This window comes from Microvirga ossetica (assembly GCF_002741015.1).
Classification (GTDB): domain Bacteria; phylum Pseudomonadota; class Alphaproteobacteria; order Rhizobiales; family Beijerinckiaceae; genus Microvirga; species Microvirga ossetica.
The window spans coordinates 1,755,172-1,812,842 of the sequence record NZ_CP016616.1 but is presented as its reverse complement, the minus strand read 5'-3'; the positions used below and the strand labels follow the sequence as shown (position 1 = coordinate 1,812,842).

Annotated in this window: 48 protein-coding genes, 1 tRNA gene and 1 pseudogene (2 of these 50 only partly in view); 21 read left to right on the top strand and 29 right to left on the bottom strand. The window is 62.9% G+C overall.

The window, feature by feature from the left end; translation table 11 throughout:
* The 4 genes from ybgF to glmM form a co-directional block, all read left to right on the top strand.
* On the top strand, nucleotides 1-78 hold the 3' end of the coding sequence (gene ybgF / locus BB934_RS08530; RefSeq protein ID WP_099509247.1) for a tol-pal system protein YbgF. Its footprint begins 894 nt before the window's first position; 78 of the gene's 972 nt are visible here — the last part of the coding sequence; its start codon lies off the left edge, out of view; it ends in the stop codon at nucleotides 76-78.
* A gap of 30 nt (nucleotides 79-108) precedes the next feature.
* Nucleotides 109-1,134 (top strand): tRNA lysidine(34) synthetase TilS, encoded by a 1,026-nt coding sequence (gene tilS / locus BB934_RS08525; RefSeq protein ID WP_099509246.1) that lies wholly within the window; start codon nucleotides 109-111, stop codon nucleotides 1,132-1,134.
* 146 nt (nucleotides 1,135-1,280) lie between these two features.
* Entirely contained in the window at nucleotides 1,281-3,200 is a 1,920-nt protein-coding gene (gene ftsH, locus BB934_RS08520) for an ATP-dependent zinc metalloprotease FtsH (protein ID WP_099509245.1), read from the top strand.
* A gap of 224 nt (nucleotides 3,201-3,424) precedes the next feature.
* Complete coding sequence (glmM, locus tag BB934_RS08515) at nucleotides 3,425-4,780, top strand: phosphoglucosamine mutase (RefSeq protein WP_099509244.1); 1,356 nt, start codon at nucleotides 3,425-3,427, stop codon at nucleotides 4,778-4,780.
* Nucleotides 4,781-4,985: 205 nt separating this feature from the next.
* Here the strand turns inward: glmM and BB934_RS08510 are convergent, their stop codons facing one another.
* Nucleotides 4,986-8,147 (bottom strand): efflux RND transporter permease subunit, encoded by a 3,162-nt coding sequence (locus BB934_RS08510; protein ID WP_099509243.1) that lies wholly within the window; start codon nucleotides 8,145-8,147, stop codon nucleotides 4,986-4,988.
* Between the two features lie 147 nt (nucleotides 8,148-8,294).
* Nucleotides 8,295-9,584, bottom strand: a complete 1,290-nt coding sequence (locus BB934_RS08505; protein WP_099509242.1) for an efflux RND transporter periplasmic adaptor subunit — start codon at nucleotides 9,582-9,584, stop codon at nucleotides 8,295-8,297.
* A 347-nt stretch (nucleotides 9,585-9,931) separates the two neighbouring features.
* Between BB934_RS08505 and BB934_RS08500 the strand changes: the two genes are divergently transcribed.
* The 3 genes from BB934_RS08500 (at nucleotide 9,932) to purU (ending at nucleotide 13,779) form a co-directional block, all read left to right on the top strand.
* The gene (locus BB934_RS08500) at nucleotides 9,932-11,104 is read left to right on the top strand and encodes a phosphoserine transaminase (RefSeq protein WP_099509241.1); all 1,173 of its coding nucleotides are present in this window, start codon (nucleotides 9,932-9,934) and stop codon (nucleotides 11,102-11,104) included.
* A gap of 186 nt (nucleotides 11,105-11,290) precedes the next feature.
* Nucleotides 11,291-12,883, top strand: coding sequence for a phosphoglycerate dehydrogenase (gene serA / locus BB934_RS08495; RefSeq protein ID WP_099509240.1), 1,593 nt, complete (start codon nucleotides 11,291-11,293; stop codon nucleotides 12,881-12,883).
* A 23-nt stretch (nucleotides 12,884-12,906) separates the two neighbouring features.
* The gene (purU, locus tag BB934_RS08490) at nucleotides 12,907-13,779 is read left to right on the top strand and encodes a formyltetrahydrofolate deformylase (protein WP_099509239.1); all 873 of its coding nucleotides are present in this window, start codon (nucleotides 12,907-12,909) and stop codon (nucleotides 13,777-13,779) included.
* 176 nt (nucleotides 13,780-13,955) lie between these two features.
* Here purU and BB934_RS08485 read toward each other — a convergent pair whose 3' ends face one another.
* Complete coding sequence (locus BB934_RS08485; protein ID WP_099509238.1) at nucleotides 13,956-14,861, bottom strand: DMT family transporter; 906 nt, start codon at nucleotides 14,859-14,861, stop codon at nucleotides 13,956-13,958.
* A 189-nt stretch (nucleotides 14,862-15,050) separates the two neighbouring features.
* Here BB934_RS08485 and BB934_RS08480 point away from each other — a divergent pair, with 189 nt between their 5' ends.
* Nucleotides 15,051-15,914, top strand: a complete 864-nt coding sequence (locus tag BB934_RS08480) for a type 1 glutamine amidotransferase (protein ID WP_099509237.1) — start codon at nucleotides 15,051-15,053, stop codon at nucleotides 15,912-15,914.
* 80 nt (nucleotides 15,915-15,994) lie between these two features.
* On the opposite strand, the gene rnk is transcribed toward BB934_RS08480, so the two are convergent.
* Nucleotides 15,995-16,423 (bottom strand): nucleoside diphosphate kinase regulator, encoded by a 429-nt coding sequence (rnk, locus tag BB934_RS08475; RefSeq protein WP_099509236.1) that lies wholly within the window; start codon nucleotides 16,421-16,423, stop codon nucleotides 15,995-15,997.
* 1,653 nt (nucleotides 16,424-18,076) lie between these two features.
* Here rnk and BB934_RS08470 point away from each other — a divergent pair.
* Both BB934_RS08470 and BB934_RS08465 read left to right on the top strand, forming a co-directional pair.
* Nucleotides 18,077-19,369 (top strand): adenylosuccinate synthase, encoded by a 1,293-nt coding sequence (locus BB934_RS08470; RefSeq protein ID WP_099509235.1) that lies wholly within the window; start codon nucleotides 18,077-18,079, stop codon nucleotides 19,367-19,369.
* A 34-nt stretch (nucleotides 19,370-19,403) separates the two neighbouring features.
* The gene (locus BB934_RS08465) at nucleotides 19,404-20,597 is read left to right on the top strand and encodes a histidine kinase (protein ID WP_099509234.1); all 1,194 of its coding nucleotides are present in this window, start codon (nucleotides 19,404-19,406) and stop codon (nucleotides 20,595-20,597) included.
* A gap of 132 nt (nucleotides 20,598-20,729) precedes the next feature.
* On the opposite strand, the gene rpoH is transcribed toward BB934_RS08465, so the two are convergent.
* Both rpoH and BB934_RS08455 read right to left on the bottom strand, forming a co-directional pair.
* Complete coding sequence (rpoH, locus tag BB934_RS08460) at nucleotides 20,730-21,620, bottom strand: RNA polymerase sigma factor RpoH (RefSeq protein WP_099509233.1); 891 nt, start codon at nucleotides 21,618-21,620, stop codon at nucleotides 20,730-20,732.
* Nucleotides 21,621-21,808: 188 nt separating this feature from the next.
* Nucleotides 21,809-22,807, bottom strand: coding sequence for an RluA family pseudouridine synthase (locus tag BB934_RS08455; protein ID WP_099509232.1), 999 nt, complete (start codon nucleotides 22,805-22,807; stop codon nucleotides 21,809-21,811).
* Nucleotides 22,808-22,901: 94 nt separating this feature from the next.
* Here BB934_RS08455 and BB934_RS08450 point away from each other — a divergent pair.
* Both BB934_RS08450 and BB934_RS08445 read left to right on the top strand, forming a co-directional pair.
* Nucleotides 22,902-22,977: transfer RNA gene (locus tag BB934_RS08450), tRNA-Glu, on the top strand.
* 295 nt (nucleotides 22,978-23,272) lie between these two features.
* Complete coding sequence (locus tag BB934_RS08445) at nucleotides 23,273-23,614, top strand: helix-turn-helix domain-containing protein (RefSeq protein ID WP_099509231.1); 342 nt, start codon at nucleotides 23,273-23,275, stop codon at nucleotides 23,612-23,614.
* A 54-nt stretch (nucleotides 23,615-23,668) separates the two neighbouring features.
* On the opposite strand, the gene BB934_RS08440 is transcribed toward BB934_RS08445, so the two are convergent.
* Nucleotides 23,669-24,901, bottom strand: coding sequence for an AlbA family DNA-binding domain-containing protein (locus tag BB934_RS08440; protein WP_157934089.1), 1,233 nt, complete (start codon nucleotides 24,899-24,901; stop codon nucleotides 23,669-23,671).
* 249 nt (nucleotides 24,902-25,150) lie between these two features.
* On the opposite strand from BB934_RS08440, the gene BB934_RS50870 reads away from it, so the two are divergent.
* Nucleotides 25,151-25,813, top strand: coding sequence for a TIGR02391 family protein (locus BB934_RS50870; RefSeq protein WP_099509229.1), 663 nt, complete (start codon nucleotides 25,151-25,153; stop codon nucleotides 25,811-25,813).
* A gap of 146 nt (nucleotides 25,814-25,959) precedes the next feature.
* Here BB934_RS50870 and BB934_RS08430 read toward each other — a convergent pair whose 3' ends face one another.
* The 7 genes from BB934_RS08430 to BB934_RS08400 all read right to left on the bottom strand — a co-directional run bounded on the left by BB934_RS08430 (nucleotide 25,960) and on the right by BB934_RS08400 (nucleotide 30,653).
* Nucleotides 25,960-26,211: a hypothetical protein gene (locus BB934_RS08430; RefSeq protein WP_099509228.1), complete on the bottom strand. Its 252-nt coding sequence runs from the start codon at nucleotides 26,209-26,211 to the stop codon at nucleotides 25,960-25,962.
* Nucleotides 26,212-26,626: 415 nt separating this feature from the next.
* Entirely contained in the window at nucleotides 26,627-26,872 is a 246-nt protein-coding gene (locus BB934_RS08425) for a hypothetical protein (RefSeq protein WP_099509227.1), read from the bottom strand.
* A 550-nt stretch (nucleotides 26,873-27,422) separates the two neighbouring features.
* A complete protein-coding gene (locus BB934_RS08420; RefSeq protein ID WP_099509226.1) occupies nucleotides 27,423-28,754 on the bottom strand; it encodes a hypothetical protein in 1,332 nt (443 codons plus the stop codon).
* Between the two features lie 59 nt (nucleotides 28,755-28,813).
* Entirely contained in the window at nucleotides 28,814-29,110 is a 297-nt protein-coding gene (locus BB934_RS48685; RefSeq protein ID WP_175608882.1) for a hypothetical protein, read from the bottom strand.
* A 668-nt stretch (nucleotides 29,111-29,778) separates the two neighbouring features.
* Nucleotides 29,779-30,171: a hypothetical protein gene (locus BB934_RS08410; protein WP_157934088.1), complete on the bottom strand. Its 393-nt coding sequence runs from the start codon at nucleotides 30,169-30,171 to the stop codon at nucleotides 29,779-29,781.
* Nucleotides 30,138-30,458 carry a hypothetical protein gene (locus BB934_RS08405; RefSeq protein ID WP_099509224.1) on the bottom strand — a complete coding sequence of 107 codons (321 nt, stop codon included), beginning with the start codon at nucleotides 30,456-30,458 and terminating at the stop codon, nucleotides 30,138-30,140. The genes BB934_RS08410 and BB934_RS08405 overlap by 34 nt, the downstream gene beginning before the upstream one ends.
* Nucleotides 30,459-30,521: 63 nt before the next feature.
* Nucleotides 30,522-30,653, bottom strand: a complete 132-nt coding sequence (locus BB934_RS08400) for a WGR domain-containing protein (protein WP_237050301.1) — start codon at nucleotides 30,651-30,653, stop codon at nucleotides 30,522-30,524.
* Between the two features lie 661 nt (nucleotides 30,654-31,314).
* Here BB934_RS08400 and BB934_RS08395 point away from each other — a divergent pair.
* Together BB934_RS08395 and BB934_RS08390 are read left to right on the top strand one after the other, a co-directional pair.
* Nucleotides 31,315-32,082 (top strand): TylF/MycF/NovP-related O-methyltransferase, encoded by a 768-nt coding sequence (locus tag BB934_RS08395; protein WP_099509222.1) that lies wholly within the window; start codon nucleotides 31,315-31,317, stop codon nucleotides 32,080-32,082.
* A 176-nt stretch (nucleotides 32,083-32,258) separates the two neighbouring features.
* Nucleotides 32,259-33,503, top strand: coding sequence for a class I SAM-dependent methyltransferase (locus BB934_RS08390; protein WP_099509221.1), 1,245 nt, complete (start codon nucleotides 32,259-32,261; stop codon nucleotides 33,501-33,503).
* A 101-nt stretch (nucleotides 33,504-33,604) separates the two neighbouring features.
* Here BB934_RS08390 and BB934_RS08385 read toward each other — a convergent pair whose 3' ends face one another.
* From BB934_RS08385 to BB934_RS08350, 6 genes are all read right to left on the bottom strand, one after another.
* On the bottom strand, nucleotides 33,605-33,784 hold the full coding sequence (locus BB934_RS08385; protein ID WP_099509220.1) for a hypothetical protein: 180 nt from the start codon (nucleotides 33,782-33,784) through the stop codon (nucleotides 33,605-33,607).
* Nucleotides 33,785-34,869: 1,085 nt separating this feature from the next.
* A complete protein-coding gene (locus BB934_RS08380; protein WP_099509219.1) occupies nucleotides 34,870-35,523 on the bottom strand; it encodes a terminase small subunit in 654 nt (217 codons plus the stop codon).
* Between the two features lie 368 nt (nucleotides 35,524-35,891).
* Nucleotides 35,892-37,238 (bottom strand): virulence-associated E family protein, encoded by a 1,347-nt coding sequence (locus tag BB934_RS08370; RefSeq protein ID WP_099509217.1) that lies wholly within the window; start codon nucleotides 37,236-37,238, stop codon nucleotides 35,892-35,894.
* Entirely contained in the window at nucleotides 37,235-37,816 is a 582-nt protein-coding gene (locus BB934_RS08365) for a DUF927 domain-containing protein (RefSeq protein ID WP_157934087.1), read from the bottom strand. The genes BB934_RS08370 and BB934_RS08365 overlap by 4 nt, the downstream gene beginning before the upstream one ends.
* Nucleotides 37,817-37,896: 80 nt before the next feature.
* Entirely contained in the window at nucleotides 37,897-38,184 is a 288-nt protein-coding gene (locus tag BB934_RS08360) for a helix-turn-helix domain-containing protein (RefSeq protein ID WP_237050219.1), read from the bottom strand.
* 801 nt (nucleotides 38,185-38,985) lie between these two features.
* Nucleotides 38,986-40,278: a tyrosine-type recombinase/integrase gene (locus BB934_RS08350; protein ID WP_099509214.1), complete on the bottom strand. Its 1,293-nt coding sequence runs from the start codon at nucleotides 40,276-40,278 to the stop codon at nucleotides 38,986-38,988.
* A gap of 1,037 nt (nucleotides 40,279-41,315) precedes the next feature.
* Between BB934_RS08350 and BB934_RS08345 the strand changes: the two genes are divergently transcribed.
* From BB934_RS08345 to BB934_RS08320, 6 genes are all read left to right on the top strand, one after another.
* A complete protein-coding gene (locus BB934_RS08345) occupies nucleotides 41,316-41,993 on the top strand; it encodes an HAD family hydrolase (RefSeq protein ID WP_099509213.1) in 678 nt (225 codons plus the stop codon).
* Nucleotides 41,994-42,000: 7 nt separating this feature from the next.
* Complete coding sequence (locus tag BB934_RS08340; protein WP_099509212.1) at nucleotides 42,001-42,948, top strand: sugar-binding transcriptional regulator; 948 nt, start codon at nucleotides 42,001-42,003, stop codon at nucleotides 42,946-42,948.
* A 153-nt stretch (nucleotides 42,949-43,101) separates the two neighbouring features.
* Nucleotides 43,102-44,415 carry an extracellular solute-binding protein gene (locus BB934_RS08335; RefSeq protein ID WP_099509211.1) on the top strand — a complete coding sequence of 438 codons (1,314 nt, stop codon included), beginning with the start codon at nucleotides 43,102-43,104 and terminating at the stop codon, nucleotides 44,413-44,415.
* Nucleotides 44,399-45,406: an ABC transporter permease subunit gene (locus tag BB934_RS08330; RefSeq protein ID WP_099509210.1), complete on the top strand. Its 1,008-nt coding sequence runs from the start codon at nucleotides 44,399-44,401 to the stop codon at nucleotides 45,404-45,406. The genes BB934_RS08335 and BB934_RS08330 overlap by 17 nt, the downstream gene beginning before the upstream one ends.
* 7 nt (nucleotides 45,407-45,413) lie before the next feature.
* A complete protein-coding gene (locus BB934_RS08325) occupies nucleotides 45,414-46,304 on the top strand; it encodes an ABC transporter permease subunit (RefSeq protein WP_099509209.1) in 891 nt (296 codons plus the stop codon).
* Between the two features lie 32 nt (nucleotides 46,305-46,336).
* On the top strand, nucleotides 46,337-47,077 hold the full coding sequence (locus BB934_RS08320) for a glycerophosphodiester phosphodiesterase family protein (protein WP_099509208.1): 741 nt from the start codon (nucleotides 46,337-46,339) through the stop codon (nucleotides 47,075-47,077).
* A 160-nt stretch (nucleotides 47,078-47,237) separates the two neighbouring features.
* Here the strand turns inward: BB934_RS08320 and BB934_RS08315 are convergent, their stop codons facing one another.
* From BB934_RS08315 to BB934_RS08275, 9 genes and pseudogenes are all read right to left on the bottom strand, one after another.
* The gene (locus BB934_RS08315; RefSeq protein WP_099509207.1) at nucleotides 47,238-48,851 is read right to left on the bottom strand and encodes an FGGY-family carbohydrate kinase; all 1,614 of its coding nucleotides are present in this window, start codon (nucleotides 48,849-48,851) and stop codon (nucleotides 47,238-47,240) included.
* A 56-nt stretch (nucleotides 48,852-48,907) separates the two neighbouring features.
* A complete protein-coding gene (locus BB934_RS08310) occupies nucleotides 48,908-49,636 on the bottom strand; it encodes an SDR family oxidoreductase (protein ID WP_099509206.1) in 729 nt (242 codons plus the stop codon).
* Nucleotides 49,637-49,657: 21 nt separating this feature from the next.
* Complete coding sequence (locus tag BB934_RS08305; RefSeq protein ID WP_099509205.1) at nucleotides 49,658-50,917, bottom strand: sugar ABC transporter permease; 1,260 nt, start codon at nucleotides 50,915-50,917, stop codon at nucleotides 49,658-49,660.
* A complete protein-coding gene (locus tag BB934_RS08300) occupies nucleotides 50,914-51,738 on the bottom strand; it encodes an ATP-binding cassette domain-containing protein (RefSeq protein ID WP_099509204.1) in 825 nt (274 codons plus the stop codon). The genes BB934_RS08305 and BB934_RS08300 overlap by 4 nt, the downstream gene beginning before the upstream one ends.
* Before the next feature lie 82 nt (nucleotides 51,739-51,820).
* Nucleotides 51,821-52,897, bottom strand: a complete 1,077-nt coding sequence (locus BB934_RS08295; RefSeq protein ID WP_099509203.1) for an ABC transporter substrate-binding protein — start codon at nucleotides 52,895-52,897, stop codon at nucleotides 51,821-51,823.
* Between the two features lie 180 nt (nucleotides 52,898-53,077).
* Nucleotides 53,078-53,959, bottom strand: a pseudogene (locus tag BB934_RS08290) (AraC family transcriptional regulator); the annotation flags it as partial.
* A 1,046-nt stretch (nucleotides 53,960-55,005) separates the two neighbouring features.
* Nucleotides 55,006-56,220, bottom strand: coding sequence for an IS91 family transposase (locus tag BB934_RS08285; RefSeq protein ID WP_099509202.1), 1,215 nt, complete (start codon nucleotides 56,218-56,220; stop codon nucleotides 55,006-55,008).
* A 12-nt stretch (nucleotides 56,221-56,232) separates the two neighbouring features.
* Entirely contained in the window at nucleotides 56,233-57,108 is an 876-nt protein-coding gene (locus tag BB934_RS08280; RefSeq protein ID WP_099509201.1) for a tyrosine-type recombinase/integrase, read from the bottom strand.
* A gap of 344 nt (nucleotides 57,109-57,452) precedes the next feature.
* Nucleotides 57,453-57,671, bottom strand: the final stretch of a protein-coding gene (locus BB934_RS08275) for a VIT and vWA domain-containing protein (protein ID WP_099509200.1). It continues 1,917 nt past the right edge of the window; only the last 219 of its 2,136 coding nucleotides appear in the window; the start codon falls outside the window, past its right edge; the stop codon is at nucleotides 57,453-57,455.

Below are 57,671 nucleotides of genomic sequence, written 5' to 3'. Positions count from 1 at the left end.
GACCGCAAGTATCCGCAGGCCTCCGCGCCCGTCCGTCAGGCCTCCGACCGCGAGCAGAAGCGCATCAAGTGCAGCTGAGCCGCTGAAGAATTTATAGGACCTTAAGCGATGTCCGCCCCTCCGCCGCCCGACGATACGCTCCCGGATGATGGACTGGAGGGACTTTTCGCTTCCCTCAACCACGCCTCGGGCATCGTCGCCGCCGTCTCCGGCGGGCCGGATTCGATGGCCCTCATGCATCTCCTGGCCCGCTGGCGCGCGACCGCCGAGCGTCCGTCCGTTCTCGTCGCCACGATCGATCACGGCCTGCGGCCGGAAGCGGCCGACGAGGCTGCCTTCGTGGTGCGCGAGGCCGCCGCCCTCGGGCTGCCCCATCGCATCCTGGCCTGGTCCGGCGACAAGCCGTCGGCGGGCATCCAGGAGGCCGCGCGCGAGGCGCGCTACCGCCTTCTCGTCGGCCATGCCCGGGAGGAGGGCGCCTCCCACCTCGTCACCGCCCATACCCTCGACGACCAGGCCGAGACGGTGATGATGCGCCTCTCCCGCGGCTCCGGCCTCTCCGGTCTCGCCGGCATGCGTCCGGAAACGGACAGGCAGGGCATCCGCCATGCGAGGCCGCTGCTCGACTGGCCGAAGGCCCGCCTTCTCGACCTCTGCCACGGGCAGGGCTGGCCTTTCGTCGTCGACCCCTCGAACGCGAACGAAGACTATGCCAGGGTCCGCTGGCGCAAGCTCATGCCGTTCTTGGCCGAGGAGGGGCTGACGGCCGAGCGCCTCGCACGGCTCGCGGAGCGGGCCGCCCTGGCCGACGAGGCCCTCGATCTCAAGGCGCAAGAGGCGCTGACGCGCACCGAACCGGTTCTCTCCGAGCGAGGCCTGTCCTTCCGGGGCGTCGTCTTTGCCGAGGAGCCCTTCGAGATCGCCCTGCGGGTACTGGAACAGGCCCTCGCCCAGGCCGGTCTCGATCTGGAAAACAGTCGCCTGAACCGACTCGAATCCTGCACCCTGCGGCTGCGTGAGGCCGTCCGGGCCGGGGAGGCGTTACGCCTCACCGTCGCCGGTGCGCTCGTGCGGCTGGATCATTCGGGGCAGGTGTCCATGGCGCAGGAACCACCGCGCCGGCGTGGCCGTTAGCCAAATCTCTTAGCCAACTGAGGTGGGATCGTGCCGCATGGGTGCCGCATTCCCTTGGCAAGGCGGGACGGTATGCCTACATTGAGTTCAACCGCGCGGGGAGATCTCCTCACGCTTCATCTCCCTCTGGGGCAGAACCTGATCCGATGAATTCAAATTTCCGCAACTTCGCCTTGTGGGTCGTCATCTTTCTCCTGGTGCTGGCGCTCGTGACCCTTTTCCAGAGCCCGGGCCAGCGCGGCGGCGGCAGCGACATCGCCTATAGCCAGCTTCTGAGCGATGCCGATTCCGGGCGCATCACCAGCGTGGTGATCTCCGGCCCCGAGATCAGCGGCACCTATACCGACGGTCGCACCTTCACGACCTACGCGCCGAGCGATCCGATGCTGGTGACGAAGCTGCAGCAAAAGGGCGTGCAGATCACCGCCCGTCCGCAATCGGATTCGACTCCCTGGTTCATCGCGGTCCTCATGAACATCCTGCCCATCGCGCTCTTCATCGGCGCCTGGGTCTTCCTGTCGCGCCAGATGCAGAGCGGCGCCGGCCGGGCCATGGGCTTCGGCAAGTCCAAGGCGAAGCTTCTGACGGAGGCGCATGGCCGCGTCACCTTCGACGACGTCGCCGGCATCGACGAGGCCAAGGAGGACCTGCAGGAGGTCGTGGAGTTCCTGCGCGATCCGCAGAAATTCCAGCGCCTCGGCGGCCGCATTCCGCGCGGCGTGCTGCTCGTCGGCCCTCCCGGCACCGGCAAGACCCTGACGGCGCGTGCGGTCGCGGGCGAGGCCAATGTGCCCTTCTTCACCATCTCCGGCTCGGACTTCGTCGAGATGTTCGTCGGCGTCGGCGCCTCCCGCGTGCGCGACATGTTCGAGCAGGCGAAGAAGAACGCCCCCTGCATCATCTTCATCGACGAGATCGATGCGGTCGGCCGCCATCGCGGCGCCGGCCTCGGCGGCGGCAACGACGAGCGCGAGCAGACCCTCAACCAGCTGCTGGTCGAGATGGACGGCTTCGAGGCCAACGAGGGCGTGATCATCATCGCCGCCACCAACCGTCCCGACGTGCTCGATCCGGCGCTGCTGCGCCCGGGCCGCTTCGACCGCCAGATCGTCGTTCCCAACCCGGACGTGGTCGGCCGCGAGAAGATCCTGCGCGTCCATGTGCGCAAGGTGCCCTTGGCTCCCGACGTGGACCTGAAGATCATCGCTCGCGGCACTCCCGGCTTCTCGGGCGCGGACCTGATGAACCTCGTCAACGAGGCGGCTTTGCTCGCCGCCCGGCGCGGCAAGCGCATCGTCACGATGAAGGAGTTCGAGGACGCCAAGGACAAGGTGATGATGGGCGCCGAGCGCCGCACTCTCGTCATGACCGACGACGAGAAGCGCCTGACCGCCTATCACGAGGCCGGCCATGCGGTCGTGGCCCTGAACGTCCCGGCGACCGATCCGGTCCACAAGGCGACGATCATTCCGCGCGGCCGCGCGCTCGGCATGGTCATGCAGCTCCCTGAGCGCGACAAGCTGTCCATGTCCTACGAGCAGATGACCTCGCGGCTTGCCATCATGATGGGCGGCCGCATCGCCGAGGAAATGATCTTCGGCCACGACAAGGTGACCTCCGGCGCCCAGTCGGACATCGAGCAGGCGACGCGTCTTGCCCGCATGATGGTGACCCGCTGGGGCTTCTCGCCCGAACTCGGCACGGTGGCCTATGGCGAGAACCAGGAAGAGGTCTTCCTCGGCATGTCCATGGGGCGCCAGCAGAATGTGTCCGAGGCGACGGCCCAGAAGATCGACTCGGAGGTCCGCCGCCTGGTCGAGGACGGGCTCAACGATGCCCGCCGCATTCTGACCGAGAAGCAGCACGAGCTCGAGGCCCTGGCCCGCGGCCTCCTGGAATACGAGACCCTGTCGGGCGAGGAGATCCGCAACCTCCTCGACGGCCAGCCCCCCGTGCGCGATACCGGCGACACGGTGACTCCGAGCCGCGGCTCCGCTGTTCCGACCACCCGCCCCGGCCGCCCGCGGGAGAGCGACGGTGGCATGGAGCCGCAGCCGCAGGCCTGATTGGCCGGCAAACCCTGAAAACCCATGACGCCCGCTGCTTCAGCGGGCGTTATTTTTGTTTACCTCGAAGTACTGATATTCTTAAGGGCCGGGTTTCGGGCATGTAACAATCGCTTATCACTTGTGATGGCGCGAATTGGCTCTGAGCCTTGACCGAATTCGGGGAGGTTGCTTTGAAAAGGCCAAGACGCGCCACAGCGCGACGGAATGCGGAGACAAAGCACGTGCGTAAATACTTCGGAACAGACGGCATTCGCGGCCGCGCGAACGGGATCATCACACCGGATCTCGCCCTCAAGGTCGGGCAGGCCGCCGGCCTCATGTTCCAGCAGCGGGGCGATTATCGCCACCGGGTCGTGATCGGCAAGGATACGCGGCTCTCCGGCTACATGATCGAATCCGCCCTCCAGGCGGGCTTCACCTCGGTCGGCATGGACGTGCTGCTCCTCGGCCCGATCCCGACGCCCGCCGTCGCCATGCTGACCCGCTCCATGCGCTGCGACCTCGGCGCCATGATCTCCGCCTCTCACAACCCCTACGAGGACAACGGCATCAAGCTGTTCGGCCCCGACGGGTTCAAGCTCAGCGACGACATGGAGCTGCAGATCGAGGCCCTGATCGATTCCGACCTGACCCGGCGCCTGTCCGAATCCGCCGCCCTCGGCCGCGCCAAGCGCATCGAGAGCGTCCAGGCCCGTTACATCGAGTTCGCCAAGCGGACCCTGCCGCGCCAGATAGACCTCGAGGGCATGCGCGTGGTGATCGACTGCGCCAACGGCGCCGGCTACAAGGTCGCCCCGGAGGCCCTGTGGGAGCTCGGCGCCGAGGTGGTGTCGATCGGCGTCGAGCCGAACGGCTTCAACATCAACCACGATGTCGGCTCCACGGCGCCGGACGCCCTGATCCACAAGGTGCGCGAGCTGCGCGCCGATGTGGGCATCGCCCTCGACGGCGATGCGGACCGGGTGCTGATCGTCGACGAGAAGGGCCACAAGGTCGACGGCGACCAGCTCATGGGCGTGGTGGCCCGCTCCTGGAAGGAAGACGGCCGCCTGGCCCAGCCCGGCATCGTCGCGACGATCATGTCCAATCTCGGCCTCGAGCGCTATCTGACCGGCATGGGGCTCGGCCTCGTGCGCACGGCGGTCGGCGACCGCTACGTGCTCGAGCACATGCGCGCCAACGGCTACAATCTCGGCGGCGAGCAGTCCGGCCACATCATCATGTCCGACTACACCACCACCGGCGACGGCCTGGTGGCCGCGCTCCAGCTCCTCGCCGTGGTCAAGAGCCTGGACAAGCCGGTCTCGGAAGTCTGCCATTGCTTCGAGCCCCTGCCGCAGGTGCTCAAGAACGTGCGCTACAAGTCGGGCAAGCCGCTTCAGGAAGCCTCGGTCATCAAGGCCATCGAGGCCGGCCGCGAGACCCTGGGCCAGGCGGGCCGCCTCGTGATCCGTCCCTCCGGCACCGAGCCGGTCATCCGCGTCATGGGCGAGGGCGACAACGAGGACCTCGTCAACCGCGTGGTCGACGACGTGGTCGAGGCGGTGACGCAGGCGGCCTCGAAGGCTGCCGCGTAAGAGCGCGACTTCTTCCCTCTCCCCTTTGCGGGAGAGGGTGCCCTGCGAAAGCAGGGTGGGAGAGGGGGCGTGCTCAACCTGACTGCCCCTCTCCCGGCTCACTCCGTTCGCCACCCTCTCCCGCAGAGGGGAGAGGGTAAAAAAATGGCTGACCTCAAACAAAAACCCCGGCAGTACTGCCGGGGTTTTTGTTTGAGGTCTCCTACTACTCCGCCGGATGAGCCGGCGGAACCTCTTTCCTCCGCGACGGCAGATCCTCTCCGTGCGGGACTTGACCCGTCTGGGCGCGGAGCTTGTCGAGCATCTCGCTCACGTAAGTTGCGGGCTTGGTGAAGCCGCCGAGGAGCAGGTAGATCGAGGGCACGACGAGCACGGTGAGCATCGTCGAGACCGTGACGCCGCCCACAATCACCGAGCCGATGGCGTTGCGCGCCTCGGCGCCAGCGCCGGTCGACCAGGCGAGCGGGACGGCGCCGCCGATCATGGCGATCGAGGTCATCAGGATCGGCCGCAGGCGCAGCACCGAGGCCTCGAGCACGGCGTCGTGCACGGAATATCCGCGCTCACGCAGCTGGTTCGAGAACTCGACGATCAGGATGCCGTTCTTGGTCATCAGGCCGATGAGCAGGATCATGCCGATCTGGCTGTAGATGTTGAGCGTCTGTCCGGTGATGAACAAGGCTAGCAATCCGCCGGTCACCGCGAGCGGCACGGTGAGCATGATGATGAACGGGTTGATCCAGCTTTCGAACTGCGCCGCCAGCACCAGGAACACCACCAGGAGCGCCATGGCGAAGGTCACGTAGATCGCGCCGGTCGAGTCGAGGAAGTCCTTGGACTGGCCCGTATAGCCGATGCGCACTTCCGCCGGCAGGTTGTCGCGGACGATCTGCTGCAGGATCTCGAGGCCCTCGCCGATCGAGACGCCGGGCGTCAGGGACGACTGGATCGTGATCGAGCGCAGGCGGTCGAAGCGGTTGAGCGCCTGCGGCGCGGCCGATTCCGTGAGGGTCACGAAGGAGGAGAGGGGGACGAGCTCGCCGTTGCCCGCGCGGATGAAGGTATTGGTGAGATCGTTGGGCGATGCCCGGTCCTCGGGCCGTGCGCGCATGATCACCGGATACTCGTCGCCGCGGCTGACGAAGGTCGAGACCTCGGTCTCGCCGAACATCAGTTCGAGCGTGCGGCCGATATCCTCCACCGAGACGCTGAGATCGGCGGCGCGCTGCCGGTCGATCTGGACGCGGATGTCCGGCTGCGACTCGCGGTAGTTCGAGTCCATGTTGACGAACTTGCCCGTCTCCTGGGCCTTCTGCATGACGAGGTCGCGCCAGCCGCGGATCGTGTCGTAATCGGGACCGCCGAGCACGAACTGGATCGGCTGGCCGAAACCGCCGGCGCCGCCGAAGGCGGGCGGGTTGACCAGCGACACGCGCGCGCCGGGGAAGGTCGACACCTTCGGCGTCATCTGGCGCACGATGTCCTGCTGGCTCTCCGTGCGGTCCTCCCACGGCACGAGACGCACGATCACGATGCCCTCGTTGACGGGGGAAGGGCGCGCGAAGCCGGGGGCCACCTGGCTCAGCATGGAGGCGACGAGGCCCTGCTCCTGCAGGGGCATGAGGGCGCGCTCGACCTCCTTCACCCGGTCGCGGGTGTAGTCGAGGTTCGCGCCCTCCGGCGCCTGGAGGCGGACGATGATGGCGCCGCGGTCCTCCGTCGGAGCGAACTCCTTCGGCAGGGACTGGAACAGGCCGTAGGCCGAGAGCGACACCAGGAAGCCGATGAACAGGAGGACGACCGGAATCCGCAAGGCGCGCGAGAGCAGCCAGCGGTAGCCGCCGTTCATCTTCTCGAAGACCGGCTCGGTCATGCGCTGGATCCGGCCATGGGCCGGGACCATCAGCTTCGAGCACAGCATCGGGGTGAGCGTGCGCGCCACGACGCCCGAGAAGAAGATCGAGGCGGCGAGGGTGATGCCGAATTCGCGGAAGAGCTTGCCGGTATTGCCGGTCATGAAGGCGAGCGGCACGAACACCGCCATCAGGGTGGCGGTGGTGGCGATCACCGCGAAGCCGATCTCGCGCGCGCCGTCGAAGGAGGCGAGCAGCGGCGGCTGCCCTTCCTCGATGCGCCGGTGCACGTTCTCGATCTCCACGATGGCGTCGTCCACCACGATGCCGATGGCGAGCACGATGGCGAGCAGAGTCAGCACGTTGATCGATGCGCCGAAGAAGGACATCACCATGAAGGCCGCCGTGATGGAGACGGGGATCGCCACCATGGCCACGATGGTGGAGCGCCAGTCGCGCAGGAAGACCAGGATGACGAGGATCACCAGCGCCACGCCTTCCACGAGGGTGTGCAGCACGCCGTCGATGGAGGCGCGGATGAACTGGCTCTCGTCATAGGCGATCTCGGCCGTGGTGCCGGGCGGAAGCGAGGACTTGAGCTCCTCCAGCTCCTGGCGCACGCCATCGACGACGGCGAGCGTGTTGGCGGTCGACTGGCGCACGACGCCCATGCCGATGGCGGTCTCGCCCGACTGGTAGAATTCGAAGCGCGTATCCTCCGGCCCGACCTCGACTCGGGCGACCTCGCCGAGGCGCACGAGATAGCCGCTCTTGTTGGTGACGATCACCTGCGAGAACTGCTCGGGCGTGGCGAGACGGGAATCGGTCTTGACGGTGAATTCGCGCTGCGAGGACTCGATCCGGCCGCCGGGCAACTCGACGTTCTGGCGCTTGATGGCGGTTTCGAGATCCTGCACCGTCAGGCCGCGGGCGGCGAGCGCCGGGCGGTCGACCCAGATGCGCATGGCGAAGCGCCGTTCGCCGCTTAAGTTGACGTTGGCGACGCCGGGGACGGTGGACAGGCGGTCCACATAGACGCGCTTGAGGTAGTCGCTGAGTTCGAGGGCGTCGAGGGTGGTCGAGGTGACGCCGACCCACATGATGGCCGAGGCGTTCGCATCGACCTTGCGCACCACCGGCGTATCGGCACCGTCCGGCAGGCGCCCGGAGACGCGGGACACGGCGTCGCGTACGTCCGAGGTCGCGGCTTCCGGATCGCGGGAGACCTCGAACTCGATGGAGACCGAGGAGCGGTCGTTCTGGCTCTGGGACGTGACCTGGCGAATGCCCTCGATGCCGGCGACCGCGCCCTCGATGATCTCCGTCACCCGGCTCTCGATCACCTCGTTCGAGGCGCCGCGATAGACGGTGGAGACCGAGACGACCGGGCGGTCGGTCTGCGGATATTCGCGAACCGGCAGGTTCATGAGCGCGGCAAGGCCACCCACGATCAGCAGCAGGCTGACCACGACGGCGAAGACGGGGCGACGGATGAAGAGGTCTGAAACCTGCATGGTTCTATTCGATCCCGTTAGGGTTTTTGACTAAGCTCGCGGTGTCATCCCCGGCGAGCGAAGCGAGAGAAGGGGATCCACGATCACGCTCGGCGTTATGGATCCCCTTCCCGGTCCTGCGGACCGCCGGGGATGACACGAACTGGTTCACTTCCGTTCAGCGGCCTGGGCGCTGCCGATGGCCTGCGGCACGTTCAACGAGGAGCGGGAGGGCTGCTCCCGGTTCGCCGCGGGAACGGGGGCGGCCGGGGCGGGGCCGCCGCCGGATCCCACCGGGCGGGCGATCACCTCGGCGCCGGGCCGCACGCGCTGAACGCCCATGACGACGATCGTCTCGCCGGCTTTCAGCCCGTCCACCACCTCGACCTTGCCGCCCTGGCGCTGGCCGATGGTGATGACGCGGCGCTCCACCTTGCTGTCCTTCACCGGATAGACGAGGTGGCGCAGGCCCTCGCTGACGATGGCCTCCTCCGGCACCACGACGGCATCGTCCTTGGTGGACACTTCGAGCGCCACCGACAGGAACATGCCGGGCTTGAGGGCCTCGTCCGAATTGTCGAACTCGGCGGTCAGGCGCGCCGTGCGGGTGGTCTGGTCCACGCGGGGATCGATGGTCGCAACGCTGCCCTTGAAGATGCGGCCCTTATAGGCGGCGGAGGTGGCGTTGACCGTCTGGCCCGGTTTGAGGCGCCCGAGAAGATTCTCCGGCACCGCGAAGTCGAGACGGATCTTGGACAGGTCGTCGAGGGAGGTGATGCGGGTGCCGGGCGCCACATAGGCGCCGAGCGAGACGGAGCGGGTGCCGACGCGGCCGGGGAAGGGGGCGCGGATCATCAGGTCCTCGAGGCGGGCCTCGGCGGCCTTGCGCTGGGCGCGGGCGGAGGCGATCGAGCCGTCGAGCGACTTGATCTGGGCCGTCAGGTCGTCGACCTGGGCGCCGGTGCCGGCGCCGGTGCGGCTGAGCGCCTGGGCGCGTTCGAGCTTGATGGCGACTTCGTTGCGGAGCGCCTCGGCGCGGCTCGCCTCGGCCACGGCCTGCTCGATCTCGGCGCGCCGCTCGGCGGCATCGAACTGGATCAGCATGTCCCCGGCCTTGACCTTCTGGCCCTCGGCAAAGCCGATCTCGCCGACGATGCCTGCCACCTTGGCGGTCACAGTGATCGATTCATAGGCACGCACCGTGCCGACCGATTCCCGCATCTCGACGATGCGCCCGGTCTTGACGATGTCCACGTCGACCGCCGCAGGGCCTGCCTGACCGCCACGGCCACGGCCGCCGGGACCGCCCTGAGCGCCGGCCTGCTGCGTGGGTGGTTGGCTCACATAGGCGCCGATCACGGGCAGATTGGCCAAATGGCCGCCCTTATAGGCGTACCAGCCGCCAAAGCCTGCTGCCCCCAGCACGGCAATGACGGCGAGTTGACCGGACACACGCATGCTCGCTCCTTACTCGTCTTGAGGCCTTGTCGGCTCTTTGCTCATAATTATCGGAAGTTGTCCTAGCACAATATATGCCAAGTGCTGTGACCATAACGCAGCAAACACGATGTTTTGTATTACGATTTCGTAATCTGTCTCTCCCCCGAAAAGTAGGTTCCGGCACCACAGCCATACCCGGCAAGTTCGATAATGTCCGCTTCGATGCTGGGTGAGAATACCCGGACGACTCCGGGATCTTGATTGGCGGTCTCAAATCCTGTTGACCGTGACCCGAGGCTCCGTCATACCGGTCGGCGGGACACCTCTCCCCACCGAGAGGCGCCCATCTGTAAGGATGGATTACAATGACAAACCTGCCCGCCGCGCGTCCGCGCGCGCCTTTCTTTTCGTCCGGCCCCTGCGCCAAGCGCCCCGGATGGTCTCTCCAGAACCTCAAGACCGACAGCCTCGGCCGCTCGCACCGCGCGAAGCTCGGCAAGGCGCGCCTGAAGCTCGCCATCGACCTCACCCGCGAGGTGCTGGACGTGCCGGCCGATTACCGCATCGGCATCGTGCCCGCCTCCGACACCGGCGCCGTGGAGATGGTGCTGTGGTCGATGCTGGGTGCTCGTCCGGTCGACATGCTGGCCTGGGAAAGCTTTGGCGAGGGCTGGGTCACGGACGTGGTCAAGCAGCTGAAGCTCTCAGACGCCCGCGTGATCAATGCGGCTTACGGCGAGCTTCCCAACCTTAGCCAAGTCGACACCAAGAACCGCGACGTGGTCTTCACCTGGAACGGCACCACCTCCGGCGTGCGCGTGCCGAACGCCGACTGGATCGCGGCCAACCGCGAAGGTCTCACGATCTGCGACGCAACCTCGGCGGCCTTCGCGCAAAAACTCGATTTTGCGAAGCTCGATGTGGTCACCTTCTCCTGGCAGAAGGTTCTGGGCGGTGAAGCGGCCCACGGCATGCTCATCCTCTCGCCCCGCGCGGTGGAGCGGCTCGAGAGCTACAAGCCGGCCTGGCCGCTGCCGAAGATCTTCCGCATGACCAAGGGCGGCAAGCTCATCGAGGGCATCTTCGAGGGCGAGACCATCAACACGCCGTCCATGCTCGCGGTCGAGGATTACATCGATGCGCTCGAATGGGCGAAGTCCATCGGCGGGTTGAACGCCCTCGTCGCCAAGGCCGATGCCAATGCGAAGGTCATCCATGACTGGGTCGCGAAGACCCCGTGGATCGCCAACCTCGCCAAGGTGCCGGCGACGGCCTCGAACACCAGCGTCTGCCTCGTCATCGCCGATCCCGACGTGGTCGCGAAAGGCTCCGAGGCCGTGGCGCAGGTCGCCAAGGGCATCACCTCCGCGCTCGACAAGGAGAACGTGGCCCTCGACATCGGCGCCTATCGCGATGCGCCTCCCGGCCTTCGCATCTGGTGCGGCGCCACCGTCGAGCAATCCGATCTCGAAGCCCTGACGCCCTGGCTCGACTGGGCCTTCGCACAGGAAAAGGCGAAGCTCGCGAAAGCGGCTTGATGCTTCTCTTCCCTCTCCCCTTTAGCGGGAGAGGGTGGTCGGCAAATGCCGACCGGGAGAGGGGTCGTTCTTGTCAAAAGCACCGCCCCTTTCGCCTCACTCGCAACAGATTCCGCCCCTCTCCCGACCTCGCTTAAGCGAGGCCACCCTCTCCCGCAGAGGGGAGAGGGTTTTCAGAGGTGCACCATGCCCGCTCCCCGCGTTCTCATTTCCGATGCTCTGTCCCCCGCCGCCGTGCAGATCTTCAAGGATCGCGGCATCGAGGTCGATTTCCAGCCCGACCTCGGCAAGGACAAGGACAAGCTTAGCCAGATCATCGGCAACTACGACGGCCTTGCCATCCGCTCCGCCACCAAGGTGACGGCGAAGATCCTCGAACAGGCCACGAACCTGAAAGTGATCGGCCGCGCCGGCATCGGCGTCGACAATGTCGAGATTCCCGCCGCCACGGCGAAGGGCGTCATCGTCATGAACACGCCCTTCGGCAATTCCATCACCACCGCCGAGCATGCGATCGCCATGATGTTCGCGCTGGCGCGCCAGATCCCGCAGGCCGATGCCTCGACACAGGCCGGCAAGTGGGAGAAGAACCGCTTCATGGGCGTCGAGCTCACCGCCAAGGTGCTCGGCGTCATCGGCTGCGGCAATATCGGCTCCATCGTCGCCGACCGCGCCATCGGCCTGCGCATGAAGGTGATCGCCTACGATCCGTTCCTCTCGCCGGAGCGCGCCATCGAGCTCGGCGTCGAGAAGGTGGAGCTCGACGAGCTGCTGCGCCGCGCCGACATCATCACGCTGCACGTGCCGATGACCGAGAAGACGAAGAACGTGCTCTCGGCCGAGAACATCGCCAAGACGAAGAAGGGCGTGCGCATCGTCAACTGCGCCCGCGGCGGCCTCGTCGACGAGGCGGCATTGCGCGCAGCCCTCGATTCCGGCCATGTGGCGGGCGCCGCCTTCGACGTGTTCGTCGAGGAGCCTGCCACCAGTAATCCGCTCTTCGGTCATCCCAACGTGGTCTGCACGCCGCATCTGGGGGCCGCCACCTCGGAGGCGCAAGAGAACGTGGCGCTGCAGGTGGCCGAGCAGATGTCGGACTACCTGCTCCAGGGCGCGATCCAGAATGCGGTGAACTTCCCGTCGATCACCGCGGAAGAGGCGCCGCGCCTGAAGCCCTTCGTCGCGCTCGCCGAAAAGCTCGGCTCCTTCCTCGGCCAGCTCACGGAGGCGCCGATCAAGGGCATCCGCATCGAATACGAGGGCGCGGTCGCAGAGATGAACACCCGCGCGCTCACCTCCGCCGCGGTGACCGGCGTGCTGCGCCCGTTCCTGCAGGACATCAACATGGTGTCGGCTCCGCTGGTGGCGCGCGACCGCGGCATCACGGTGGAAGAGGTCAAGCGCGAGAATGCGGCGCGCGACTACGAGAGCTTCGTGCGCATCGTCGTCGATGCGGAGGACATGGCGCGCCATGCCGGCGGCACCGTGTTCCAGGACGGCAAGCCGCGGGTCATCGAGATCCGCGACATCGCGGTCGATGCCGAGTTCGCGCCGCACATGATCTATGTGCGCAACGACGACAAGCCCGGCTTCATCGGCCGCTTCGGCACGCTGCTCGGCGAATCCGGCGTCAACGTCGCGACCTTCGCGCTCGGCCGCGACAAGCCCGGCGGCGATGCCATCTGCTTCGTCTCGGTCGACCAGCCGGTCTCCGACGAGCTCCTGCGCATGATCGAGGAGATCCCGCAGGTCAAGCGCGCCCGCGCGGTGCGATTCTAAAACGAGAACTCGAGGACCCGATCATGGCTTCGTCACCGTCGCAACGCTTCGTCCTGACGCTCGCCTGCGCGAACCGTCCCGGTATCGTCGCTGCCGTGGCGGGGCACCTGTCGGATGCGGGCCTCAACATTCTCGACGCCCAGCAATACGACGACACGCAGACCGACCGGTTCTTCATGCGTGTCGTGTTCGATCCGGTCTCCGGCAAGAGCGATCTCGATGCGCTGAAGAGCGGCTTCACGCCCCTGGCGGAGCGCCTCGGCATGAGCTGGACCCTGCGCGATCCGAGCCAGAAGCGGCGCGTCATGCTGCTGGTGTCGAAATTCGACCATTGCCTTGCGGACCTGCTCTATCGCTGGCGCATCGGCGAGCTCGACTTCGAGCCCGCGGGCGTGATCGCCAACCATCCGGCCGAAACCTACCCCCATGTGGGCCTCGGCGACATTCCGTTCCACTATCTTCCGGTCACCAAGGACACGAAGATGGAGCAGGAGACGAGAGTCTGGGAAATCATCCGCGATTCCAAGACCGATCTCGTGGTGCTCGCGCGCTACATGCAGGTTCTGTCTGACGGTCTCGCCGCGAAGCTTACCGGGCGCTGCATCAACATCCACCACTCCTTCCTTCCCAGCTTCAAGGGCGCCAAGCCCTATCACCAGGCCCATGCCCGCGGGGTGAAGCTGATCGGCGCGACGGCACATTACGTGACCTCCGATCTCGACGAGGGCCCGATCGTCGCACAGGACGTGGAATCGATCACCCATCGCGACTCGGCGGAGGATCTCGTGCGCAAGGGCCGCGACATCGAGCGCCGCGTGCTGGCCCGCGCCGTGCGCTACCACCTGGAAGACCGCATCCTGCTCAACGGGCGCAAGACGGTGGTGTTCGCGGATTAGCGGAAACACCACTGTCATTCCGGGGCGCCATAGGCGAGCCCGGAATCCATAAACGCTGACAATGCAGTATGAGCCGCTGCGTTGTCCGGAGCGAATTTCTTTCCGATGTCGTGGTTATGGATCCCCGCCTGCGCGGGGATGACAGTGGAGGGTTTGACGTACGTCGAGCATCGCGGCTACCGCTTCCTCTCCGACAGCCAGATGCCGCCGAGCACGAGGGCAAGGCCGATGGCGTGGTAGAGGGCGAAGGGCTCGCCGAGCAGCATCACTGCGAGCAGCGCACCGAAGACCGGCACGAGATTGACGAAGAGCCCGGCCCGCGCCGGGCCGATCAGCTCGACGCCGCGGATGAAGAAGATCTGCGAGAGCAGCGAGGGCATGAGCGCGACATAGAGCAGGATGAGCCAGCCCTTCGGGGTCGGGAACTGCGCCGTGCCCTGAACGAGCTCCATCCCGACCAGAGGCAGGGAGCTGGCGAAGGCCACGACCGCGATGGCGGCGAAGAACACGAGGCTCGGAACGGCCGGGCGGTAGCGCAGGCCGAGGGTGTAGATCGAATAGAACACGCAGGCGATCAGCATCCACACGTCACCGATATTGAGGGCGAGAGTCTTCAGGATCTGCCAATCCGCCTTCACGGACACGATCATCACACCGATGAGGGTCACGATCATGCCGATGATCTGCAGCGGGATCACGCGGGCGCGGAAGAATAGCACCATCGCGACAAGCACGAAGACCGGGATCGAACCCTGGAAAAGAGTGATGTTGATCGCGCTCGTGTGGTGGGCGGCGGCATAGAACAGCGCATTGAAGGCGGTGAGCCCGAAGATGCCCATGAGGGTCGTGAACAGCCAGCGTTCCTTGAGCTGCGGCCATTCCGCCACGACCTGGCGGCCGACCAGCGGCGTCAGGATCGCCACCACGATCACCCAGCGCAGGCAGGTGAGCACCATGGGCGAGACCTGGTCCACGGCGAGCCGCCCGGCGATCCCGTTGCCGGCCCACATGAGGGTAGTCAGAACCAGCAGCAGATAGGCTTGCCCCCACAGTCCCTTCCAGAGCGAATGCAGGATTTTCATCGGGGCCGGACCTTCTAGCGCCTCGTGCGCAAAATTGGGACCACTTTTGCGCGATGAACGATGCGCTCACGTTACGAAGATTGTATCGGATTGACCCCAAAAGCGGGTTCCACGTTCGGGTCCGATACAATTGCACTTGCCGCCGCGCGCCGTTTGGCTAAACCGGCACCGAACGGAGCGGGTGGACGCATGGGCTTACGGTTTCTGGTGGTCGAGGGCAATACGCGGGGCGCAAGGCTGGCCCACAGGGAAGCCTATGGACTCACGCCTTCGGAATCCTATGCGGAGGTGATTCAGGCCATCGAGCGGGACGCCGTGTGCGACATCGCCCTTCCGGCGGACGAGGGTGCGAACCTGCCGGATGCGGCGGGGCTCGAATCCTATGACGGCATCGTGCTCACCGGCTCGCATCTCAACATCTACGACCGCACCCCGGACATCCTGCGCCAGATCGACCTGATGCGGGCGGTCTATGCCTCGCAGACCCCGTCGTTCGGCTCCTGCTGGGGGCTGCAGATGGCCGCGGTTGCCGCGGACGGCGACGTGCGGCCGAATCCGCTCGGGCGGGAAGTTGGCATCGCGCGAAAGCTGACTCGGACGGAGGCAGGGCAGGCGCATCCGATGCTCGACGGCCGCCCGGCCGCCTATGACGCGCCCGCCATCCACCTCGATGCGGTAACGACTCTGCCGGGCGATTGCACGGTGCTGGCCGGCAATGCGGTCTCGCCGGTCCAGGCGGCCGAGATCCGCAACAGCGGCGGCGTGTTCTGGGGCGTGCAATATCATCCGGAATTCTCCCTGGGCGAACTCGCGATCATCCTGAAACGCCGCACCGACATCCTCGTGCGCGAGGGCTTCTGCCGCTCGGCCGAGGATGCCATCGCCTATGCGCAGGACTTCGCCGCTCTCAGCAAGGATCCGTCGCGCTTCGATCTCGCCTGGCGGCACGGCATCGACGCGGAAATCCTCGACCCCCAGCGCCGCACCCGCGAAATCCGCAACTTCGTCGAGCACCGGGTGAAGACGCAAAAGAGCGCGCGCGGACGGGCTTGAGGTAAAGCGGTGCTTCACCGCCTTCTCCCGCTCCCACCCGGGAGAGGGGAGATCGCGGGTGTTACGCGCGGCGAGCCCGCTCAGGCAGGCGCCCGTTCCTCCACCTTGGGCCTGCTCACCTGCAGGACGGTCAGGCGCTTCGATTCACCCGTGCGCGTCATCCACCCGATCGATTGTCCGAGGGGGAGCCCGATGAGAGCGGTTCCGATCGGCGTCAGCACCGAGATCCTTCCCTTCGCAATGTCGGCTTCGTGCGGATAAACCAGCGTGACCGTCTGCACGCGTCCGGTCGTGTCGTCGCGGAAATCGACATCGCAGCCCATATGGACGGCATCCGCGCGCTGCTTCCCTCCAGGCAGGATGTGAGCCCGGTCGAGTTCCTCGGCGAGCTCGCGCGCCACGTCCGGCATCGTGTGCAGGGCGGCTTCGGCCAGAGCCGAAAGCTTCTCGTGATCGGCCGCGGTCAGGGTGATCCGTGGCTTCGCTGGGCCGGCTGTTCTCTTGGCCATTCGATGTCTCCTGTTCTCAAAAATATCGCAGCGTGGGACGCTGCATCGGGACCTGGATCGTCATCGGATTCCGGTGGTCTGTGGGGTGGATCGAAGCAGTCCGGCCTCACCGCATCGGGGGGGCGCGTCCTTCGGAGGCGGAGAGCCTTGCTGGTCTGGTCCGCGGACGGGTCGCGCGGCCCTTCGGGCCCGCACGATGCGCAAGCTTGCAGAGACGATAAGCACGCGTCGGACGAGCCGGCACTGCCCTCACAAGATGTCCAGTGGTTCAGAGGTGTTGGAGCGCCCCGAGCTCGGAGCGCGGACGCGCGTTGAGCTCGGGGCTAATTGCCCGCGATGAGGTTGCCTGCTCGGTGCAGGCCTCGACGGTATCGGAAAAGGCTCAACATGATGGACTTAAGGCTCCTACACCCCGCCAAGTTTGTCAAATGACGGCAAAGCCTCTCTCTCATGTCATCCCCGGCGGCCGTAAGGCCGGGAAGGGGATCCACTCACAGCCGCTGCGGCGCCAGATTCCCTTCCCCTCCGATGGCCGCGCCATCTCCGGCCGGGACTGACACTGACGGTTCGCCTCATCCTCTCACGTCATCCCCGGGCTTGTCCCGGGGATCTCGATGCGAAAGGCGCCGCGCCTCACCGTTCGGGATGGCCGGCACGAGGCCGGCCATGACGTGGGAGGGTGACAGGAGGGGGTGAGCGGAAGAGCGCGGGCAACGTTATGTTCTCACTTTGTTCTTGACATCATTCCCAATCTTAGCTATACCCTTGCGCAGGATCTGCTCCTGACGAGGGGCGCGCTCGCGAGGCGTCGCAGTGTGGGAGCAGGCACGGTCCCGTGACAGGTCTCGCACCCCTGTCGACGGGAGGCCCAGGCTGCGTGCCGCTGAATAGGGATTGGTCCCAGGCCCCCGCTGACGTTGCGGTTCCCGCCTGGCGCAGTCACCGAACCGGCACCGCCTGTCCGCCTAAAAAAGCCGTGCGCGAAGCGGCCTCCCGGCTCTTCCATCATCACCATGCATCATCGAGCCGGGCCGCCCTTCGCGCCACCCTCGATCGCACCAAAAGGCTCGGAGCCAAACGGCTCCGGGCCCCATGGTGCTGGCTGTTTGACATCGCTCTTTGACATCGAAGATCGCCACTCCCCTCGCCGTCATGGCTGGACTCGATCCGGCCACCCACGTCTTGCGACCCTCTGCGCTGTCAAGACGTGGATCCCCGGATCAAGTCCGGGGATGACGGCGAGGAGCCTGAGAGATCAGCACGAGAAGGGCAGAGGCGCGCGGGGCTCCCTCTCCCGGGTGGGAGAGGGTTGGGGTGAGGGCAGGCCAGTGCCGGATGAGGCGAAGCCATCGGTTCGGCTTTCGGCAGGCCGTGGTGCTTCCTCGTCGCGGGCGCACCCTCACCTTCGATCCCTCCCTCTTGCGGAGAGGGAGGAGCGCGCCATCCTGCGCCCGATCTCGGATCGGCGAGCGGTATCGCGCCCTCTGCTTTCCATCCGATGGAAACCATATTCCCGCCCATCGGGGCCGATATGATCTCGGGATCGAGGCTCATTCCGCCTTGACCTGACGCGCGCGATCCACCATGAGGGTTTGCAAGGTTTTTACCCAACCCTGGCCTTGCGCCGGGGTTTTTTTATGTGAGGCTTGAGCGATGGCGAACGTGGTTGTCGTGGGCGCCCAATGGGGCGACGAAGGCAAGGGCAAGATCGTCGACTGGCTGTCCGAACAGGCGGACGTGGTCGTGCGGTTCCAGGGCGGGCACAATGCCGGCCATACCCTCGTGATCGGCGACAAGGTCTACAAGCTGTCGCTGCTGCCCTCCGGCGTCGTGCGTCCGAACAAGCTCTCCGTCATCGGCAACGGCGTCGTGCTCGATCCGCATGCGCTCGCCGGCGAAGTGGCGCGCCTCGCCGAGCAGGGGGTCTCGATCACCCGCGAGAACCTGCGCGTCGCCGAGAACGCCACGCTGATCCTCTCCATTCACCGAGAGCTCGATGCCCTGCGTGAAAGCGGCAGCGCCGGCACGAAAATCGGCACCACCAAGCGCGGCATCGGTCCGGCCTACGAGGACAAGGCAGGCCGCCGTGCGATCCGTCTCATGGATCTCGCCGACCTCAGCAGCCTCCCCGAAAAGATCGACCGGCTGCTGACGCATCACAATGCCCTGCGCCGCGGCTTTGGGCTCGAGGAGTTCAAGCCCGAGGCGATCTACGAGGAGCTCGCCTCGGTCGCGCCAAAGGTGCTGCCCTACATGGACGCCGTGTGGCGCCTGCTCGACGACGAGCGCCGCGCCGGCAAGCGCATTCTGTTCGAGGGCGCGCAGGGCGCGCTGCTCGATGTGGATCACGGCACCTATCCCTTCGTCACCTCCTCCAACACCGTGGCTGGACAGGCTGCCACCGGTTCGGGCCTTGGCCCCGGCGCTGTGGGCTACGTGCTCGGCATCGCCAAGGCCTACACGACCCGCGTCGGCGAGGGACCGTTCCCGACCGAGCTGTTCGACGAGACCGGCGAGCTGATCGGCCAGAAGGGCAAGGAATTCGGCGTGGTCACGGGCCGCAAGCGCCGCTGCGGCTGGTTCGATGCCACCCTGGTGCGACAGACCGTGAGCACCTCCGGCATCGACGGCATCGCGCTGACCAAGCTCGACATCCTCGACGGCTTCGAGACCATCAAGATCGGCGTCGGCTACAGGCTCGACGGCGAGACCATCGACTACTTCCCGGCAAGCCAGGGAGCGCAGGCGCGGGTCGAGCCGATCTACGAGGAAATCGAAGGCTGGAGCGGCTCGACAGCGGGTGCACGGTCCTGGGCGGACCTGCCGGCGCAGGCGATCAAATATGTCCGCCGGGTCGAGGAGCTGATCGGGGCGCCCGTCGCCGTGCTCTCCACCTCGCCGGAGCGTGACGACACAATCCTGATGAAGAACCCCTTTGAGGGTTGACGGCGGAGCCGCAGCGGGTCATTCCCAGGGAGAAATGGCAGATTATTACCCTCTCATCGCGCGGGCCGTCGAAGGCCTGCCCGAGCAATCCCGCGACCAGCGGCACGCGGTGTACGAGCGTGCCCGTACGGCACTGATCGCGCAGCTGCGCAACCTCAACCCGCCCTTAAGCGAGGCGGAGATCCAGCAGGAAGGCCGCTCCCTCGACGAGGCGATCACCCGCGTCGAGGCCGATTATGCGGCGGCGGGCGGGGCCGATGCGGGTGATGGCCCAGCCGCCGATGCCGGCGATCACCTGGGAGCCGGAGGATCGCGCGCCGCGACACCGGCTCACGGCCTGCGCGCCCCGGCGCCGCAGGCGGCAGCCGAGGAGGAGGCGGAGGACGCCGCCGCCTACGCCGAGCCCGCCGTCGCCCGGCCGAAGGTCGACAGCCGGCCTCATCCGGCCATGCAGAGCAAGGGGCGGACGCGGACGATCATCTTCGGATCGGTCCTCGCGCTGGTGATCGCCGCCATCGCCGCCTTCGCCTTCCTGTGGCGCGACAGGCCCGAGGATCTGGCGCCGGAAACGCCCGTTGCCGAGGCGCCGCAGGCGCCGCCCGTCGATTCCAAGATCAACGAGAGGGTCGGAGGAGGGCAGGCTCCGTCGGCGCCGGCAGCGACTCCCGCTCCCCGTCAGGAGGTTGCAGCGGTTCAGCGGGCCGTCTTCTACGAGGAGGATCCCGCCAATCCGCAGACGCCGAAGGCCCAGGTCGGACGCGTGACCTGGCGCCTCGAAGACGTCAATCCCGGTCAGGGCCAGCCGCTCGAGCGGGCCGTCACAGCGACGATCGAGATCCCTGATGCGGGGCTGAACATGCGGATGGTCCTGCGGCGCAACCTCGACACGACCCTGCCGGCCTCGCATACGGTGGAGCTCACCTTCACCACCCGCGAGGGCGACCTGACCCGCGTCATCCGCGATGTGGGCCTCCTGCAGTTCAAGGACGAGGAAGCGGCCCGCGGCACGCCGGTGGCCGGGCTCCCCGTGCCGGTGCGCGAGAACCTGTTCCTGATCGGCCTGTCCAACCTGCAGGTCGACGTGGCGCGCAACACCCAATTGTTCGTGCGCCGCAACTGGATCGACCTGCCTGTGCGCATGGCCTCGGGCCAGCGCGCCATCCTGAGCTTCGAGAAGGGCGCCTCCGGCAATCAGATCCTCAACGACGCCTTCAGCCAGTGGCAATAGGCTAAGCCCGGATCTCACAGCAAAAAGCCGCGCGGAAGCGCGGCTTTTTTCATGGTTTCAATGCTGATGGGATACTTCAGGGTTGAGCATCGGATCAACCCCAAAGCGGCGTCCACTTTTGGGTCCGATGCTCTAAGCCTCGGCCGAGGTCGTCTCGATCTGGGTCAGGTTCTTTTTGACCGCCTCTTGGATCTTCTCGAAGGCGCGAACCTCGATCTGGCGGACGCGCTCGCGGGAGACGCCGAACTCGGTGGAGAGCTCCTCCAGGGTGATCGGGTCGTCCGAGAGACGCCTAGCCTCGAAGATGCGGCGCTCGCGCGGGTTGAGCACGGAGAGCGCGCCGCGAAGAGCCTTCAGCCTGTTCTGGCCTTCCTCCTCCTCGACGAGCACCTGTTCCTGGCTCTGGCCATGGTCGACGAGCCAGTCCTGCCATTCGCCACCGCCTTCGCCTTCATCGCGCAGTGGCGAATTGAGCGATGAATCACCGCCAAGCCTGCGGTTCATGTCCACCACATCCTGCTCGGTCACACCGAGCTGGGTGGCGATCTGCTTGACGTGGTCAGGGTGCAAGTCGCCTTCCTCGAAGGCGGAGATGCGGCCCTTGGCCTTGCGCAGGTTGAAGAACAGCTTCTTCTGGTTCGCGGTGGTGCCCATCTTCACGAGGGACCAGGATCGCAGGATGTATTCTTGAATCGCCGCCTTGATCCACCACATGGCATAAGTGGCGAGGCGGAAGCCCTTGTCGGGCTCGAAGCGCTTGACGGCCTGCATCAGGCCGACATTGCCTTCTGACACCACCTCGCCGATCGGCAGGCCGTAGCCGCGATAGCCCATGGCGATCTTGGCGACCAGGCGCAGGTGGGACGTGACGAGCTTGTGAGCGGCCTCGCGATCTCCATGCTCGCGCCAGCTTTTGGCGAGCATGTATTCCTCATGCGGCTCGAGCATGGGGAAGCGACGGATCTCGTCGAGATAGCGCGAAAGGCCTCCTTCATTGGCAAGCACCGGAAGCGCTGCAGCCATGTCTTCTCCTCCTTTGGCTCCCTCACAGTGAGGCAAGCCTGTGGCGACCCCCCTCCATGGCCGGCCGCCGAACGTGTCAATATAAGCGGTTCAACCTTGTCCGAATAGAGGCATCAGGCTTCAAGACGTAGTGAACGCTCCAGACTCGCGAGGGTGCCAGCGTGGCCGCATTTTGCGGCCGATTGACGCTAAATCGGTTGCCTCAACGCCAGCAGAAGCGCGGCCATATCGGCGGGAAGATCGCTCTCGAAACGTAAAAATTCGCCGCTGCGCGGATGCTCGAAGCCGAGGATCGCAGCGTGCAGCGCTTGCCGGTTCAGAGCGGTCAGGGCCTCCCGCTGCGGTTCGCCAAGACGGTTCGCCTTGGTCTTGAAGCCGGAGCCGTAGGTGGCGTCGCCAAGCAGCGGATGGCCGATATGCGCCATGTGCACCCGGATCTGATGCGTGCGCCCCGTTTCCAGCTCGCAGCGCACGAGGCTCGCGATCGGCAGGGCAGGGGGCAGGTTCTCCGCGACCTCGTAATGGGTGATGGCGTAGCGCCCGCGCTCCCCGCCGACCACGACGATCTTCTCGCGGTTATGCGTGGAGCGGGCGAGCGCTGCCTCCACCGTTCCGCGCCGCCGCTCGGGCACGCCCCAGAGGATCGCCAGGTAGGAGCGCTCCAGCGGCCCGGTGCGGCCGTGATCGGCGAATTGCGCCGCGAGCGCCTGATGGGCGAGGTCGTTCTTGGCCACCACGAGCAGGCCCGAGGTGTCCTTGTCGAGCCGATGCACAATGCCCGGTCGCTTCACGCCGCCGATGCCGGAGAGGCTCTCCCCGCAATGGGCGATCAGCGCATTGACCAGCGTGCCGGAATCGTGGCCGGCGGCGGGATGGACGACAAGCCCGGGCGGCTTGTCGATCACGATCAGGTCCTCGTCCTCGTAGACGATGACGAGTTCCATCGCTTCGCCGGCGGGCTCCGCCGGGACCGCCGGCGGCACCGTCAGCGCGATCCGCGCTCCGCCTGCGACCTTGCGGTTCGGGTCGAGCACCGGCACGCCGTCGACGGCCACCTGGCCGTCCCGGATCAGGGCCTGCAGGCGGCTGCGCGACAGATCGCCCTGCAGCCGCGCCAGCACCCGGTCGAGCCGCTCGGCCCCCAGGGTGTCGTCCAAGTGCCATTCCAGTCGGGTCGCCTCGTTCACCGTATCCTCGTTCCATCTGGCCCTTCGCTTTTTTCAGCAAAAGGGCTTGAAGCAAATCAGAAGGGTGGTTATACGAGCGGCCTCCACCTTGCTAGCTCCCTTCGTCTAGCGGTCTAGGACGTCGCCCTCTCACGGCGAAAACAGGGGTTCGAGTCCCCTAGGGAGCGCCAAAGGTTTCAAGGACTTAGCCCCGCCGGATGCGGGGCTTTTGTGTTTTTGTCCTAGATTTTGTCGAGAATGCAGGGGCGTCCAGCCCTGTTTCAGGCCTTCCATTTGCGGGCTAAGACTGCGGTGAGAGTTCGACCTACTGCATCAGTTCGGTTCCTGTGAGCCAGCCTTATCACATTGTCCAACGGGATCTTCCTAAGTGGGATCTAGGCGCGTAAACGCCGTGCCGCCCGGCCCTGAAGGTATGTCACTAGCGTACTAGGCGCAGGCATAACTCTTTGAGTACGGAGGAAAGGCATGGGCGGCGATGACGACTTCAACCAGCTGATCGCCAGTCTGGGTGATATTCTCGCGTTTTCGGACGATGGCCAGAGCCTCGGCGTCGGCATCGAGATCTCTGACAGCATTGACGCAGCGGCCATCCGGCACAAGGCCGGCCTCTCGCAGGCGGCCTTTGCCCGCCGCATCGGGGTATCGGTAGGCACGATCCGCAACTGGGAGCAGGGACGCCGCTCGCCGCAGGGACCAGCCCGCATTCTACTGGCGCTGCTGGATCGGAATCCGAGGATTGTCGAGGAGACCCTCGGTGATAGAGAGGAGGCCCAGCGCATCTCCTTGGCGCCACAAGAGGTCAGTTAGTAACTGAATTGCCGAATAATGTGCATCCCGCATTCTCCCGGCCCTCAATCTCAATTAGGTGAGAAGCTCCTGCCATGGAAGTTCGCAGGGATAGTCCCATGGAACGCCGGCGGCGTTGGAGAGATCCTGCATGATGGTGCGAACCAGATCGTTGAATTCAGATCGTGGGCCGACCGAGTAGCGGGGCAAGGTAACGCTTCCACTGCTCATTTCATCGCCAAAATCCCAATCGTCAGCCCATTGGAGAACTGCCGGTTTCGCGGTGAGCATCTCAAATTCCAACCCGAACTCTACTGCATCCCATGCCAGCCTGGACCGGAGCCGATCAACTTGGGAAAGCGCTCCGGCTACAAGGCCGATGATCCAGGTTGCGTAAATCTCTGAATAGCGTTGGCTTGTATTATCCTTGGATTGCCGTCTCTTATGGGCCAAGCGAAATTCAATCAGTGCATCTCCGGTCAAGAGTCTTGAAACGCCCACCAGCCCATCTGGTGGAGATGACTGAAGTGACCGGAGGTGGATCTTAGGAAGGTCGCTAAATTTCCGAGCAGGATACTCGCACGAGTATTGTTGCTCTCCGACCTTTATTGAGAACCCACGGCCTTGCCACCAGAGATCCTGTCGTGAGGTGACAGCGGCGATCGTATGCGGCGTCGTCGGAAGGGCTGTCGCTCGCATGATGAGGGGGTGAATGTTACCTTCCTGATCTAGGGACTTTAGGGTCCCATAGGTGGAGCGCATGTCCTTCTGTCGCCCCTGAAACACCTGCTCGATACGATCTCCTGTCCGCGCCAGGCTGAGTGTTAGGTCTCTAATCTCCCGCACGTCCATCACAGCCGCCCGCTCTCCTCGCCGAATATAAAAGTCCCTGGTAGATGTTAGTCGGTGCGGTGCCATAAGGGATTTACCGACACGCATGACGACATATCCTGCTCCAGCGTCGTCGACGGGGAGAGCCTTGGCCTCGACCATCGCCAGCCGAGGCTCAATCGTGTCTTCTGTTGCGTCGATGAGGCGCCGCGCCAGGTCCTCGCACTTCGGCAAGGGTTCAAGCCGCTCTGCACGTCGGGGATGATCACGGGTCTCATGAAGTCCAAGGACAAGAGTGCCGCCCTCGGCATTCGCGAAGGCCACAACTTCCGCAAGGATCTGGTCCCGGGCATAAGGGCCGATCCTGTCGCCCTTCTCGATCCAGCGATCCGCTGTCTGTGGCTGTCCCTTCTCCGGCTTGAAGGGAAGCGTTCCTTTGAACTCGAGTTCGTTGGTCTCACGGGCTTCGGCGTCCACCAGGGCCTCTAGGTCGCTCACTAGGATCGAATCGATTGATTTCCGGAGAATGGACATAGGTACCTTAGAGGGGATGGGCTTGGGGGCCCGCAATGTCACACGAGTTGAATAGGCTCGGCAACAGCGGGTTCCCGTCGTTGTCCTAGCATCCGATTTCCTTCAGTCGAGTGAGGGGAACCATTCCATACTGAGGATTATGCGAATTGCTCGGCGGCTTTCGCGCGCCTGCCAAGCCTGCTAGACGGTCTCATGGCTATCCTCGACCGCTTCCCGACACTTGAAGATCTTTTACAGGCACAGCCCGAGGATCTCGGCGCAGAGTTGGTCCTCTACCTTCAAATCCTTGAGAGAAATGGGTCGCTATACGAAGACGGATTGCCTGATCGAATCCTTGAGCTTTATGGAGCTCGTACCCAAAGGCCACCCGGGCTCGTACTCATCGTCTCGGAGGCTCTTGCATGGGCGAGGCGGTCACTTCTTGTCGTTCGGGATATGTCGCAGAGCTCGCATGGATTCATTGCTCTATCGAGAGAAGGGCGAGCTTTTACCCGTGGAACACTCGACCGCATGCGGCTCCGCGAGATCCTACCCGATATCCTCCTTCACCCAGCGATCCGCCAAACCTGCCTGGATATCTTCAATGCCGGCCACTATGAGGCCGCAGTATTCGAGGCTTTTAAACAACTCGAGATTGCCATCAGGGATGCCGCTAGACTAGGCGCTCACGAGCATGGGCGCCCCATGGTGACAGCTGCCTTCCAGGCGAAGGACCCCGGGGGAGCGCTCTGCGGCACCGGTCAGTCTGGAGCGGTTTACAGCCTTTGCCGCCATTGGAGCCACGTTCTGCCTCGGCTACCCGAAACACCGCCTCCCCATCCTCGTGCTGCTGGTGGGGATCGTTGGGTTTTTTGAGGTGGCCCAGAACTATGTTCCAGGCCGCCATGGGCGCCTGCCGGACGGCCTTGTGAAGGCGTCAGGCGTCTCCTTGGGGCCGCTTTCGCCGCCTTCATTAGCCGCTATGGCGGCCTTCTCCGTGAAACCGGAGCGGATGAAGAACTCTAGTTCGGTTTGGCTTGAGGGATACGCCCTGACAAGACCATAGGGGATTGCTCATTGGTATCCGGTCCATCCGGCATGATGAGCACAGAAACGGCGCGGCCTTGAGAGGCCAAGGCATCTGCGGCATTGAAGGCTGAATCTTCAGCTTCCTCACGCGTGGGATACGCCATCTGGGTGTGATCCCCGTATGTGACCAACCACTCATTCTGAACCTGGAACACAACAAAGCGCTCGGTGTGCGTTGAGAGCATTGCCGCCTCCCCTTGAGGTAAGCAACTGCAAGGCTAGCATGCCCATTACCAAAGCAGCCGGTTGAAAAGGATAGAACGCTGTCTACTCAGAGGAGGCGGCTATCCCGAAGGATAATGCTCCTCCGACTACGGCAAATGCTTCTAAACTTGCCTCGCGTTCCATACTGGAGGTTATGCGAATTACGAAGGCCAGTTTTCACGCGCGAGGCAATAAAAAGGGCCGCGCCCGGTCTTATGACCATGTTCGCGACCCTCAGCCCGCAATTGCCCCTACGCGCCGGGACGGGTATTAGCGGGAAAAGCGTCCATCCGCCTTGCTGTCATGCGCCAATGATTTGTTTGTTCCAGACCTGCTGCACCGGCGCTCTCGTGGGATCCAGCGTGTTCCATACCGTCGCTTATGCGAAATGGCGAGCTAACAGCCGCCCCGCACAGCGACCACGTCACGGCCCTTCTCGGTCAGGACTGCCACATTCCGGTTATCGGGGCTGAGCATGGCATATCCGCTGCTGAACAGCCTATGCAGTGTTGCGGTGAGCCGGACATGAGTATCATCATGCATCCAGCTGTAATCATCAGCTCTGTCAGATCGGTAGACGCGGCAGGCGGGCTTTTTGTCCAGAAGATTGAGCGTGCGCAATTGCGCCTGACTGATGGTCATGGATGCGATCCCTGATCAGGTCACGTTCGTAGCCTAGCGTTTATGGAAAGGATCCGCGCCCAGCCTTTGACTGTGTTCGCGGCTTTTCGGTCCGTATTGCCCCTACTGATGCTCCTGTATAAGAAACCTCCTTGATATCTACAATAAGTACGTATGCCTATAGCAGGAGCAAATACGTCAAAATACTACAAATAATTTTAGCACATCTTCGAAATAAGGCGTTCTTCATCTTGATAGATGATTGTTCAATCAGCTTTGTTTTGCCTCTTGGAAGCCGTAATTTGACACGTCACCTTCAGGTAGAGCTTAAGAAAATAATCGGGGTTGCCACAACAATAAAGCGACTGTCTAGATGCGGCCTTAATCGAGACACATATTTGTAAGGTATATGTTGATACCGGCCTTTTATTTTGCCCCTACGGGTCGGACCTCAGAGTACCCCTCGAAAGAGTGGGTGCTTTCTTTTTTTCGACTTAGATTTTCAGGAAAATTGGCCCACGCCCCGAACCATTCCATACTGGGGCTTATGCGAAATTCATGGGCATCGGCTTCACCGGCTCGACAAGTCGGCCAACTCGTGCAGTGGCGGATTCTCACAGGCTGAGGTGACGATTGCAGCAAGAACAGGACGGCCTGGGACACTCCGTCCAAAATAGCGATTTAGCTTGCCCCAGTAGAAGTCAGCCCGTGTCTTCAACACCGGCTGTTCAGAATAAGTTTCTCCACCAAACAGGAAGACAAGACGTTGCTCCCCGGCCAACTGGGCCAGCAGGGATCGCTGCCATCCTTGAGGGGCTACTTCCGTGACCCGCACCTGACAACCTTCAGCAGTCCCATACACCCAGGCCAAGTCTTCGGCAGGGGTTATCCGTCTGACTTCGAAGCCTCGTTGCTCCAACAGCTCTGTAACCCCACCCGGGAACACTGGAACTTCAGGCGCAGCAGGTGTGAGAAGTGTGAGGCCTGGAAGCTTAAGGAACACCGTCGCTGCCAGCAACAAACTGAAACCAATGCCAAGCGAAGGCCGGATGGTCACGTCAGACGGGAAGGAAGCCCGCGCAGCAACATCACGCCTAGCTCCGAACAGGCAGATCGCCACGGTTGCCCCAAGGATCAGCCAACTGGCCACTGTTGCCCCAACCGCGCCGTGGATCAGGTCGAAATGTTCAGGATAGAGCCCTAACAGACTGATCCGGGTCACGTTGATGACAACCACCGCCATGCATGCAAGTGCCACCCACCCGAGATCCCGCAGCGAGCCGTGCCGATCAGAGACCTTGGCAACTGTTACCCAACACAGGATCGCCAGCGACACGTTGGCCAACGACGAGCAACCCGGAGCAATCCAGAGGTAGCCTGAACCATCGACGAACTGGATCGCATTGCCGAGACGAGGCGTTCCCACCAGCCATCCCACCAGGGCGGCATCAGCCTGCAGGATGGACCCGCTTAAGGCCGCAAACAGCAGGCGGCTCCAGAACATCGGGACTGTCAGGGCGAGGAGAATCCAGGTGCCCCGATGAAGGAGACTCGAGCGTGACGATGTCCGCAGCAGGTGGATGGCCATACCAGCAAGGGCCAGCCAGCTCAGTGGAACGACTGGCACCAGGAAGGCCAGGAGAGCGCCAGCGGCCACAAGCCGATCCGAACGGCTCACCGGCTGCATGGGACCACGCAGCAGGAAGGCGAGGCTGAGGACCCAGGCAACCCAGACAATGATGCTAATGTCGAAGGTATTCACCAGCGCCGCAGCAACCCCGGTGTTTGCCACCGCGTTGCCGACTCTTTCGCTGATCCCATTGGCAAAGCCGACCACGACTAGTCCGGCGAACAGCTCATTGCGGGAGACAACCGCAGTTGTGCCCTGCTTATCGGTGATCATGGCCTCCACATCTGCTGGTGCAGGGTGCGGGGGCCGCCCATCAATTAGCATGTGACAGCTTATTCGGCCTTGCTGCGGTTGCGGTAGCGCCGCACCAGCACATAGCCGCCAGCCAGAAGCAGGAACGGCAGACCAGCCCCGGCAATCGGGCCAGGGGCGCCCTTGTTGCCGCCGACACTACCACCACCGCCTCCGCCATGGCTCGGACCACCACCATTGCCGCCCCCGGGCTTACCGCCACCGGAGTTCGCCCACCCGTGGTTAAACCACCCCATAGCTTGGGCGGGCACAGCATACGAGGCGGTCATGGCACCGAAGACGGTGGCAGCGACAAGCACGCTTCGCCAGGAATGCATCAATTCCTCCTATCAGAGAATTTCCCTGACCCGTAAACGAAGGAGCTCGAGCTTTAATCTCGCCTCTCAGCCATATTCGCTCGGGGTTGTCTGCCGGGGGTACTCCCGGGAAGGTAGGTACATGTCGGACCTGGATCAGGTTATCTCCCATGCAGCAGCGGTTTCCACGCCCGGATCTGCCGGTCGGAGCAAAAGCGTGGGGGATCACCCAAGAGGCGCCAGTAGCCGATCCCTGCCTGAGGATTTTTGGTCCAACTCCCCACGGACAGCGGGAGAACAGGCGGGGTCTCGTCCTCGGTCAACCAGAGGATCACAGGCGTGCCATCCCGCGGCGCGGTGCTGATTGGGGACCAGCCCTCACTCAGGTTCGTTCTCGCCATGGTGGGCTGGATCCTACGAGTTACTGCGACGTTTGTATGTCGCCTATGGATCCAAGTTGGGGTGGCTGAATGGGTGTTCCTGACGCTGAACGTCGTATCGGAATTAAAGACAGTCAGGTTGAGCTCGACCGGTTCGAGAACCAGGCTGCCACCATCTTGGCCCTCGTTCTGACACTTACTGGCGTGATTTGTGCGATCCTAATGCAAGTTCTGCTCTAAGACGCTCGCCTTGAGCGTTCCATACTGGGCGTTATGCGAAATTGCGGAGCGGCATTCGCGTGAGCGATCTTACCGGAAATAGTTAATGGTCTCGGCCGTGCCGATTGCAAGCGGTACGAGGACGAAGGGGATCCAGAACAGGAGGCACACCAAGAACGTGCCGAGGATCGAGAACCCCGCTGAAACCACGCCGACCGGCTCACCCTGCGCACGCTGTGTGCGGATTGACTGGTAGCGCCCAATGGGACCGGCGACTGGCGCGACGGTGAGGAACAGCCACCTTCGCAACAATTCGACGGGCACCTCTAGGAGTAGCGCCGCAATGACTCCGGGCACCTTGGGCACCCACTCATGCGCTTTCTCTAGGGCCGCGATCACCAATCCCGCAATAAACATTGCCCCGGGTGCCCACCAGTACGGAACGCTGGTCACGGCAGGCACAAAGCGGATGCCGCCATCCATCCAGCGCAACGCCCCGAGGCCGAGGACGACGAGAAGCACCGGGAGGCGGGCCACACCACGAACAGCCAGAGCCACGGCTCGCGCCTAGCGCGGGACGCCGCCATTTCATCGCGCATCGCGCCGAAGAAGCGCGCGATGCCCGCGAGGATGAAGAAGCCGATGGCAAGTACGCCCACGATGCCTACACCCCATCCGAGGCCGGACAGGACTGCGCCGGAGCCAAAGAGCAGGACGCAAAGGATCGCCGCGAGCAGAAAGACGATTGCACCGCTGTTGTCGTTGTTCATGTCTCTGCCCGCCCTACCTTGGCGGGAGAATAATCCGGCGAGGCCCACTTGCGCTAGGGGTGATTAGAGATCCCGATACCCGCGCCGGCGCTTGGCCCGGGCGACCGCCTCGAGCGCCCGGCCGCCCTCCTCCTCGCTCGCGAAGGTCTCGACGAACTCCTGTCCATTCGTTCCGATCCGGCCCCAGTTGCGCACCAAGCGCACGGTCCCGAAGAGGTTCCGCTCGACTTGGTTGAGGATTCGACGGGCTAACCCTCAATTGACCCGCTTCTCCACATCGCCATACTGGCTGTCATGAAGCGCTTTATCGGATTCATCCGCAACGCCCTTGTCCGCCGTACCAAGCAGCAGCCTCAAGCCGGTCTTACAGCTGTCAAGTACGAGGCCGTGTGCCTGATCACTTATGAGGGGAGGGGCGGCATACGCCCGCGCGAGGCAGCAGGCCTTTTATTGCCGTGCGAGAGGAAGCGAGCAGGGATTCCGGTTCTGGTCAGCTATGGCGGCCGAGGTTGATCGACGGGCAGGTGCGAGCACGAACAGGGCCGATGAACGATCTAGATAAGGTGCGCCGGCAACGTGAGGAGGTCGGGGACGGTCGGAGTGAACCAAAATCTCCTGCCTATATGGTGTGAAAGCTGGTGCCGTTCGGGATGTAGCCTTAGGCGTAACTTACAGAGACCTGCTCATAGCCCCCCTCGGCGGCATTGATGCGGGCCGTTCATGTTGAAGCCGATCGATCCTACCTTCCAGTTCAAGCACCGTCCCCTCGAAGCTCGTCGCGGAGTGTATCACGTGGGGCGTCCAGGACGTATCGTTAAGCTTGTATGCCTAGTGTAACCTGAGGTAAGAGCCCGGTATGACTGAAACCTCAAAGCGCCCTATCGTTCTGTCCTCCAAACATTCGGAGGAGATCGTTGATCATCCAATTGGGGACATCGACCGAGACCCAATGTTCTTGGAAGTATTCGGAAAGGCTCGGCCTTTTACTATGACCTCTAAGGAGGTCATGTTCTCTCTATATCAGGCGTCGAAGTATGTTGCCGAGCGCCAACTCCCGGGCGACTTCGTAGAGTGCGGGGTCTGGCGCGGCGGAAGCTCTCTTCTTGCGGCCCTCACCCTTCGGAATTTGGATAAGCCCAAGGGCAGCCTATTTAGAAAGCCAAAGCCTCGGCGGTTCTGGCTCTATGACACCTATGAGGGCATGACCGCTCCAACCGCAGCAGATATAGACATGGGTGGGAACACGGCCAAAGGGTACATGGAGCAGTTCGGGGACGATGGACGTTGGTGCTACGCAGACCTCGCCGACGTGCGCAACACCTTCGCTTCCAACGGGTTCTCGGAAGATCAGGTGCGCCTCATCAAAGGCGATGTTCTCCAAACGCTTCAGACTCACATTCCCGAGAAAATTTCTATTCTCCGGCTCGATACCGACTGGTACGAGTCCACAAAAATGGAACTAGAGGTGCTCTACCCGCGCCTTGTTCGTGGCGGCATCCTGATTATTGACGACTACGGACATTGGGAGGGTTCCCGTAAAGCCGTTGATGAATACTTTTCCAAGCATCCGTCCTTGCTGCTCAACCGCGTCAGCTACGCGGTCCGCATGGCGGTCAAGGTCTAGCCCCGCCCGTATCCGGCAGCACGAAGACCGGCGGACGCTGTGTCGATTGCCACTGTTATCGTGATTGTGCCGGCGGCGATCAGCGCGAGCACCTCATCTCGGCGGTCGAAAAGTGGCTTGCAAGAAGTAAAACCGCAGAACTCGTTCGGCACATATGCACAGACTGGAGGACGCCAGTGGACTTAGAGGGATACGTTGAAGCCTGCTCGCGATCCTTTGTGAGGGGCTGGGTTATCGAGAAAGGACACTTCCGGCCTATCAAGGTATCGCTTCTGTACGACGGGCAGGAAGTCGGCTCGACGCTCACAGGTCATCAGCGACCTGATGTATTTGAAGCCCACGGCATTGAAGGGGCTGGCTTCTATTTTGCCCTTCCACCGGTCAGTGGCAACTTTCAGCCCGAGAAGCTGGCCGTGATCGCAGATGGGACCCTTGAACTTCCGCTTGTTCCTGGTGCCGCTCGACGCGAACTGGATCTGCGAAACAGCTATGACGCCGACGATGCGTTCACCTTGACCAACCGAATGGCTGGGCAGGGCAATGTTGATCCTGAGATGGCCCGCTTCAAACTCCACTCCGAACAGGCTGGGATACAACTGCCGGAAGTCCTCACCGAACTGCGCATTAAGAGAAACTTCCGCAAGTATTTCGACTTCAAGCGGGCGCTCACCTCAAAGGGCGATGCAGCTCACGTCAAAGCGCTGGCTCCTTGGATGTATCATTTCGACTTCAAGGACTGCAAAACCAGCGACTTCGACTACATCTACACATCAGCTTCCGAACAGATGCACGACTTTCGCTCGGATCTGATCACACAGACGATCAAAAATCTCTACGGCGACACGCTGCGGGAAATGACTGTCTTGGATATTGGCTGCAATTGCGGGATCTTTTCCTTCGACATGGCATCCATCGGTGTCAAGCACGTAGTCGGCATCGATATCTTTGATCGCAACATCGAGCAGGCTGAATATCTCAAGAGCCAACTCAGCTACGACAACGTCGAGTTCCGCAAAGGCAATCTCAAGGATCTGAGGGCGGAGAAGTTCGACATCATCCTCAACCTCGGCGTAATGTACCACCTCTCCACACCCTACGAGGTCATGGAGATGTGTCACTCCATGACCCGCGAGCTGTGTGTTGTGGACACAATCTGCCACAAGGACGTGTTCTCCGGCTTCTTCTCGACCTACAAGCCTCTCAAAGCGACCGGCATCGAAGGCGACACCGTCTTTGAGCTACAACCCACCTATAGGGCAATCCTCGACCTCATTTTGTTAGTCGGATTCAAGCGAACAATCGAGATTGTCAGTTCGGATGTGGCCTCAATGGTGCTTTACAATGAAGCAATCCGCCGTTGCTTCTTCTGCTTCCAAAGCGATACAACGCCAGACCTGAATGCGGTTAAGAGCTTAAGCTAGACTTGCGAGCTCGCCGGCCATTTGAACCTGCGGGCCTTATGTCAAAGGTAAGTGGCGTTGCATCTTCAAGGATCGCAGCCTTATCGGGATCTGATTCCGCCTTACGCGACATCAAAGGAAATCCCGTCCAGCCAGACCACCGTTTCGGCCGCATCCACAGATCCCACGGTGATGTTGCCATTCGGGGCGGCCGCGAGGCTCGCGAGCTTGCCGCTGTTGCCGGAAGCTAAGAACGAGCGCGCCGTCTTCGGCTGCAGGTTGGGCGGAGGGTTGCAGATCACCGTTCCCGTGGCCTTGGTGCCGACACCTGCAGGGCCAGCCAGTGATACCCGCCTGTCCGACGCGATGCGTTAGGCAGCTCATATGGCAGTTGTAAGAAATAGCACTCGGAGATTGTCCATTGGTGAGCCACTCTGTCTGAAGGGCAGGCATCAGATCGCCGGCCCTCAGTCAGATCGTCTTAGCGGCCAAATAATTCATCTAAGCCGCGAAACTCGAAGCGTCTGTTCGGCTGCTGCCGCTGTTCTTCGGTCAGAATGTCGTCATCTGGTGGCACTTCCCGCAATGGACGTCGATCCTCGGGTGATCGAAAACGGATCACAAATTGATTACGCGGCTGCCTCTCGCAAATCTGAATACCACGGGCTCGGTTCTCTCGGATCATTCTGCCCGTATAGCTGCACAGCGTTCCATCAATGTTCCTGATTGCGAGTAGATTGTCGCCCACGATATAGGCTCGGACGTCACTTCTTTGTACGTGACCCGTTGGTCGCGCACATGGTCCACCAATGTGGAAATGGTCGATAGTTCCAACCCAAACTCCGCTTTGCTCCTGATGTACATCCCATCGAGCTTGCCACTCGCCACACTCGCCCTCTCGAACCGTCCAAATTTCAGCTGATGCCGCTGAGGCTGAACAGAGGGCAGCTATAATCACAGCTAGGCGCATGGCACGATCCAATTAGTTCGAGAGGAACACAACGCACGTTTGACGGTGCTCGTTCCATGGCGTGCGGACTGTTGGCTCGAATGCCAGCATGGGCTACTGAGATCAGCGAGATAGTGTGTCATTCGAATTGATCGAGGCATCAGCGACAGTCTCTAGGACCGTTCCTGCAACAATCGGCGGTGCCCCTAGTGAGATGGTGATGGCAGCGGAGCACGCGGAGCAAGCATAGATTGTACCACTCTGCAGGGCCCCGGAGCTTTCAATATCGACGCTGTAGCATTTCACGCTCAGCAGTGCCTCTGCGCAACTCGGACATTTGCCGGACATGGCGACCCCTCGGTCTCTTGCCTGCAGTCAAGCGCGATCACGTCAGACGGTCAATTGAGACCTCCCGATGAATGGCAAAGCTGACCAACATCAAGCCTCGTCCCGATCCGGCTCCTTCTTGCCAAGCCTCGCCCGCCGACGGGCTGCAGACAGTTGTGAGGCGATATCTAGCCCACCGCTCACCTCAAACTTATCAGTGAAGAGCTTCAGGTTCTTGCCAAGCTTCTCCAGCGCGTCAAGTTTCGAATGAGCCTTGATCTTGATCGTCCGGGCAGTTGTGTCCGGCTCACCATCGCGCCCCTTGATGGTCCGCTCCTCGATCTGGACCTCGGAGAGAGCTGCCAAGTGAGCTGCATCAGCCTCAGTCAGGTCGACGCGGGCGGTGCCATCTTCTTGGATCACTACGACGTCTGCCAGGCTAAAGAACGCGACCTTGCTAATTTCCTCCAAGACCTGTTCAGCCCCGACCTTGAGCCGGGCTTGGAGATCCGCCTCGCGCCGATCGATGGCCTCGCGAACGTGGGCAAACCTGGTTTCATTCAAGAGGATCCACGCCACCTTGTCTGCATTCTCAGGCTTGCAGGTGTATCCGGCCTCACGAATTGCCCGAGCCCCATTGCGGTGCTGTAGGTACCTGTAGACGAACCTGCGCTGCCGATCCGTCCAGTTTCCTGGTCCCAGATCATCGTCCGGGAGAAGGCCTGCAACAGACGATCCAGGGTTCTTTGCCTTACCGCGTGCCATGTCTATTACTCAAACTCACTCTAACTCGCCCAGGGTTGCTTGAATCTCGTGCTGGATCTCGACGCTATCAACGAGGAGCCCATTGAGATCAGCGATCCCGAGAACGGCATCGACCGCAGCATCAGCATCCCCAAGCGTAAGAGCCCACTCGTAGGCCTCAATAAGCTGCTCTGTGAGGCCTTCCCGTGTGATGGGCCGAGGCAGCACCAGGCACGGCTCACCCTCCACTGCCCTCTGATCATTGCCTTTGGACCACGGATCACACGGATCACACGGAGCATTTCCCATAAGACCCCTCTCTGGCTGTTTTCCGGTAAATTTTGAAACGCGAGCTTGATGATCCGTGGTGATCCGTGATCCGTGGTTTGTCATGACCGCCCCCATGTAATCCGCCCCTTCCAATCCTTGGCCAAGCGCTTCCACCCCAATCGCTCCATGGCCGCAGTAATCCGCCGCTGATCAGACGTATTGATGCGGGCCGTCTCGATGTGCAGGCCATCTTTCGCCACGTCACCAACCGTCACCTTTGATTTGCCCCTGAGGTAGTCTGCAATCATCTCCTCCCAGGCGTCGGCCTCGAACCGGGCTTCCTGCTGGGGTTTGATGTGCTCGCGCTCGAAGGCATCGTCGGGCCACCACCTTGCACCGGCCTCGAAGAGATGCATGGCTTCCGCGAAAAGCTGATCCCGGTCCCGCTTCAGGGCGTTGGTGTCGATCTTGCCCACCTTCACAGGCCAGAAGCGCCGGCCACCGGTCTCGTCCCGCAGATAGGCCTCCTTGTTTGTGGTGCCGATGAAGATGCATTGCCGTGGCTGAATCACCTCCTTGCGCCCATAAGGCGGTCGGTAACGTTCGACTTGGCGGCTGATGAAAGCTTTGAGCGCTGCGTCTTCCGCTTTTGACATTGCGGACATTTCGGCGATCTCAATCAGCCATTTCCCAACCAAGTGCTGATAGACATCCTTGCCAGTCGTCACCTCAGGGAGATTGTCGGAGAACCACTTCCCGCCCAGGATTGCGCAGGCGGTCGACTTCCGCGCGCCTTGCGCCCCCTCCAGAACCATCATGTAGTCGGCCTTGCAGCCGGGCTTCATGATGCGGGCGACTGTGGAGATCATGAACATTGTGCCGATGCCCTCAGCATAGGCGCTGGGCTCCACTCCCAGGTAAGTGGAGAGCCACGTCTTGAGCCTGGACTTTCCGTCCCAGACCAGGCTTGTCAGGTAATCCCGTACAGGATGGAAGGCGCAATCCTGAGCCCTCATGTCTACGGCTTGATGCACCGTGTCCTTGCCGATCTTCGGCAGACCGGCGAGTTGAAGCCATTCCTGCAGCTCGCCTACGTCGTTGTCGGTGACGGGCCGAGGCTCAAAGCCTGCGGTTTTCTCCCATGCAGCCCCGTGCCTTGGGACCGGGTGCATCAGCATCGGTGCACAAAGCATCTCATCAAGAGCAAGCATGGTCGAGATAGCAGGGTCGCTACGGAGCGCGAGCCTAACGTTGGCTAGATTGGCGATCGGCCGCGCCTGGTCGTCAGTCATACACAGGTCGAGCCAGCGCTTGTCACCGGCTGCGGTCTCTACTTTCCACCGTTCACGCTTGCCGCGTCCTGTGGTCGAACGCTCAGCGTCTGCCGCAGTCCGGGCGCCGCTAATACGCTCCGCAACGTTCACCTCATGAGGAGCCGGATTTGAAAGGTCCCATTCGTTCCTCATATCACGTCCTCCTCGTGATCGAGGATGCGGACCACCAGCGGCAACTTGCGACCACCGTCGTAGAGGTCGTAAAGTTCAAAGGCGTACGGCTCGTATATTCCACCCTCTGGGGCGAGATCGAAGGCCCGCAGGCAAAGGACGCCATCAATGCCTTGAACGGTGAGCTCTCCAAGCCGCAATGCAGTCGGTGGACGAACCCTGGCAAGGTAGTTCAGGAACCGATCCTGCCCCTTTCGGTCTGCAGCAATCCGCAGGCCCGCGCCGGCAAGGGTAGCAATCAAGTCGCGGCCGCGGGCATGGAGGCAGTCATACCGAATAAGGCTGCGCCGCGTGCCGCCCTCAGCCCCGGAGAACTCTATCTCTATTGCCCACTCACCCAACGGATGGAGAAAAGGCTTTTCGATATAAACCCGGGCTAGCGGCTTGATCGGATCCGAAACCCATTCGCCTGGGTCGTTGGGATCATCGGGCTTTGTTAGAAACCAAAGCCCACTCTGGCTTTTCAGGTACCGCCCGCGAGATGAGCGCGGACCAGGGTTAGACTCTTGACGTTCAACGGGAGGATACTCATGGTACATGTGCTTGAACACTCTTCTGAGACCCGCCTCGTAGACACACGTTTCCCGTCCCGTGGTCTGTGAGCGCGGGTTTTTCTTTTTCAGGCGGCTTTTGGGAGGGCGGAAAGAAATCTCTCAAGGTCATCGCGCAGGATGATGGTGCGGCGGCCGAACTTGCGCGCCTGCAGCAGGCCGTCTCTCATTGCCTCATACAGCTTTGAGCGGCCAATACCTGTTGCCTCTGCGGCTTCCTCGACAGAGAGGCTGAGCTTCTGGTTGAATACTGGTGCGGTTGAGAGGCCATGAACGCCTCCACCTGGAATATGAGCCATGTTTGTCCACCAAGCGACGGAATACGTCGATGAATGGATCGTGCCGTTCTTCAGCAATCAGGTCATCCGGCAAGAGCGGCATTGCCGCCTTTGCCGTTTTTGCCGTTATTCCGATTTGTTGAAAAAGTCCCTCACGTATCGCACGCTAGGTGCGACGCCACCCTTCCCTTTGATGTACTTACAGATGAGGTGGTATCGTTCCCCTGGACGCAGATTCTGCACGGGAGCTTCTTGAGACAGTTCGCGCACTGCTTCCTCAATCCACTGAGCCCGTGTCTTTCTCTGCAGCTTTACGCTGGCGCCAGGGTTCGGCAGCGCATGAGACGTAGCATTAACTGTCGTTGGCTTATCTGAGCGGAGGTTCGGCTCGGGATGCTTGCCCGCGAAACTTGTCGGAGCAAGCCGAACAGAAACGTCGGTGTATGCAGTCGTTGGGCCAATCAGGCAATTTGAGCCTAGATCAATGTTTAGGCCTGCCAGGTCATCAAGTGTTAGAGAAACGCGCTCGCCGGCACTATTGCGGCCGGTAATGAGGTAACTGTCTTTGATGAGCTCGCGCCTCACCTTAGAAGGGATAACGGTCGCGAGAAGGTGCGCGGCCCAGCTGCGGAGCCGTTTAGCTCTTCGTTCCCGCGCCTCGTTCTCACGGATGAAGAGTTCGGGATCCACTAGCGCTGGCCACCTGCGTTGGACGGAGGCCGCAACCCGATCATGATCAATTGCCCTCATACGTGTTGCGGTGGCTTCAAACCACATGACGTATGCGCTGCACTCGCGGCCCGCTATCCGCTTCGCGAAGTGCCAAAGACTAACCGGCTCGGTACTCGCAGCGAGGTCGGGTTGAAGATAACCCATGGCTTAGCCTGCCTTCCTGATTGAGGCGACATTTGTCTCCTCTTCAAGTCCAAGCCTCGGCATATTGGCCCGGATCGTATCCGCTACATAGGATGGAGCGAGGTGAGCATAGTGCTTCTCAGTGATCCGAGTGTCGGCATGCCCAAGAGCTGCGGCAATCACGGCCATTGGAACGCCACGCATCGCCAGCATTGACGCGTAGGTATCCCGTAGCCCATGGAAAGTTATCGCCGGCTCGATCTTTGCCTGCTCACAAGCTGTCGCAAGGGGGCGTGCCTGATGGGAAGCTTTCCAGGTTGCACCATCCGCCCGCAGGAATACCGGTGCGGGCCCGGCCTTCCCGAGCGCAAGGCTCCTGAAGTGATCGATACCTTCGTCCGTCAGCGGGACGTGGCGCGATTTCCCGTTCTTGCTCTCAGCAATGAAAATTGACCCAGACTCAAGGTTGATGTCTCTCACCTTGAGCCGAACGAGCTCCCCATACCGGGCCCCAGTCAGTAGAGCGGCTTTCACCAGAGAGCGAAAATCCGGCTCACACGTGTTGAGAAGGCGAGTGCATTCGGCCGTTGAGAGGTAGTGAATGCGGGCTTGGTCGACATCATGGAATGGCTGGACGCGCGCCCAGGCATCATCGATCGAGATATGATGCTCAGCATGGGCATGGTTGAGAGCTGCCTTTAGGACAGTCAGAATTCTGTTAGCCCGCGACCGGCGCCGGCGCACTGCCTCTGGATCGCGAGGATCAAACTCCTGCGTCTTGCGCTCCTTCGCGCCCTTTGCCGTTCTGACCATCTTGGGAGCCGTGGCGAGCCCGTGATGCCAGTCGCGCAGACGGCGGGTCGTCAGCTTTGCTGTATCGAGAGCCCCGAGGGCAGGGACAATGTGGCTATTCACGATCGACCGCAGGTTGGTCAGATCCTTTCCGCCTCGAGCCTCGTAATGCTTCTCATAGTCTGCGAGCGCATCCGCTATAGTGTAGGCGCCGCGGTGGGTGTCGCTGATGCCTAGGGCTTTCCGCTCCTCCGCCTGCCACCACTCTCGGGCGGCCTTCAGCGCAGCACGGTAGTCAAGGACGGTTGTGCCATCCGCGTCCGTCGCATCGTCCGCGATCCCAAGGACCGTTTCAGGATACTTGCCATCAACGCAGCGACGGCCGAGCCAGGCGCCGCCTCGTGGCCCTCGCCGGTACCCGAGGTGCAGTCCCTGTTCGATTGATCGCCAGTGCTTCCTCCCTGTGGGGAGCTGCATCCGGGCCGCTCGTGTCTCAAGCGTTGCATCGCGAACAGTCCGCGCCATTTAATTTGTCCCCGAATTTGTCGAGAATGCGTGGGCAAATTTCGGTGGACGCCGACGCACGAATATACATTAAATGCTTGTGGCGTTTGCGTCTATTGATATCCACGAGCGTGCGCTGAAATCTGTGTATTAGCCCTCTCACGGCGAAAACAGGGGTTCGAGTCCCCTAGGGAGCGCCATAAAATCAAGCACTTAGCTCGATAATGGCCTAGGTCGTGAAGTATACCCCCTCGGACCTTGGTTGACAGAGCGGGCCGATAATCGTCCGTAACCCCAGTTCTAAAAATCGCCCCTTCTCAAGACCGATAGCTTTACAGAGTGCTATCGTTGCGGCGAGAGCCGCCGACCCTAGGGGTATGAACTCAGAGGAGGGTGAAAAGGCTGTGCAGAAGATCAATGCACAGGCATGCCAGTTCTCTGGTGGTCGGACCGACTGCAGGGCGCGACCGCGGCCCGATGCCCGCGCTCGTCGAAGGGGCGCAGCCTGCAGGGCGCATGCGCGCCGATCTCAGCCGGTAGCTGGGCTTCGACGCACCGCCGCTCTTTGCGGGCGGTGCCAGCGACAATGCCGCCGGAGCTGTCGGCCTGGGGGCGATCGAACCGGCACGAGCTTCCTGTCGCTGGGAGCATCCGGGGTGCTCTGGCGTACGAGCGATGGCTTCGAGCCGCGCGCCGGCATCGCCTTTCACGCCTTCTGCCGCGCGCTGCCGGACCGCTGGCACCAGATGTCCGTCCATCTGTCTGCCGCCGCGAGCCTGAGTGGTGGGCGTCCGTGTGCGGGCAGACCGAGGAAAGGCTGCTAGGCGACCTCGGGCCACGGGCGAAGTATCCTTCGTCGGTGCTCTTCACGCCCTATCTATCGGGCGAATGGACCCCTCACAACGATCCGCACATGCGAGGCGGGTTCTCGCGCCTCGGCCACGACGGATCGCGCGGCCATGACCGAGGCGGTGCTGGAGGGCGTTGCCTTTTGGATTTGACAGGAAATCGGGTAGATGCTCTTCATGCGAGCATCCGCTCAAGATTGTTGCTGTCCCATGCCCATCCAAAGATCGCCCTTCGACCTCGTCATCTTCGATTGCGACGGCGTGCTCGTCGACAGCGAAGTCATCAGCTGCCGAACCCTGGTCGATATTCTCTCACCTCTCGATCCCAGCTATGATCTGCGGACGGTCATGCGCCGCTATCTTGGGCGCCCGTCCAGCGCAGTCGTCGAGGATTACGAGAGAATGACCGGCCGCCCGGCCTCGGCCGACTTCACGGAGGACTGGCGGGAGCGCCTGTTTGCCGCATTCGCTCGCGAGCTCGAGCCGGTCGAAGGCGTCCGCAGCGTGGTCGAGGCCTTCGCAAGCGACTACTGCGTGGCTTCGTCCAGCGACGAGGAGCGCATCGAGATCTGCCTCCGGAAAGCCGAGCTGTGGGATCTGTTCGAGGGGAGGATCTTTAGCACGACGCGCGTGCGGCGCGGCAAGCCGGCGCCCGACCTGTTCCTGCTGGCCGCCAGTGAGCACGGCGTGGCGCCAGAACGCTGCCTTGTGATCGAGGACAGCGTCAGCGGCGTCACTGCTGCGAAGGCGGCTGGAATGACAGCCTACGGCCTGGCCGCCGGCAGCCATTTCGCAGTCCTGGACCAGAGACAGGCGCTTCTGGATGCCGGAGCCGACAAGGTGCTCGAATCCTGGCAGGAACTGGCACCGATGCCCGCAACCGGCTGAGTTTCCGATGGCCGACAACGACAACGCCCGCCTTGACGACGCCGCCCGGGCCGGCTGGCTCTACTATATCGCCGGCCGCACGCAGGACGACATCGCGCAGATCCTAAACATCTCGCGCCCGGCGGCGCAGCGCCTCGTCTCGCTCTGCCGCAGCGAGGGGCTGATCAGCTTCCACATGAACCACCCGATCAGCACCTGCATGGAGCTCGCAGCGCGGCTGCGCGATCGCTTCGAGCTGCTGCATTGCGACGTTGCCCCCTCCGACGGCTCGGCGGAGACGGGCGCGGCCGGCGTCGCCGCGCTCGGCGGCGTGCTGATCGAGCGCTGGTTGCGCTCGCGCAAATCGCTGGTCATGGCATTGGGCACCGGCCGTTCGATGCGGGCCAGCATCGAGCGCGTTCCGCCGATGTCCTGCCCGCTGCATCGGCTCGTCTCGCTGGTCGGGACCATCTCGCCCGATGGCTCGGCCAGCCCCTTCGATACGCTGGTCAAGCTCGCCGAAATCACCCAGGCGCAGTATTTTCCGATGCCGTTGCCACTCTATGTGTCGAGCCCCGAAGAGCGTGCTCAGCTCATCGAAATCGAGTCGATCAGGCGCATCCGCAACATCGCCAGCGAGGCCGATCTCTGGGTGATGGGCATTAGCCAGATCGGCGAGGATGCCGTACTGTATCGGGACGGCTTCATGACGCGCGGCGAGCTGCTCGACATGGTCCGCCACGGCGCCGTCGGCGAGGTGACCGGCTGGGTCTTCGATGCCGAAGGCCGATTCCTCGACCGCGGCACCAACCTGCGGGTGACCAGCGTGCCGCCGGAGCCCGGCAGCGCTCGGCGGCGCATCTGCATCGGCCAGGGCCCGGCCAAGGCCGCGCCGCTGCGAGCCGCGTTGCGTGGGAGGATCGTCAACGGCCTCGTCACCGACGAGGACACGGCCCGCGCTCTCCTCGCGGACTGACCCCGCTCACCAGCCTCGCCCCATTACCCTCTGCGCGCAAGCTAGCGCGGCTGTCATTCATCCGTCATCAACGGTTGACATAACAAGCCAGTGTGCGAGCATATGCTTCAATAAAGAGCATATGCTCACATAGCCTAATAAGGGAGGCTTTACATGCGACATTTCTACTGTACGTTGGCGGGTGCGGGCGCAATGCTGCTGGCGGGGCTCTCCCCCGTGCAGGCGGCGACGGAAATCGAGTTCTGGCACGCGATGAGCGGCGCGCTCGGCGAGCGCGTCGAGGAGCTTGTCAAGAAGTTCAACGACTCCCAGAAGGAATACGTCGTCAAGGCGATCGGCAAGGGCACCTATGACGAGGTGTTGAATGGCACGATCGCGGCCTATCGCGCCAAGCGCCAGCCCGAGATCGTGCAGTCGAACGAGCGCTCCTTCCTGACGATGGTCAATTCCGGCGCCATCGTTTCGACCACCGAGCTGATGGCGGAGCAGGGCCACCCGATCGACGCCTCGAAGTTCATCGCCCCGGTCGTCAGCTACTACGCGATCGACGGCAAGCTCCAGGCGATGCCGTTCAACTCCTCGACGCCGATCCTGTTCTACAACCGCGACCACTTCAAAGCCGCCGGCTTCGACAAGCCCGGCGCGACCTGGCAGGAACTCGAGCCGCAGCTCGACGCGATCAAGGCCAAGGGCGTCTCGAAATGCGCGATGGTGCTGCCCGGCGACTATGAGTGGAGCTTCCTCGAGAACTACAGCGCGGTGAACGACATCCCGTATGCGACCAAGCGCAACGGCATGGATGGCCTCGACACCAGCTTCGTCTTCAACAAGGGCAAGCTCGTCGGCCAGGTCGAGCGCATGAAGCGGCTGGTATCTTCCGGTGTGATGCAGCTTGCCGGCCAGGGCATCATTCCGATCCAGCTCTTCACCTCCGGCGAATGCTCGACGATCATCGCCTCCACCGCCTCGCACGCCACGGTCGTCGCCGCCGCGAAGTTCGACTGGAGCGCGGCCGAGCTGCCCTATGAGCAGGGTGTCACCCCGAAGAACAGCGTCATCGGCGGCGCCGCGCTCTGGACCCTGAAGGGGCATACGCCGGAGAAGTACAAGGCGGTCGCCGCCTTCTACGATTTCCTCGCGAAGACCGACACGCAGGTCTGGTGGCATCAGGCGACGGGTTATGTGCCGGTCACGACCGCGGCCTATGAAACGGCCAAGGCGCAAGGCTACTACCAGAAGAACCCGACTCGCGAGATCGCCGTGGTGCAGTTGATGCGCGGCACGCCCAGCGACAACTCGCTCGGCTTCCGCATCGGCAACAGTAACCAGATCAACGTCGCGATCATGGAAGAGGTCTCGGGCGCCTTCCTCGGCAAGAAGCCGGTGCAGCAGGCGCTTGACGATGCTGTAGCTCGCGGCAACGAGTCGCTGCGCCGCTACGAGCAGCTCAATGCCGGCAAGAAATAACACGGCTGCTCTCCCCGTGGCGGCTGGCGGTGGCGGTTTGCGCCTCCGCTGGCCGCTCAGGCGTCTCTTCCTTAAGGTCACCGGTGATGCACAGTCCGAAAGCGGGCTGAAGCGTGCGCATTTCCGGGAATGGCGCCTGCCGTTCTGGCTGCTGGCGCCGCAGCTTTTCATCCTGCTGCTGTTCTTCTTCATCCCCTCGATCAGGGCTCTGATCCAGGCCTTCCAGCTCACCGACCCGTTCGGTGCCACCGTCCAGTGGGTCGGCTTCCAGAATTTCGAGCGGCTGTTCCGCAGCGGCGTCTACTGGTCTTCGGCGCAGGTGACGCTGATCTTCACCATCGCGCAGAACGTGCTGGCGCTGTCGCTCGCGCTGCTGCTCGCCTTCGCCTCGAATCACATCCTGCGCGGGCGCGGCGCCTACCGGACCGTGCTGCTGCTGCCCTACGCCATCGCCCCGGCGATCGCCGGCATCATGCTCGCCTTCCTGTTCAATCCTCGCGTCGGCCCCGTTGCGCATATGCTGCAGGGGCTCGGCTTCGACTGGGACCCCAACCGCAATTCCTGGCATGCGCTCGCCCTGATCGTCATGGCGGCCTCTTGGAAGCACATCTGCTACAACTACATCTTCCTGGTGGCGGCGCTGATGTCCGTGCCCCAATCGATCCTCGAATCCGCCTATCTCGACGGCGCGGGGCCGATCCAGCGCTTCCTGCGCATCTCGTTGCCGATGATCACGCCGACGCTGTTCTTTCTGATCGTGATCAACTTCGTCTACGGGCTGTTCGAGACCTTCGCCATCGTCGACGCCACCACCCGGGGCGGCCCGGCCGGCGCGACCTCCATCCTGGTCTACAAGGTCTTTCTGGACGGCTTCGTCACGCTCGACCTCGGCTCCTCCGCCGCGCAATCCGTCGTGCTGATGGCGCTCGCGCTGCTTCTGACCTTCGCGCAGTTCCGCTTCGTGGAGCGCCGCGTGAATTACAGCGTCTAGGCCGGCGATGAACGAACGTACGCCGATTCTCGACGCCGTCTGCCATCTCATCCTGCTGGTGGGCGCGGCGCTTGTCTGCCTGCCGATCTATTTCGTCTTCGTCACCGGCTCGCTCTCGCAACCGGAGATCATGCGCGTGCCGATGTCCTGGCTGCCCGGCAACCAGTTCTTCGCCAATATGCAGACCGTGCTGAGCAACGCGAATTTCGGCCGGCTGCTGCTCAACTCCTTCATCATGGCCACAGGCATCACCGTCGGAAAGCTTGCCATTTCGGTGATCGCGGCCTTCGCCGTCACCTATTTCCGCTTCCCTTTCCGGATGACGGCGTTCTGGCTGATCTTCATGTCGCTGATGCTGCCGATCGAGGTGCGAATCGTGCCGACCTACGAATCGGCGGCGAACGTTGCTTTGCCGCTCAACATCCTCGGCTCCTGGCTCGGCATCCAGGCGCTGGTCGATCTCGACTGGAATCTGGTCAACACCTATTCGGGCCTGATCCTGCCGCTGATCGCCTCCGCCACGGCGACCTTCCTCTTCCGCCAGTTCTTCCTCACCATTCCGGACGAGCTCTGCGAGGCGGCGCGCATCGACGGCGCGAGCCCGTGGCAGTTCTTCCGGTTGATCCTGCTGCCCCTGTCGCGATCGAACATCGTGGCGCTGGCGATCATCCTCTTCCTGACGGGCTGGAACCAGTATCTCTGGCCGCTGCTGCTCACCACCGAGCCTGAGATGGCCAATGCGGTGGTCGGGTTGAAGAAGCTCATGCCGCAGAGCGACTCGCTCCCGACTTGGCATCTGCTGATGAACGCGGCCTTCCTCACCATGCTGCCGCCGACCGTCGTCATCCTTCTCCTTCAGCGCTGGTTCGTGAAGGGCCTGGTCGACAGCGGCAAATAGCGATCAATAGACCGAAGCGGGGGCTTTCTTTCATGCGAATCATCGGACATCGCGGCGCGCGCAACATCTGGGCGGAGAACAGCCTCGGCGGCTTCCGCAACGTCTGCGGCCTGAAGGTCGATGCGGTCGAGCTCGACGTGCATCTGTCGAGCGACGGCGAGATCATGGTGATCCACGACCCGCTGCTCGACCGCACGACGGACCACAGAGGGCCCGTCGGGCACTTGTCGCGAGACGCCCTCGCCAAGGTGAAGCTCGACGACACCCTGGGCGAGACGATCCCGACGCTGCCGGAGGTCCTCGACGTCTTCGGTCCGACCGGGATCGAGCTCGAGATAGAGATGAAGATGGATGCCTTCGGCAATCCTTATCCGGGCCTGCTCGACAAGGTCATCGCGCTTGTCGAAGCCCGCAACATGTCGTCTCGCGTGGTCCTGACCTGCTTCGTCCCGGAGGTCATCGAGGAGATCCGGGCCAAGGCGCCGGGCATGCGCCGGCTCGCCTCGGTCGACCGCCGCTCCTGCGAAGCCTTCGGCGGCGTCGACCGGACCTTGCGGCGCTTCGTCGATCTCGGCTGCATCGTCGCTGTCGAGCAATCGCTGCTGCGGCTGACGGTCGACCGCGCCGTCGAGATCGTTGGGCGCGACAAGCTCGGCGCCTGGGTCCCGAATACGGTGCGCGAGCTCGACTACTGGCTCAACCAGCCGATCTCGCAGATCACCAGCGATCGCCCCGATCTTGCCTTGCAGCTGCGCACCGCGCGGAAGGGTTGAGCCACGGCTCTACGCCGGTCGCGCGCGACGCTCGGGCAGCTCGGATCATTCCTGTTCGGCCCTTGGCGCGTCACTGTGCGATTGCGTCGTGTTCAAGAAGTTTTCGGAGGAGCGGGAGGCCTCCCCTTTGAAAGCGTTCCCTATCAAGCGATGCCGGTCTTCAAAGACCACCGTATCTGATAGTCCTTGCAGTCTGCTGAAGCATTTCGAAAGCTTTGAAGCGTTTCTCGTGCCATTCTGCCGCCATGGGGTTGGGCTGGTAGGTTCGTCCAATCGCCGACATCGACGACATGGCCTCTGCAACGTCGCGGTGCTGGCCCGCCGCAACAGCTCCTAGGATCGCAGATCCAAGGAGCACAGGTTCCTCCGATGTCGGGGCCGCAACGACCTTTCCCGTCGTGTCGGCGAGAAGCTGACGCACGAGGGGACTCTGGCCTGCGCCGCCGCTCACCACGATCGTGTCGATCAAAACAGCTCTCTCGGCCTGCACCTGCACGATCTGCCGAGCGCTGTAGCCAAGACCGCAGACCCCTGCGAGATAAAGAGCGACGAGGCTATCGAGATCAGCGTCCATGCTCAGTCCGGCGATCAAGCCGCGCGCATCGGGATCGGAGAACGGAGCACGGTTGCCGAGGAACTCGGGAACCACGTGCACGTCGCCGATGAGGCGCGGCGCCGCCGGCGCGCCACCACGCCGCTCAGCCTCCTGCGACAGCCATTGGCTGAGACCAATGCCGCTGTCGCGGGCCATCTTCGCGGCCTGTTCCGAAGCAGGATGCATTTGGACCAGATGATCGATCGCGGCGCCGGCCGCCGATTGGCCGCCCTCATTGAGCCACAGCCCGGGGACCATGGCAGAGAAGTATGGCCCCCAGACGCCCGGCACGAAAGCTGGCTCCCGGGTCGATGACATGGTGCAGGCGGATGTGCCGAACACATAGGCCATGCGGGTCAGCACATTGCCCACGTTTCCGCGTGCGCCTACAGTTCCAACGCCGCCGGCATGGGCGTCTATGAGGCCTGCCGCGACGGGCGTTCCAGGCTTCAGACCAAGATCCGCCGCCGCTTGCGAGGTCAGGCCGCCGCCGAGGGCGGTGCCGCCCGGCACGACCTCGGTGCCGATCCTCCGGAAGGATTCGTCGGCCAATTGCCCGAGCCCAACCCTTCGGAAATAGCCTTCATCCCACCGGCTCTCATGGGCCAGATAGGTCCATTTGCACGTCACGGTGCAGACGGATCGCGCAAGGCTTGCGGTGGCCTTCCAGGTGAGGAAATCGGCCAAGTCCATGAACTGCCATGCGCCTGTGAAGGTCCGGGGCATATTCTCCGAGAGCCACAAGAGCTTCGGGGTTTCCATTTCCGGAGAGATGGAGCCCCCGACGTAATTCAGCACAGTCTCGCCCGTGCCATTGATTCTGCGCGCCTGCTCGGTGGCGCGGTGATCCATCCAGACGATGATGTTGCGTTCAGGGTCGCCAGAGGGCCCGACGGCCAAGGGTTGGCCATCCTGTCCCAGGACGACGAGAGAGCAGGTCGCGTCGAAGCCGATGCCTGCGACGCTCTCGGGCGGAACGCCCGCCTTGCTCACGGTGTCGCGCACGCTGGTGCAAACGGCCCGCCAGATATCGTTGCTCGACTGCTCCACGATGCCGCCGGATTCATGCCAGATCGCGATATCTGCCTTGGCAGAGGCGAGCAGCGTGCCATGCTCGTCGAAGAGACCGGCGCGTGCACTGCCGGTGCCGACATCGATACCGAGGAAATGGTTTGCCATGACCGTTCAATCATCCAGGGAAGATTCTGAGGAGCGATGCCCTGCGCCGACGCGCATTACAGGTCGTTGCTCTGCGGCAGGATGACGAGATCGCGAATGGTGACGTTCCGAGGTCTCGTCAGCATGAACAGGACCGCTTCGGCCACTTCAACTGGCTGCATCAGGCCGCCTGCCGCCAGCTCCGAATCGAGTTTCTCCTTCGGCCAGTCCTTGATCAGGGCCGTGACCACGGGTCCGGGTGCGACGGCGCCGACGCGCAGGCCGTGCGGGGCAACCTGCCGTCGGACCGTGTGCACGAAGGCCTGTACAGCGTGCTTGGAGGCGGTGTAGATCGGCTCCCACGCCACTGGAACCAGGCCGGCGATGGAGCTCGTCACGATGATGTCGCCGGTCTTACGCTCCACCATGTGCGGAAGCACGGCGTGGATGGAGCGGAAAGCGGCATTGATGTTGAGGTTCAGCATGCGGTCCCAGGCATCCGGATCGCCCTTCAGAATCTCGCCGCCGATATAGGAGCCGGCATTGGCGTGAAAGATATCGAGCTGACCCGTCCGTTCGAGGACCTGGGGCATCATGCGCGATACACTCGCCGGATCGGTGATGTCGATCCGCAAGGGAATGGCTTGTGGGCCGAGTTCGGCGCAGGCGGCGTTCAGCGCTTCCTCGTCGCGATCGACCAGCACGACGCGCGCGCCTTCGGATAAAAGGATCCGGGAGCATTCGAGGCCGATGCCGGAGGCCGCTCCGGTGATGGCGGCGACTTTGCCGGATAGTTTATCGCCCATGGTTTTTCCTTCTTGTTGGGTTCAAGCCCGGCCATGGGATGCGCGCGAGCGGCGTGCCAAGGAGTCGACGATGACCGCAATGGCCAGCACGGCGCCGGTAATCATGTACCGAAGCGATGAGGAGAGATCGAGCAGCGTCAGTCCGCTGGCGATCGACTGGATGACGATGATGCCGAGCAGGGCGGAATAGGCGCTGCCGCGGCCGCCGAACAGGCTGGTTCCACCAATAACGGCGGCGGCGATGGCGTTCAGATTGACGTCGCCGGTGCCCGCCTGCTGGCTTGCGGAGGCCAGACGCGCCGCGGAGAGAATGCCTCCGGCCGCGGCGAAACCCGAGCAGAGCACGAATGCGGTCATGTAGATGAAGCGCACATTGATGCCCGCCCGGCGCGCGGCCTCGCGGTTGCCGCCCACCGCCAGCATCTGGCGGCCCCATTTTGTGCGCGTGAGGGCATAGTTCATCACTGCGACGAGGCCCACGAAGAGGCCGAACATCCACGGGATGCCGCGATCGAGGTTGAGGTAATAGACGATGAACTCCAGAACAACGGTGACCACGACGGAGCGCAGGAGCAGGCTGGTCAACGGCTGAGGCGACAATCCCGCCTCGCGCCGCCGGGCCGCGGTCCGGTAGCCCAGCACGAACATCACGATCCCGGGAAGAGCCGCAAGAGCGTAGGACACCGGGTCCGGCATCACGAGCAACTGGCCGAAATTCACCAGGGGCGCTTCGTAGGGCAGGTTGATCGAGCCGGTGGAGCCGAGCAGATAGAGCTGCAGGCCCAGGATGGACAGAAGGCCTGCCAGGGTCGCCACGAAGCTCGGCATGCCGAAGCGGTTGAACAGGACCGCATAAAGCGCGCCGATCAGAGCGCCGAACAGGAGCGCAGCCAGAATGGCGATCGAGACGGGCCAGCCCTGGTTGACCCAGAGCACGCCGACGAGCGCGGACGCGAAGCCGCTGACGGATCCTACCGACAGATCGATTTCGCCAACGATCAGGATGCACACGATGCCCAGCGCGATCACGCCGACGGTGGAGCAGTCGAACAGGAGATTGACGAGATTGTTGGGTGCCAGGAACACCGGATTGAGGCTTTGAAAGACCGTCCAGATGATAGCCAGGCCGACCACGACCGGAAGCGAGCCGAGATCGCCCGAGCGGACCCTGTCCCAGAAGGCGCGGACCGAGCCGCCGATCCCTTCCGCATACTTCACGCGCTCGTCGCTGCGGTCGAGAAGCGGAACTGCCTGCGGGCTTTGCTCTGCACCCTTGGTCATGGGCGTCCCTCCGGCGCCGGTGCTTGCCCGCTTTGCGCCTTGCGCCGGCTGGCGCGGCGAGAGACCGAATTGTTCGCAGCGCCCGTGATGGCGCTGACGAGTTCCTGGTTCGACGCGTCGGGCTCGAAGACGCCGTTGTTCCGGCCGAGCCTGAGCACGACGACGCGGTCCGCGACCGCGCGCACGTCCTCCATGTTGTGGCTAATCATGATGACCCCAAGTCCCCGGTCGCGTACGCGCTCGATCAGGTCGAGCACCTCGGCCGTCTGAGCGACGCCGAGGGCGGCCGTGGGCTCATCCAGGAGAATAAGCTTGGGTTCGAGCAGCAGAGAGCGAGCGATGGCGACGGTCTGGCGCTGGCCGCCCGAAAGGGAAGCCACGGGCTCGCGCACGCTGGGGATGCGCGCGGACAATTCGTTGAGCAGGGTCCAGGCCTTCAGCTCCATGGAAACCTCGTCGAGCCGGTAGGGGCTGAGCTCGCGGCCGAGGAAGATGTTGGCGACCACATCGAGATTTTCGCACAGGGCGAGATCCTGAAACACGGTCGCGATCCCAAGGCCGAGCGCAGCGCTGGGATCTGCGAGCGCCACCGGTTTACCGCGGAAAGTGATCGATCCGGAACTCGGCTGGTGCACGCCTGCCAGGATCTTGACCAGCGTCGACTTGCCCGCGCCGTTGTCGCCGACGAGGGCCACGACTTCACCTTCGTGCACGTCCAGATCAATATCAGTCAAAGCCGAAACGGCGCCGAAATGCTTTGAGATTCCGTGCAGACTGAGCACCAGTTCGCGCGTGTCGCGCAGCTCTTGGGTTCTGTCCATTCTTCCCCAACCTCAAAGGCGTCTTTTCAGCCCCACACATGATGTCCGGCCACCGGGCGGGTGGCCGGACGGAGTTTGCCGATTACTGGGTGATGCCCAGCTTCTTGCAGCCTTCCGCATAACGGCCCGAGCAGAGCTGGTCGGCCGTATTGATCTTCTTGTCGATGATCTCCGCCTTCAGGTTCTCTGCCGTGATCACGGCAGGAACGAACAGCTTGGACGGCGTATTGAAGAGCGTCGTATCAGCCTTCGGCGTTTCGCCGGCCAGGAGCTGGACGGCGACATTAGCAGCGGCCGCGGCCACGATCTCGCTCGGCTTGGAGATCGTGTTGTACTGATCGCCCGAGATGATCAGCTGAAGGGCGGCGATCGTCGCGTCGTTGCCGGTAACCGGCGGGACCGGATTCATGCCGGCGGCCTTGAACGCCGCGATGGCGCCGCCGGCCGTCCCGTCATTGGCTGCCACGACGCCGAGGATATTCTTGTTGAAGCGTGTGATCTGACCGCTGGCCCATTGCTGCGCCTTCGGAGGCGCCCATTCCGGGGTGTCGTATTCGGCCAGGATCGGATAGCCGCTGTTGTCGAGACCCTCGTGAATGCCCTTCTTGATCAGGCCCGCAGCCGCGTCGGTCGGCGAGCCGTTGATCTGAAGAACGCCCGTGCCGCTCCCGGCCGTCACGTTGGCTTTCTTCAAGTGCTGTACCAGCGAAGCCGCGATGGACTTGCCGATAGCCTGGTTGTCGAACGAGACATAGAAATCAGCCTTCGCATCGGGCACGGGACGGTCATAGGCGATCACCTTGATGCCCTGGCTCTGCGCCTGCTTGACCAGCGAGACGGCTGCGGAGGAATCAACCGGATCGAGCACGATCGCCTTCGCACCCTGCGAGATCGCGGAGTTGAATTGCTGCTGCTGGCGCGACACGTTCGCATCAGCGTTCTGATAGATAACCTTGCAAGTCGGGCAGAGCTTTTCCATCTCGGCTTTGAAGCCGGGGAAGTCGTGCTCTTCGTAGCGGGTGGACGCCTGGTCGGGCATCAGGAACGCAACCGTGGCGTTGGACACCTTCGCGTTCTGGGCCACGGCAACGCCGGTTCCGGCGAGTAGGGACAGGGTGAGCGCCGCAAGGCCGCCGAGTTTCCAAGAAGACTTGATCATTCGTTTCTCTCCCAGTGGTACTTGTTATAGGGCAGGCGAACTGCCTGTCTTGTCGACAGGTCCCGACAGGACGTGCCGCTCCTTAGTGCGCCCTCAGCAGAGCGCTTCTTCTCGCGAGCCTCCTTGCGGGGCCCGGTTGTTCTCTCGATGATTGAGGTGGTGTTTTCTGGCGCCTCCCTGAGCAGCCTTGGCCGTGTTGCTGTTGTCGAGCAGCGGGCGCCGGAACCGAGAGGGCGTCATGCCCTTCTCGGCCAGGAACTGCCTGTTGAAATTGGACAAATTGTTGTAGCCAACCTCGTAGCAAATTCTGGTGATCGACGCCTTCTCGTCACTCATCAGGATCTGGCATGCGAGGTTGATACGCAGCCGCTTCACGTATTGCACCATGGACATGCCGGTGTGCTGGCGAAAGGCGCGCGACAATCCGCTCGTCGATTGGCCGGCAATCACCGCGAGATCCCCCTCGCCGAAGGGCCGTGTCAGGTTCTCGCGAATATAGGCGAGCGCCTTGTTGATTCCTGCGGACATGTAGCCGGACGGGTCGGGCAGGTAGCTGGCGCTGGCCAGCATCCGCGATCCTCTCGCCCGGCTCAGCAATCCGGCGATCATCATGAATAATTCGATGCGGCGCACGCCCTGGGCGTCCATCGCCTCGGCCATAAGAGGCGTGATCTCGCAGCTCGTCTCCTGGCTGAAGAGCACGCCGCGCCGGGACGACTCAAGGACCGGCGCCAAGACTGCGAGTTCAGGCAGCGCCGTCATGGCTCCGCTGATGAAGCCCTCGCTGAACTGGATAATGCGGCAGCGGAGAGGAACGATCGTGTCCTTCGGAACATCGCTCACCCAGTTATGCGGAAGGTTCGGTCCGGTCAGCACCAGGTTGCCGGGCTCAAACTCGCCGATGAAGTCGCCAACGAAATAGCGGCCCTTGGTGGCAACCACCTGATGCAGTTCGTATTCGGGGTGAAAGTGCCATCGCACGGTGCGATAGGGGTAGCCGTGCGACCAGGCGGCGAATGACTCGCCAGGCCTTATCTGGACGACTTCGAGATCCGGCTCCATGTCCGTTTCCTCCAGGTCGATACGGGTACCCGCAGCGGCCATCGCTCCCGGCCGGCCGATTTTATGTCGGCTCTCGCTAGAACTGACGGTAACCTCCGACACCGACACGTGCCAGCACGTTTTTAAGCCTGCGCTGATACTTTTTTGACATTCGGCTACGAAGATTTCCATCGATATGGATGCTGCTCTGACCGAGTGCCAGCCTGCAGCTCATCCGGCACTCCTGCGCATTGCTGAACAGAGTTCACTCGTTGGTTGCATAATCGAGATACAATGCGGCCCATTGTGTCACTTTGTTGCGGCCGTCAGAGGTCGGTGTGGAAATGGCACAAAGCAGACTTCTTTGTGAGGTCTCCTCTAAAACCATTTGCGGACCCTTGATCATCGGCCCGAGGATAAGATTGAATGCCGCTGCCATGGGTTCGACGGTGTTCCAAAAGAGTGGTACAAACGCCTCCAATAGGCAGCATATAAGCTATTGAAATTAAACGTTTTTGGGGCGGATTGATACAATCTTTCCCTGGTCGCCTCCTGGACGACTCCGTGTGAACCCCTCATTGTCCAGCCATGACATCGTATGCAAGCAAGTCGCCGAGTGTGTTTATTATGGAGGCGTTTAGCTGAACCTGGCGGGGCTTCCGACTGAAAGACGTAAGCGGACGTCCAAAGAAAGGACTTTCTGGTTGTGTGAAGGGTTTCGGATGCCGGCCATCGCGACGTAGGCACATGCACTGGGGCCGGCGTCCGGAAGCCTCCAGGGAAGGAACCTGCGGAACAGTTGGGCGCCGCGCGTGGTGCGCTCATCTATGGGGATTTGGGCGCTTTGGATCGGGGACTGGATCGGCGTCGACGCGTCCACGCCAGCGGAGTGGCGACATCGGTGGGCTGGAGCGGGGCATCATCGCCATGGCCGAGTTGGCGCGACGGTGACCATTGATGCTCCATTCGCGGGGTATACGCCTCATTCGGCCGAGTGCCCGGGTGGCTGGCGCAGGACCAACGGCGGTGACGAACAGCAGGGCGGCAGCGTCGTGGGGCCATCGGTTTCATGAGGTGTCGACCCGGATCACAGCACTCGGGGACGATGGCCGGTGTATTGGCGAAGACCCGCGCGCGAACCGCTCGATGATGATCATGCGCCCGCCGCAGCAGGGACAGGGCTGCGTCAGGCATGGTGGAGCTGTGGCGCCAGTCGGGTCTGCGGTCACCGTTGCACAGGGCTCACGCGCACCAAGCAGCGCGCGGGCTCGCGTCAGGTTGGCGGCGCGTGAGCCGTGAGCGAAGAGGCCATAATGCCGGATGCGATGGAAGCCGCGCGGGAGCACGTGAAGCAGGAAGCGGCGGATGAACTCGTCGACAGCCAGCGTCATCGTCTTGCAGCGGGCGCGACCCTCAACCCGATAGTCCTTCCAGGTGAACGTCACGCCGCTGTCGTCGGCGCGGATCAGCCGGCTGTTCGAGATCGCAACCCGGTGCGTGTAGCGGGCGAGGTAGGCCAGAACGGCCTCCGGTCCGGCAAACGGCCGCTTGGCATAGACGAACCACCTGATCTTGCGCAGACGAGCCAGGAAAGCTGCGAACGCTTTGGGACCGGTCAGATCCGCGTGGTCGCCGAAGAACCGCAGTTGCCCGGCCGCATAGGCCGTGGCGAGCTTCTCCAGGATCAGCCGCCGGAACAGCTTTGAAAGGATCCGCACGGGCAGGAAGAAGTTCGGCCGGCATGCGATCCATCGCGTGCCGTCAGGGGACAGCCCACCGCCCGGCACGATCATGTGCACGTGCGGGTGATGCGTCATCGCCGAGCCCCAGGTGTGCAGCACGGCGGTGAGGCCGATCCGCGCCCCGAGATGCTTGGGATCGGCCGCGATGGTAAGGGTCGTCTCGGCCGCGGCCTTGAACAGGAGATCGTAGATCACGGCCTTGTTGGGAAAGGCGAGAGCGGCGAGAGCGGCTGGCAGTGTGAACACCACGGGGAAGTAGGGCACGGGCAGCAGTTCGGCTTCGCGCTGTGCGAGCCAGTCCCGGGCCGCCGCGCCCTGACACTTGGGGCAATGACGATTGCGGCAGGAGTTATAGGCGATGGTCGTGTACGTGCAGTCTGCGCAGCGCGCGACGTGCCCGCCGAGAGCCGCCGTGCGGCAGTTCTCGATTGCGCTCATCACCTTGAGCTGGCCAAGGCTCACATGCCCGGCATTGGCGCGGCGCCACGCCGGTCCATGGTCGCGGAAGATGTCCGCGACCTCCAGCCCTGGACGGGCCAAGACGACCTCGCCTTACGCGGGCGGCTGATGCTCCGGTCTCAGCAGGGTAAGCCGATCGAGTGGGCTCATGACGGCGCGGATCGTGGAGGTGGCGACACGGGTGTAGAGCGCAGTGGTCTCGAGTTTGGCATGCCCGAGCAGGACCTGGATCACGCGAATGTCGATGTTCTGTTCCAGCAGATGCGTGGCGAAGCTATGCCTGAGCGTGTGCGGGCTCACGCGCTTGGTGATCCCGGCCTGCTGCGCGGCCGCATGGAAGGCGCGGTTGAGCTGGCGCGTGGTGAGCGGGTTGACCGGGTTCTGGCCGGGAAAGAGCCAGACCAGGGGCCGCGCGATCCGCCACCAGTCGCGCAAGAGTTCGAGCAATTGCGGGGAGAGCATCGCATAGCGATCCTTGCGGCCCTTGCCCTGCTCGATGCGGATGAGCATGCGCTGAGAGTCGATATCGCAGACCTTGAGCGACACGACTTCCGACACCCGCAGCCCAGCGCCATAGGCCGCGCTCAGAGCTGCCTTGTACTTGGGGCCCGGGGCCGCCTCGAGAAGGCGAGCCACTTCCGCCGGGCTCAGGACGAGGGGTACTTTGCGCGGCTCGTGGACCAAGGTGAGACGCCGAGCCAGATCGATCCGATCGAGGGTGACGGTGAAGAAGAAGCGCAGGGCCGCGACCGCCGCGGTGCGGCTGGGTGGGGTCACGCCGCTTTTGGTCAGGTGCAACTGGAACTGCCGCACATCCTCAGGCGAGGCGGTCTCCGGCGAGCGGCCGAGGAAGGCCGCGAAGCGTCTGACCTGGCGGATGTAATCAGTGCAGGTCTTCTCGACGAAATGGCGCACCGTCATGTCATCGATCATGCGCTGGCGCAGCGGGCTGATGGCTGTCTCGGACATCGAAGGCTCCTGTCGTGAGGTGGAGGCACCAAACCCCTCGATCCTCAAGACAGGACCCAGCCCTGTCATCGTGTGCCGTTCAGCGGGTTACCGCCCCCAAGCCATGGCACCGCCCCAGCCGCAGTGCCCTCCCGCGCGAGCGGGTTCGTTCTCTGCCCCAAAGCAGCCAAGAGAACTAAGCATTCTGCACAAAGCATAGCGCCCCGGATTTACTCGGCTGACTGGTGGTCCGGTGCCCTGTTTTAAAGGGTAGCGGCAAGACTTGAGTCCCGCCGCCAGCAACATCCAAGGGGTGAGATCGACGCGGTGGAGCGAACCGCGGTCTTTGATTTAACCGCTAGCCCTTAGCCTTGTGTCAAGCTTGACCCTTGCGAACCCCAGCGGCGTCTCAGGAACCATCCTAGGGCAGCGACGGCGGCGAAGCCCACGAGTGTTTCCGGCTCGGGCGTGCTGCTTCCCGGATAGACCGGGGCTGCATTGAGCGTGCTCGTGAGACCATAGGCCGAGGGCGGCACGCCGAGCACCTGCGGCACCGGAACCGAGGCATCGGCTGCCATTTCCTG

Excerpts from the sequence above, each read along its gene's own strand:
- tilS (WP_099509246.1), top strand. The coding sequence starts at position 109 with ATGTCCGCCCCTCCGCCGCCCGACGATACGCTCCCGGATGATGGACTG.
- ftsH (WP_099509245.1), top strand. The coding sequence starts at position 1,281 with ATGAATTCAAATTTCCGCAACTTCGCCTTGTGGGTCGTCATCTTTCTC.
- BB934_RS08510 (WP_099509243.1), bottom strand. The coding sequence starts at position 8,147 with ATGCAGGTTTCAGACCTCTTCATCCGTCGCCCCGTCTTCGCCGTCGTG.
- BB934_RS08505 (WP_099509242.1), bottom strand. The coding sequence starts at position 9,584 with ATGCGTGTGTCCGGTCAACTCGCCGTCATTGCCGTGCTGGGGGCAGCA.
- BB934_RS08500 (WP_099509241.1), top strand. The coding sequence starts at position 9,932 with ATGACAAACCTGCCCGCCGCGCGTCCGCGCGCGCCTTTCTTTTCGTCC.
- serA (WP_099509240.1), top strand. The coding sequence starts at position 11,291 with ATGCCCGCTCCCCGCGTTCTCATTTCCGATGCTCTGTCCCCCGCCGCC.
- purU (WP_099509239.1), top strand. The coding sequence starts at position 12,907 with ATGGCTTCGTCACCGTCGCAACGCTTCGTCCTGACGCTCGCCTGCGCG.
- BB934_RS08485 (WP_099509238.1), bottom strand. The coding sequence starts at position 14,861 with ATGAAAATCCTGCATTCGCTCTGGAAGGGACTGTGGGGGCAAGCCTAT.
- BB934_RS08480 (WP_099509237.1), top strand. The coding sequence starts at position 15,051 with ATGGGCTTACGGTTTCTGGTGGTCGAGGGCAATACGCGGGGCGCAAGG.
- rnk (WP_099509236.1), bottom strand. The coding sequence starts at position 16,423 with ATGGCCAAGAGAACAGCCGGCCCAGCGAAGCCACGGATCACCCTGACC.
- BB934_RS08470 (WP_099509235.1), top strand. The coding sequence starts at position 18,077 with ATGGCGAACGTGGTTGTCGTGGGCGCCCAATGGGGCGACGAAGGCAAG.
- BB934_RS08465 (WP_099509234.1), top strand. The coding sequence starts at position 19,404 with ATGGCAGATTATTACCCTCTCATCGCGCGGGCCGTCGAAGGCCTGCCC.
- rpoH (WP_099509233.1), bottom strand. The coding sequence starts at position 21,620 with ATGGCTGCAGCGCTTCCGGTGCTTGCCAATGAAGGAGGCCTTTCGCGC.
- BB934_RS08445 (WP_099509231.1), top strand. The coding sequence starts at position 23,273 with ATGGGCGGCGATGACGACTTCAACCAGCTGATCGCCAGTCTGGGTGAT.
- BB934_RS50870 (WP_099509229.1), top strand. The coding sequence starts at position 25,151 with ATGGCTATCCTCGACCGCTTCCCGACACTTGAAGATCTTTTACAGGCA.
- BB934_RS08430 (WP_099509228.1), bottom strand. The coding sequence starts at position 26,211 with ATGCTCTCAACGCACACCGAGCGCTTTGTTGTGTTCCAGGTTCAGAAT.
- BB934_RS08425 (WP_099509227.1), bottom strand. The coding sequence starts at position 26,872 with ATGACCATCAGTCAGGCGCAATTGCGCACGCTCAATCTTCTGGACAAA.
- BB934_RS08420 (WP_099509226.1), bottom strand. The coding sequence starts at position 28,754 with ATGATCACCGATAAGCAGGGCACAACTGCGGTTGTCTCCCGCAATGAG.
- BB934_RS48685 (WP_175608882.1), bottom strand. The coding sequence starts at position 29,110 with ATGCATTCCTGGCGAAGCGTGCTTGTCGCTGCCACCGTCTTCGGTGCC.
- BB934_RS08410 (WP_157934088.1), bottom strand. The coding sequence starts at position 30,171 with ATGGATGGCGGCATCCGCTTTGTGCCTGCCGTGACCAGCGTTCCGTAC.
- BB934_RS08405 (WP_099509224.1), bottom strand. The coding sequence starts at position 30,458 with ATGAACAACGACAACAGCGGTGCAATCGTCTTTCTGCTCGCGGCGATC.
- BB934_RS08395 (WP_099509222.1), top strand. The coding sequence starts at position 31,315 with ATGACTGAAACCTCAAAGCGCCCTATCGTTCTGTCCTCCAAACATTCG.
- BB934_RS08380 (WP_099509219.1), bottom strand. The coding sequence starts at position 35,523 with ATGGCACGCGGTAAGGCAAAGAACCCTGGATCGTCTGTTGCAGGCCTT.
- BB934_RS08370 (WP_099509217.1), bottom strand. The coding sequence starts at position 37,238 with ATGAGGAACGAATGGGACCTTTCAAATCCGGCTCCTCATGAGGTGAAC.
- BB934_RS08365 (WP_157934087.1), bottom strand. The coding sequence starts at position 37,816 with ATGTACCATGAGTATCCTCCCGTTGAACGTCAAGAGTCTAACCCTGGT.
- BB934_RS08350 (WP_099509214.1), bottom strand. The coding sequence starts at position 40,278 with ATGGCGCGGACTGTTCGCGATGCAACGCTTGAGACACGAGCGGCCCGG.
- BB934_RS08345 (WP_099509213.1), top strand. The coding sequence starts at position 41,316 with ATGCCCATCCAAAGATCGCCCTTCGACCTCGTCATCTTCGATTGCGAC.
- BB934_RS08340 (WP_099509212.1), top strand. The coding sequence starts at position 42,001 with ATGGCCGACAACGACAACGCCCGCCTTGACGACGCCGCCCGGGCCGGC.
- BB934_RS08335 (WP_099509211.1), top strand. The coding sequence starts at position 43,102 with ATGCGACATTTCTACTGTACGTTGGCGGGTGCGGGCGCAATGCTGCTG.
- BB934_RS08330 (WP_099509210.1), top strand. The coding sequence starts at position 44,399 with ATGCCGGCAAGAAATAACACGGCTGCTCTCCCCGTGGCGGCTGGCGGT.
- BB934_RS08325 (WP_099509209.1), top strand. The coding sequence starts at position 45,414 with ATGAACGAACGTACGCCGATTCTCGACGCCGTCTGCCATCTCATCCTG.
- BB934_RS08320 (WP_099509208.1), top strand. The coding sequence starts at position 46,337 with ATGCGAATCATCGGACATCGCGGCGCGCGCAACATCTGGGCGGAGAAC.
- BB934_RS08315 (WP_099509207.1), bottom strand. The coding sequence starts at position 48,851 with ATGGCAAACCATTTCCTCGGTATCGATGTCGGCACCGGCAGTGCACGC.
- BB934_RS08310 (WP_099509206.1), bottom strand. The coding sequence starts at position 49,636 with ATGGGCGATAAACTATCCGGCAAAGTCGCCGCCATCACCGGAGCGGCC.
- BB934_RS08305 (WP_099509205.1), bottom strand. The coding sequence starts at position 50,917 with ATGACCAAGGGTGCAGAGCAAAGCCCGCAGGCAGTTCCGCTTCTCGAC.
- BB934_RS08300 (WP_099509204.1), bottom strand. The coding sequence starts at position 51,738 with ATGGACAGAACCCAAGAGCTGCGCGACACGCGCGAACTGGTGCTCAGT.
- BB934_RS08295 (WP_099509203.1), bottom strand. The coding sequence starts at position 52,897 with ATGATCAAGTCTTCTTGGAAACTCGGCGGCCTTGCGGCGCTCACCCTG.
- BB934_RS08280 (WP_099509201.1), bottom strand. The coding sequence starts at position 57,108 with ATGTCCGAGACAGCCATCAGCCCGCTGCGCCAGCGCATGATCGATGAC.